Origin of the sequence: Janthinobacterium sp. CG3 (assembly GCF_000344615.1) — a bacterium.
In the GTDB taxonomy this organism is placed as follows: Bacteria; Pseudomonadota; Gammaproteobacteria; order Burkholderiales; family Burkholderiaceae_D; genus Janthinobacterium.
Genome location: NZ_KB467824.1, coordinates 2,022,627 through 2,080,297, shown reverse-complemented (window position 1 = coordinate 2,080,297; position 57,671 = coordinate 2,022,627). Strand labels below are relative to the sequence as shown.

Sequence of the window (57,671 nt, the reverse complement as noted above, 5' to 3'; positions counted from 1 at the left end):
GCGATGTCGCTGATGCGCTCAAGCATCAGGCTGGCGCGGTGCTTCTCTACGTATTGGGCGATCACCTTCAACTGGCGCGACAGCGCGTCGTATTCGTCGGCGATGTGTTGCATTAGTTTGTCGATCGGGGCGGTTTCGGCCATGGCTTACCTTTCTGCTGTTCTGGCAATAATTATAGGGCCGTTCCGACAAAATAGAAACGATTTTCTATTTCAAATTATTTTGAAAATTTAATTGCATTTCGGTTTTTTGTGGATTAACCTGTTCACAGTGCGATGACGGCCGTCTTGGCTTGGCCGGTGACGCACCAGACAATAAGCAGGTAAAAATCATCCATCTAGGAGACATTTATGCAAAGCAACAAACGCACGGTTTTTCTGAAGAGCGTGGCGGCGATCGGCCTCGGACTGATGCTGAGCACCAGCTACGCCGCCGGCGAGAAGTTTGTGCTGATCAGCCACGCGCCGGATTCGGACTCGTGGTGGAACACGATCAAGAACGCCGTCAAGCAGGCCGGTGAAGACTTCAACGTGCAGGTCGACTACCGCAATCCGCCCAACGGCGACCTGGCCGACATGGCGCGCCTGGTCGAGCAGGCCGCGGCCCGCAACTACGACGGCGTCATCGCCAGCATCGCCGACTTCAACGTGCTGCAAAAGCCGATGGGCCTGGTCGCGGCGAAGAAGATCCCGATGATCACGATCAATTCCGGCACGCTGGAGCAGAGCGAGCAACTGGGCGCCGTGATGCACGTCGGCCAGCCCGAATACGACGCCGGCAAGGGCGCCGGTGAAAAAGCCAAGGCGGCCGGCATCAAGTCCTTCGTTTGCGTCAACCATTACGCCACCAACCCGTCCTCGTTCGAACGCTGCCGCGGCTTCGCCGAGGCGCTCGGGGTCGATTTCAAGGCCGCCACGCTGGACGCCGGCGAAGACCCGACCACCATCGAGAGCAAGCTCAGCGCCTACCTGCGCAACAATCCGAAAACCCAGGCGGTGCTGGCGCTGGGGCCGACCTCGGCGCACGCCTCGCTGAAGGCGCTGGAGAAGATGGGTACCAAGGGCAAGATGTGGTTCGCCACCTTCGACTTGTCCGACGAGATCGCCAAGGGCATCAAGGACGGCAGCGTCAAGTTCGCGATCGACCAGCAGCCCTACCTGCAGGGGTATATCCCGGTCGCCGTGATGGCCATCATGAAGCAGGACAAGACCACCGACCTGGCCAAGGTCAAAGAAAAGCTGATGGCCAATCCGAAGTTCAAGGCCCGTCTGGCCGAGTACGGCCTGGCGCCGTCGTACGGCCCGCGGCATATCAGCTCCGGTCCCGGCTTCGTCACCAAGGACAATATCGCCAAGGTCGAGAAGTACGCGGGCCAGTTCCGTTAATAAAGACCGGCGGCGCGCAGCCGGGGGCAGCCCCGCAATTTTGCGCCGCCGGTTTGTTTTCAACGTCCCCGGCTCCTTCGCGGGGCGGCGTGGACGGCGGCAAAGTGAAAAGGAAAATGTTATGAGTGCGGTTAAATTGAATGCGCAGCCGGGCCTGGCCCCCGCGCAGCAGCCCCCGGCCACATCCGGCGCCGACGAGCGCGTCGGCCAGGTCACCTGGTTCAAGCGCCTGTTCGGCCGGCCCGAGTTCGCCTCGATCTCCGGCGCGCTGCTGGTGTTTATCTTCTTCGGCATCAGCGCCGGCGGTTCCGGCATGTTCAACCTGGACGGCATCGTCAACTGGTCGCAGGTCGCGGCCTACCTCGGCATCATCGCCATCGGCGCCTGCGTGCTGATGATCGCCGGCGAGTTCGACCTGTCGATCGGCTCGATGATCGGCTTCGCCGGCATGATGATCGCCATCCCGTCGGTCTACTTCGGCTGGCCGGTCTGGCTCGCCATCCTGTTCGCCTTCGCCGGTTCGATGGCGCTGGGCTGGCTCAACGGCTACCTGGTCATCAAGACCCGCCTGCCGTCCTTCATCGTCACGCTGGCCTTCCTGTTCATCCTGCGCGGCCTGACGCTGGCGCTGTCGATCATGTTCGCCAACCGCACCATCGTCAGCGGCGTCGGCACGCTGGCCGCCCACGACTGGCTGGCCACGCTGCTGTTCCACGGCGAAGTCGGCACCGGCCTGTTCCAGTGGCTGGCCTCGGCCGGCGTCATCACCGCGCTCGACAACGGCGCGCCGCTGGTCAAGGGCATCCCGAAAGTCATCGTCTGGTGGGCCGCGCTGGCCCTGGTGAGCAGCTTCGTGCTGGCCCGCACCCGCATCGGCAACTGGATTTTCGCCGTCGGCGGCGACGCCAACGCCGCCAAGAACGTCGGCGTGCCGGTCAAGGCCATCAAGATCTCGCTGTTCGTCTTTACCGCCTTCTGCGCCTGCCTGTTCGCCACGCTGCAAGTGTTCGACGTCGGCTCGGCCGCCGCCGACCGCGGCATGCAGAAGGAGTTCGAGGCGATCATCGCGGCCGTCATCGGCGGCGCCTTGCTGACCGGCGGCTACGGCTCGGTGGTCGGGGCCTGCTTCGGCGCGCTGATCTTCGGCGTGGTGCAGATCGGTATCACCTACACCGACATCAATTCGGACTGGTTCCGCGTATTCCTCGGCGTCATGCTGTTGATCGCGGTGTTATTCAACAACTTCGTCCGCAGCCGCGTGACGGAAGCGAGGTAAGCCATGAGCGACTACATTCTGGCGCTGGAAAATATTAGCAAGCGTTTCGGTTCGGTGATCGCCTTGCAAAACGTCACCTTGCGCCTGAAGCCGGGCGAGGTCCATTGCCTGCTGGGCGACAACGGCGCCGGCAAATCGACCTTGATCAAGACGCTGGCCGGGGTGCACCGGCCGACCGACGGCCAGTACCTGGTCGACGGCAAGCCGGTCAGCTTCGCCTCGCCGAAGGAGGCGCTCGACCTGGGCGTGGCCACGGTCTACCAGGACTTGGCGCTGGTGCCGCTGCTGTCGGTGGCGCGCAATTTCTTCATGGGCCGCGAGCCGATGACGAAGCTGTTCGGTTTCCTGCCGGTGATGGACATGGAGTACGCCGCCACCACGGCGCGCGACAAGCTCGCCGAGATGGGCATCATGGTACGCGATCCGCACCAGGCGGTCGGCACCATGTCCGGCGGCGAGCGCCAGTGCCTGGCGATCGCCCGGGCGATCCACTTCGGCGCGCGCGTGCTGATTCTGGACGAGCCGACCGCGGCGCTGGGCGTGAAGCAGTCGTTCAACGTCCTCAAACTGATCTACAAGGCGCGCGAACGCGGGCTGTCGGTGATCTTCATCACCCACAATGTGCACCACGCCTACCCGGTCGGCGATTCGTTCACCCTGCTCAACCGCGGCAAATCGCTGGGCACCTACACCAAGGACACGGTCACCAAGGACGAGGTGCTGGACATGATGGCCGGCGGCGCAGAGATGCAAAAGCTGATGAGCGAACTTGACGGTGTAAGCATTTAGAAAGAACAGCCAATGAACAATCCAACACAATTCGCCAGCGGCAGGGCGCTCGACGTGATCTGCCTCGGCCGCCTGGCGGTCGACTTGTACGCGCAGCAGATCGGTTCCCGGCTGGAGGACGCGGCCAGTTTCGCCAAGTACCTGGGCGGCTCCTCGGCCAACATCGCCTTTGGCAGCGCGCGCCTGGGCCTGCGCTCGGCGATGCTGTCGCGGGTCGGCGACGACCACATGGGCCGCTTCCTGAGCGAGACGCTGGCGCGGGAAGGCTGCGACATCAGCCACGTCGCCGTCGACCCGCAGCGCCTGACCGCGCTGGTCATGCTCGGCATTAAGGACAAGGATACCTTCCCCTTGATCTTCTTCCGCGAAGACTGCGCCGACATGGCCATCGACCCGGCCGACATCGACGAGCGCTTCATCGCCTCCAGCAAGTCGCTCCTGATCACCGGCACCCATTTCTCGACGGCGGCGATGCACGCCGCCAGCGGCAAGGCGCTCAAGCTGGCCCGCGCCAACAACGTGCGCACCGTGCTCGACATCGACTACCGCCCGGTGCTGTGGGGCCTGTCCGGCAAGGGCGACGGCGAAACCCGCTTCGTCTCCAACGACGGCGTCACCGGCCACCTGCAGGCGATCCTGCCGCAGTTCGACCTGGTGGTCGGCACCGAAGAGGAATTCATGATCGCCGGCGGCGGCGCCGACATCATCGCCGCGCTGCGCGCCGTGCGCCTAGCCTCGGCGGCGACGCTGGTGGTCAAGCGCGGTCCGCTCGGCTGCGCCGTCATCGACGGCGCCATTCCGGCCGCGCTGGACGAGGCCTTCAACTTCCGCGGCGTGCAAGTGGAAGTGCTCAACGTGCTCGGCGCCGGCGACGCCTTCCTGTCCGGCTTCCTCAAGGGCTGGTTGAACGGCGCCGACTACGCCACCTGCTGCCGCTACGCCAACGCCTGCGGCGCCCTGGTGGTGTCGCGCCACGGCTGCGCGCCGGCCATGCCGACGCCGGTGGAACTGGACTACTTCATCGCCCATGCGGCGCGGATGCAACGCCCGGCCGACGACGCCGCGCTGGCGCGCCTGCACCGCGTCAGCGTCGCCCGCAAGCAGTGGGACGAGCTGTGCGTGTTCGCCTTCGACCACCGCAACCAGTTCTTCGAGCTGGCGCAGCAGACCGGCGCCGACGAGGCGCGCCTGCCGGCGCTCAAGCAGTTGATGGTGCGGGCGGTCGGCGAGACCGAGGCCGCGCTGCAACTGGGCGGCAAGATCGGCGTGCTGATCGACGACCGCTACGGCGCCGACGCGCTCAACGCCGCCACCGGGCGCGGCTGGTGGATCGGCCGTCCGGTCGAGCTGCCGGGTTCGAACCCGCTGCAATTCGACTGGGGCCGTTCGATCGGTTCGCACCTGAACAGCTGGCCGAAGGAGCACGTCATCAAATGCCTGGTGCAACTGCATCCGGACGACGCCGTGGAAAACCGCCTGGAGCAGGAAGCCCAGCTGAAGGCGCTGTACGACGCGGCGCAGATCAGCGGCCACGAATTGCTGCTCGAAGTGATCCCGTCGAAGAGCCTGCCAAGCGACGCCGACACCGTGCTGCGCGCCGTCAAACGCCTGTACAACATCGGCATCTACCCCGAATGGTGGAAGTTGGAGCAGCTGAGCGCGGCGCAATGGAAAAAGATCGACGCGCTGGTGCAGGAACGCGACCCGTACTGCCGCGGCGTGGTGCTGCTCGGCCTGCACGCGCCGATCGACGAGCTGGCTGCCAGCTTCGAGGCGGCGCGCGACAGCGCCACCTGCCGCGGCTTCCTGGTCGGCCGCACCATTTTCCACGAACCGAGCAAGCGCTGGCTGGCTAAGGAGATCGACGACGCCGGCCTGGTCGCCGCCCTGCGCGCCAATTTCGAAACGCTGATCCGCACCTGGCAGCGCAGCCGCGCCGCCAAACTGGAGCGCGCGGCATGAGCGCCGGTACAAGCGCCGGCGTGGGGAAAACCATCCGCCTGACCATGGCGCAAGCGCTGGTGCGCTATCTGGCCGCGCTGCGCGTCGACGCCGGCAACGGCGCCACCGAGCCGCTGTTCGGCGGCGTGTTCGCCATCTTCGGCCACGGCAACGTGGCCGGCCTGGGCGAGGCGCTGTACCAGCAGCGCGACGACGCGCTCAATCCGCTGCCGACCTACCGCGCCCACAACGAGCAGGGCATGGCGCACGCCGCCATCGCCTACGCCAAGGCGCACATGCGCCGGCGCATGATGGCGGTGTCGACCTCGATCGGCCCCGGCGCCACCAACCTGCTGACGGCGGCCGCGCTGGCCCACGTCAACCGCCTGCCGGTGCTGCTGCTGCCGGGCGACGTGTTCGCCTCGCGGGCGCCGGACCCGGTGCTGCAACAACTGGAAGACTTCGGCGACGGCAGCGTCTCGGCCAACGACGCCTTCAAGCCGCTGTCGCGCTATTTCGACCGCATCATCTACCCGGAGCAGCTGTTGACGGCGCTGCCGCGGGCGATCGCCACGTTGACCGACCCGGCCACCTGCGGCCCGGTGACGTTGGCGCTGCCGCAGGACGTGCAAACCATGGCATACGACTACCCGGCCGACTTCTTCGAGCCGCGCCTGGTCACTTTCCGCGCCGTGCCGCCCGCCGAGTCCGAGCTGGAAGAGGCGGCGGCGCTGCTGCGCGCCGCCAAGAACCCGATCATCGTCGCCGGCGGCGGCGTGCTGTACGGCCTGGCCGGCGACGCGCTGCGCGCCTTCGCCGAACGGCACGGCGTGCCGGTGGCCGAAACCCAGGCCGGCAAAAGTTCGCTGGCTTGGGACCATCCGCTGCAACTGGGCGCCATCGGCGTGACCGGTTCGCCGGCCGCCAACCTGCTGGCCGCCGAGGCCGACCTGGTGCTGGCGGTGGGCACCCGCTTGCAAGACTTCACCACCGGCTCCAACGCGCTGTTCGCCAAGGCCACGCTGGTGAGCCTGAACGTCAACGCCTTCGACGCGTTGAAACGCCGCGGCGCCGGCCTGCGGGGCGACGCCAAACTCGGCCTGCAAAAGCTGTCGGCGCTGCTGGAAGGCTGGCGCAGCGACGCCGCCTGGCGCGAACAGGCCGAACGCGAAGCGGCGCGGTGGCGCGCCACCATCGCCGCCATCACCGCGCGCCGCGACGTCGCCTTGCCATACGACGGCGAAGTGATCGGCGCGGTGCAGCGCTCGTCGGCCGCGTCGACCGTCAACGACATCGTGGTCTGCGCGGCGGGCACCTTGCCGGCCGAGCTGCACAAGCTGTGGCGCACGGCCACGCCGGGCGGCTACCACGTCGAATACGGCTTCTCCTGCATGGGTTATGAAATCGCCGGCGCGCTGGGCGTGAAGATGGCCAAGCCGGACGCGGACGTCATCGTCATGGTCGGCGACGGCAGCTACCTGATGATGAATTCGGAAATCGCCACCTCGGTCATGATCGGCAAGAAGCTGATTATCGTGGTGCTCGACAACCGCGGTTACGGCTGCATCAACCGCCTGCAGCAAGCTTGCGGCAACGCGCCGTTCAACAACATGCTGGAAGACTGCCTGCAGGTCGGCGACGGCGCGCCGCACATCGATTTCGCCATGCACGCCAAGTCGCTCGGCGCCTACGGCGAAAACGTCAAGACCATCCCCGAACTGGAACAGGCGCTGGCGCGGGCCCGCAAGGCTAGCTCCACCTACGTGGTCTGCATCGACACCGACCCGACCCGCACCACCAGCGAAGGCGGCTGCTGGTGGGAGGTGGCGGTGCCGGAGGTATCCGAGCGCGAGCAGGTCAGGACGGCGCGCACGCGCTACGAAGAAGCCAGAAAAGCACAAAGGAAATAAGATGAACATCGCATTCAACGACCAGACCTTCAACGTCAAAATCGGCATCAACCCGATCTCCTGGATGAACGACGACCTGCCGTCGCTGGGCGGCGAGACGCCACTGGAGACGGCGCTGAGCGAGGGCGCCGAAATTGGCTACGTCGGCTTCGAGCTGGGTAACAAGTTCCCGAAAGAGTCGGGCGCGCTGCGCGCCGTGCTGGGCAAGTACAAGCTGGAGTGCGTCTCCGGCTGGTATTCGGGGCGCCTGGCGCGCCGCTCGGTGGAAGAGGAAATCGCCGCCGTCGGCCCGCACCTGCGCCTGCTGGCCGAGAGTGGCGCCACGGTGATGGTGTACGGCGAGGTGGCCGACGCCATCCAGGGCGAGCCGCGGCCGCTGTACAAACGCCCGCGCTTCGTCAACGCGCAGCAGTGGCAGGACTACGCCGACAAGCTGAGCGCCTTCGCCCGCCACACGCTGGCGCACGGCGTGCGCCTGTCCTACCACCACCACATGGGCGCCTATGTTGAAACGCCGGCCGACGTCGACCAGTTGATGGCGCTGACCGGGCCGGAAGTGGGCCTGCTGTTCGACAGCGGCCATATCACCTTCGCCGGCGGCGACGCGCTGGCGGTGCTGCGCAAGCACATCGCGCGCGTCTCGCACGTGCACTGCAAGGACGTGCGCCCGGCGGTGGTCAAGCTGGCGCGCAACGGCAACTGGAGCTTCCTGCAGGCGGTGATCAACGGCGCCTTCAGCGTGCCGGGCGACGGCTGCGTCGACTTCGAGGCGATATTGAACCTGCTGTACCGCCACGGTTACCAGGGCTGGCTGGTGGTGGAGGCCGAGCAGGACCCGGCCGTCGCGCCTAGTTACCAGTACGCGCAGATGGGCTACCAGCACCTGGCCCAGCTGGTGCACAAGATCGAGCAGGCGGGGAGGGTGGTGGCATGAAGCTGCTGGTGAAGGGCAAGCAGAGCGGCCAGGAAATCGTCGCGGTCACGCCGGAATCGGCGGGCTGGCAGCACGTCGGTTTCGCCGCGCACCGGCTGGCCGCGGGCGCCGGCCTGACGCTGCACACCGGCGCGCGCGAGTTGTGCATCGTCGTGATGGCCGGCGTGGTCAACGTCGGCGCCGGCGAGCGGCGCTGGGCCAGGATAGGCGGGCGCGCCAGCGTGTTCGACGACCAGTCGCCGTTCGCCGTGTACGTGCCGAACGGCCAGGCCGTCAGCATCACCGCCGACAGCGACGCCGAGGTGGCGCTGTGCAGCGCGCCGGCCAACACCTCGCGGCCGGCGCGCTTGATCGAGCCGGGCAGTATGAAGCGCTCGGTGCGCGGCAGCGGCGCCAACACCCGCTACGTGTGCGACATCCTGCCGCAGACGGAGCCGGCCGACGGCTTGCTGGTGGTCGAGGTGCTGACCCCGGGCGGCCATTCGTCGAGCTACCCGCCGCACAAGCACGACAGCGACAACATCCCGGAGGAAAGCACGCTGGAGGAGACCTATTACCACCGGCTGAATCCGGCGCAGGGCTTCGCCTTCCAGCGCGTCTACACCGACGACCGCTCGCTGGACGAGTCGATGGCGGTGGAAAACCACGACGTCGTGATGGTGCCGCGCGGCTACCACCCGGTGGTGGTGCCCTACGGCTACGACTCCTACTACCTGAACGTGATGGCGGGGCCGAAGCGCGAATGGCACTTCAAGAACGACCCGGCCCACGAGTGGATGCTAAAAAAATAGAGGCGCCGCGAACCGTAAAAGAACCAAAGGCAACGAGCGGGGGGCTGACCCCGGGGTTACGCCGGTGGTTGTGAACCGTCCCCTGACAAACCATGTAACTTACCGAAAGTTTCAAATGACAACGCAACTGCAAAACATTGGCCATTTCATCGGCGGGCGCCCACTCGCCTCCAATTCCGAGCGCACCAGCGAGGTGTTCAACCCGGCCACCGGCGCCGTCAGCGCGAAAGTCTCGCTGGCCACCACGAGCGAGCTGAACGCCGCGGTCGCGTCGGCCCACGCCGCCTTCCCGGCCTGGTCGGCCACCTCGCCGCTGCGCCGCTCCCGCGTGATGTTCAAATTCAAGGAGCTGATGGAGCAACACGCCGACAAGCTGGCGGCCCTGATCACCGCCGAGCACGGCAAAGTCTTCACCGACGCCAAGGGCGAAATCGCGCGCGGCATCGAAGTGGTCGAATTCGCCTGCGGCATTCCGCAACTGATGAAGGGCGAATACACCGAGCAGGTCGGCAACGGCATCGACGCCTGGACCATGCGCCAGGCGCTGGGCGTGTGCGTCGGCATCACGCCGTTCAACTTCCCGGTGATGGTGCCGATGTGGATGTTCCCGATGGCCATCGCCTGCGGCAACACCTTCGTGCTGAAACCGTCCGAGCGCGACCCGTCGGCCAGCCTGTTGATGGCGCAGTTGCTGACCGAAGCCGGCTTGCCGGACGGCGTCTTCAACGTGCTGCAGGGCGACAAGGACGCCGTCGAAGGCTTGCTGGCGCACCCGGACGTGCGCGCCGTCAGCTTCGTCGGCTCGACCCCGATCGCCGAGCACATCTACGCCACCGGCTGCGCCGAGGGCAAGCGCGTGCAAGCCCTGGGCGGCGCCAAGAACCACATGGTGGTGATGCCGGACGCCGACCTGGACCAGACCGTCGACGCGCTGATGGGCGCGGCCTACGGCTCGGCCGGCGAGCGCTGCATGGCGATCTCGGTGGTGGTGGCGGTGGGTAACGTCGCCGACAAGCTGGTCGAGGCGCTGGTGCCGCGCATCCGCGAGCTGAAAATTAGCCAGGGCATGGACCTGGCGGCCGAAATGGGGCCGGTCGTCACCCAGGTACACAAGGACAAGATCGTCGCCTACATCAACGACGGCGTCGCCGCCGGCGCCACGCTGGTCACCGACGGCCGCGGCTTCGTGCTGCCAGGCCATGAAAAAGGCTTCTTCCTGGGCGGCACCCTGTTCGACCACGTCACGCCGGACATGAGCATCTACAAGGAAGAGATCTTCGGGCCGGTGCTGTGCATCGTGCGCGTGCCGGACTTCGCGGCGGCGCTGGACCTGGTCAACGCCCACGAATTCGGCAACGGCACGGCGATCTACACGCGCGACGGCAACACCGCGCGCGAGTACACCCACCGCGTGCAGGTCGGCATGGTCGGCGTCAACGTGCCGATTCCCGTGCCGATGGCCTTCCACAGCTTTGGCGGCTGGAAGCGCAGCCTGTTCGGCGACCACCACGCGCACGGCCCGGAATCGGTGCGCTTCTACACCAAGCAAAAGGCCGTCACGCAGCGCTGGCCGGCGTCGACCGCCTCCGGCGCCGAGTTCGCCATGCCGACGATGAAATAGTCTCAGGCGGCGTGGCTCCCCATGGTGCAACCGGCGTTCACCGCGCCAGGGGGAGTCTCGTCCAAAATTTTGCAACCCATGAAGGGAGGTGCGTTCTACCGCCGGAAAGCGACCTGAACACAGGCGCCGTTATTCTAAAACTAAAACTATATGCTGGGGATACGACAATGAAACACTGCATTTTGAAGACCTTGCCCGCCGCACTGATGCTGGCCCTGAGCGCCGGCGCCGTCTGCGCCAGCGACGCCGAGGGCGAGTTCCACGGCTACTTCCGCGCCGGCGTCGGCACCAACTCGGCTAACGGCAAGCAGGCTTGCTATGGCCTCGAAGGCGTCGCCAAGTACCGCCTGGGCAACGAGTGCGATTCCGACGGCGAGTTCGGCTACACCAAGGAATTGCTGACGGCGGCCAACGGCGCCAGCTTCGTCGGCACGTTCTGGGCCGCCGCCTACACGCCGACCTCCGACATCGGCGATGAAAAGCTGAGCGTCGCGCAAATGTTCATCGAAGCCAAAAACCTCGATTTCATGCGCGGCGGCGTGGTCTGGATCGGCAAGCGTTATTACAACCGCCCCGACATCCATATGATCGACTTCAAGTACCTGCACGGCGACGGCGTCGGCGGCGGCGTCGCCGGCCTGCCGCTGGGGCCGGGCAAGTTCAGCTACGGCCTGTTCCGCAACGACCTGGACAAAAGCACGTCGGCCACGCGCCACAGCTTCAGCTATGACGGCGTGGCCGTCAATCCCGACGGCAGCCTGAAGTTCGACGTCAGCCTGATCAACAAGGACTCCGCGGTCGCCGGCGCCCACAACGGCTGGTCCGCCTCGCTGATCCATATTCAGGACAAGGTTGTGGGCGGCGACAACAAATTCGGTATCCAGTACGGCGTCGGCGCCGGCACCAAGATCGGCGGCACCGGCGACATCAGGCAGGGTTCGGACGTCAAGCGCAGTCGCGTGTTCGATACCATCGCCTGGCAAATCACGCCGGAGTTCGGCGGCTCGGCGCTGGCGCTGCTGCAAAAAGACCGCGGCAACGCCGGCAGCCAGACCTGGACCTCGTTCGGCGTGCGCCCGGTGTATGCGCTAAGCGACAACCTTAAACTGCAACTGGAATTGGGCCACGACCGCATCAAGCCCGCCAGTGGCGGGGCGACGCAGCAATTGACCAAGCTGACGTTCGCGCCGACCATCGCCGCCGCCAAGGGCTTCTGGTCGCGCCCGGAACTGCGCGCCTTCGTCACGTACGCGAAGTGGAACGCCGCGGCCCAGGCCTCGGCCACCGCAGGCAGTACGCTGTCGAGCAGCGGTGTGTTTGGCGGCAACACCAACGGTACCTCGGCCGGCCTGCAAGTCGAGGCGTGGTGGTAATTTAGGTGTAAGCTCACCAGACTCGTCCGTTTTCGGACGGGCCTGGTTTTCGCGAGCGTACCCGCCTACAGAGCGGGCCGGCCGCGGAAACACACCCGCCTGCGCGCACGCCGGGCGCGGGCGGTTCTCGTTGTTTATTGGGGGATGACATATATGTTGAAATATATATCGGGAACGGCAACAAAAATCAGTGTGTTCGTGGCCGCCGCGCTGCTGTCGACGGCGGCGCTGGGCGCGGGTCTGAAGGTGACGTATCCGGCCTACGAAACGGCCGGCGACACGCGCTTCAACGACTTGATGGAAATCATGCGCACCGCGCTGGAGAAGACCACGGCCGAGTTCGGCCCGTTCGAACTGGAGGCCTCGTCCGAGAAAATGAACGAGGAGCGCACCCTGAGCGAACTGAAAAACGGCAAGGTCGTCAATATCGCCTGGAGTTCGACCTCCAGCGACAAGGAGCAAGACTTGCTGCCCATCCGCATTCCGCTGCGCAAGGGCATCCTCGGTTACCGCGTCGCGCTGATCCAAGCCGACAAGCAGGCCGAAATCGACAAGATCACCACGCTGGCGGAGCTGAAGAAGTTGACGATCGGCCAGGGCACCGGCTGGGGCGACGTCAAGCTGTACGAATCGAACGGCTTCAATGTGACGACGGCGAAATACGACGACCTGTTCAAGATGACGGCGACCGGGCGCTTCGACTTGTTCCCGCGCGGCATCAGCGAAGCCTTCGCCGAGCAGGAGCGCAACGTTAAGGCCAACCCCAACCTGGTGGTCGAGAAAAACATCCTGATTTACTACCCGTGGCCCTACTATTTTTTCTTTAATAAGAACGACGCCGCCTTGCAGAAACGCATGGAAGCGGGCATCCGCAAGATGATCAAGGACGGCTCGTTTGACATGATCTTCAAGAAATACAACGGCAAGGCGATCGCCCAGGCCAATCTGAAGGGCCGCAAAATCTTCCGCATCAAGAACAACCTGCTGCCGAAGGAAACGCCGTTCGAGGACCCGACCTTGTGGTTCAACCCGGTTAGCCAGTAGGTAGGCAGCAAGTAGCCAGTAAGTAGCCAATAAGTAAGCAGTAAGCGGGCATCTCCGGCAAATGGCGATGCCCTTTTTGCGTTTTGGCAATGCGGAGGCAAAATCGAGAAGGCGCTGGGATCTAGTCGGAAACATGGCAAAAGAAATTTGCCGCCACGGGACTTTTTTGTGTCGCAGTCTATTGTTGCCAATGCGGGCGGGCCGGGCTTACGTGCGCCAGCGAACGGTATTGATCTTGCCTGCAGGGTATATTTGTTTCGCAGGGCGGCAGGTGCTGCTTTGGAACAAAAGATAGACCATCACTCTAGAGGCCATAAAAATGACAACGTCAACGTCAACTTCACGCATCGCTTTGATTTCCACCACTATCCTCGCCGCGGCAACGTTGGCGGCATGCGGCGGCGGCGGCGGCGGTAGCGCCACCGCCACCGGTACGCTGGGCGTGTCGATGACCGACGCGCCGGCCTGCGGCTTCGACGCGGTCAATGTCACGGTGTCGAAAGTGCGCGTGCACCAGAGCGCCAGCGCCGGCGACACCGATGCCGGCTGGACCGACATTACGCTGAGCCCGGCGCGCAAGATCAATCTCTTGAACCTGACCAACGGCGCGCTGGAGACGTTGGGCGAGACGCCACTGGCCGTCGGCCATTACACGCAGATGCGTCTGGTGCTCGACGCCAACGCCAACAACGCGCTGGCCAACTCGGTGATCGCCACCGGCACCACGACCGAGGTCAGCCTCGACACGCCAAGCGCGGTGCAAAGCGGCATCAAGCTGGTCAACGAGTTCGACGTCGCCGCGGGCCAGCGCGTCGACCTGGTGCTGGACTTCAACGCCTGCAAATCCGTGGTTACCAAGGGCAACGGCAAGTACGCGCTGAAGCCCGTCGTGAAGGTGGTGCCGACGGTGCTGAACGGTATTTCCGGCTTCGTCAACAAGGCGCTGCTGGCCAGCCACGTGATGGTATCGGCGCAGCAAAACGGCGTGGTCATCGCCTCGACGGCACCTAGCGCCACGACGGGCGAATTCTTCCTGGCCCGCCTGGCTCCCGGCAGTTACGACGTGGTCATTACGGCCGACAACAGCGCCGCCGCAGTGGTCGCCGCCGTTCCGGTAACCAGCACGACCAGCACCACCACCTTAAGCACGTCGGCCGCGCCGTTCAGCCTGGCGCCAAGCGCGCAGGGTTCGATCAGCGGCAAAGTGACGCTGCCGGCCGGCAGCACCGAGGTCGCCTACGTCGCGGCGAAGCAGAGCTTTGCCGCCGGGCCGACCGTGACGGTGAAGTACCAAGGCGCCGACATCTCGACCGGCGTCTACTCCTTGAAAACGCTGCCGCTGGCCGCACCGCAGTTTGCGCTCTACAGCGCGGCCTTGCCATTGAGCTTTGCGGCGGCGCCGACGACAACACCGGGCACCGGCAAATATCGCGTGGAAGCGAGCGCGACCGGCTATGCCTCCGTGACGGCGCCTGTGCTTGATATTTCGCTTGTGAACCAGGCCAACATCGACTTCACGCTCACGCCATAAGTGAAGCCAGCCTGGTGAATCCGATGCCGGCCTGCGCGCCGGCATCGGCCGTCGCGTCCCTCAGGTTTTTGTTGAACATGTACATTGCCGCAGTGGCAGCTACCTTGGTGGCTAGCTGGACACGGTGCGCGGCAAGATGCCCGGGCTGGTGCCCGGCAGTTTTTCGGTGGTTGACGCGCGCGACGTGGCGCTGGCGCATATCGCCGCCGCCGAGCGCGGCCGCAGTTACGAGCGTTACCTCGCGGCCGGCCGCCACATGACAAGCTGCTGCCGAAGGAAACGCCGTTCGACGACCCGAGCTTGATTCAACCCGGTTAGCCAGTAAGCGGGCGGCGCCGGCATGCGTTGGCGCACTGGATTGCCTTTCTGCTATGGTATATTTGTTTTGGGGCGTTTGGCGCCGCGTTGAAGCATATACCCATGACAGTCGAGGCGAAACAGTGAAAAAATCCATTTCCAGCGGCTTGTACACATTCGCCTGCGCGACAATCGCCGTTGTCTGCGCCGCGCTGGCCGGCCCGCACGGCGCGGCCGCTGCGGCCGAACCGATTCGCATCGGCTCGGTGGTCTCGGCCACCGGCCCGGCGGCCTACCTCGGCGACCCGGAGCTGAAGACGCTGCAACTGTACATCGAGCGGCTCAACGCCGAGGGCGGCGTACTGGGGCGCAGGCTGGAACTGGTCCACTACGACGACGGCAGCGAGGCGAACAAGGCCGGCAGCTTCGCCAAGCGCCTGATCGAGTCCGACAAGGTCGACCTGATCATCGGCGGCACCACCACCGGGTCGAGCCTGGCCATGATCCCGCTGGTGGAGCAGGCCGGCATGCCGTTCATCTCGATGGCGGCCGGCGTGTCGATCGTCGAGCCGGTCAAGAAATGGGTGTTCAAGGTGGCGCCAACCGACCGCATGGCGGCCGAAAAGGTGTTCACCGACATGAAGCGGCTGGGGCTGCTCAGGATCGGCCTGCTGTCCGAAACCAGCGGCTTCGGCCAGTCCGGCAGCACGGAAACCCAGGCGGTGGCGCCGCGCTTCGGCATCACCATCGTTGCCAATGAAACTTATGCGCCGAGGGACACCGACGTCACCGCCCAGCTGACCAAGATCAAGTCGGCGCCCGGCATCCAGGCGGTGTTCGTGTTCGGCGCCGGGCAGGGGCCGGCCGTCGCCACCAGGAACTACCAGCAACTGGCGATCGCGCTGCCGCTGTACCAGTCGCATGGCGTGGCGTCGGCGGAGTACATTAAACTGTCCGGCGCCGCGGCCGACGGCGTCAAGCTGCCGGCGGCGGCGCTGGTGGTGGCCGGCCAGTTGGCGGCGGACGACCCGCAGAAGGCGGTCGTGACGGCCTACGAAAAAACCTACCGCGAACGCTACAAGGCCAGCGTCTCCAGCTTCGGCGGCCACGGCTACGACGCGTTGATGATCGCGGTGGCGGCGCTGAAAAAGGCCGGCGGCAGCGACAAGAACAAGGTGCGCGACGCCATCGAGGAAACCACCGGCTACATCGGCACCGCCGGCCGGGTCGACATGACGCCGGCCGACCACATGGGCCTGAACCTGACCGCCTTCCGCCTGCTCGACGTCAAGAACGGCCAGTGGCGGTTGCTGCGTTAAATTCAAACCGACGGCATTTGCCGGTGGTGTTTACTGGCTGCGCCGGCAATTCAAGTGTGAGCCGAAGGCTTCTGGTCGCCTATCCGTGCCAGCAGGAAGTCGACGAAGGCGGAGGTTTTCATCGCCAGGAACTCGCGCGCCGGGTAGACCGCGTACACCGGCGTGCCGGGCGGCAGCGGGCAGTGCGCCAGCACCGGTACCAGTTCGCCGCGCGCCATTTCCTCGGCCGCCAGCGCGCGCGGCACGCGCAGGATGCCGACCCCGGCCGCCGCCGCCGTCACCAGTGCGCCGCCGTCGTTGATGCGCAGCGGACCGTCCACCGGCACCGTGTACGGTCCGTCGGCGCCGATAAAGACCCACTGGTCGGCCACATAGTCGCCGTTGGCGTAGATCAGGCAGGCGTGTCCGCGCAGCTCGTGCGCCGTCTGCGGCGTGCCGGCGCGCGCCAGGTAGGCCGGCGCCGCCACGATAACGCTGGGGTTGTCCGACAGCTTGCGGGCGATCAGCGAGGAGTCGGCCAGCGGCGCGGCGCGGATGGCGACGTCGATCTGCTCGGCGATCAGGTCGACCAGGTGTTCTTCCATTTGCAGCGTTACTTTCACCTGCGGGTAGAGGGCGGTGAATTCGGCCAGCAGCGGCACCATCCGGCGCCGCCCCGCCATCGAGCACGATACGCGCAGCACGCCGCGCACCTGCTGCTGGTGCTGGTCGGCCAATTGTTCGATGTTGTCGAGCGCGCGGCCGATCTGGCGCGCCTCCTGCAGCACCAGTTCGCCGATTTCGGTCAGCGCCAGACGCCGCGTCGAGCGCTGGATCAGGCGCGCGCCCAAGTCTTGTTCGAGCCGCGCCAGCTGGCGCGAGAGCACCGATTTGCCGCAGCGCAGCTGGATCGCGGCGCGGCTGATGCTGCCGGCCTGGACGATGGTGGCGAAGATCGCCAGATGTTGTGGATTGAGCATGCTTCCTTTTTATTGTCGCCAATAGGGCAACAATGTAATGCCATATTGGCGGCTTATCAGGCAATTAGATACATTTTATACTGCATGTCATCGTCAGCCACTCAAGGGAGAATAGTATATGAGCATCACCAACCACCAGTTCCAGCTTGCCAGCCGCCCGGTCGGCGCGGTCCAGCGCAGCGATTTCCATTACGTCGGCGAGGCGCTGCGCGCGCCGGCCGACGGCGAGGTGCAGATCAAGGTGTTGCACGTGTCGCTCGACCCGGCCATGCGCGGCTGGATGAACGAGAGCAAGGAATCGTACATGCCGCCGGTCGCCATTGGCGAGGTGATGCGGGCCATCGGCGTGGGGCGGGTGACGGCGTCGGCCAACCCGGCGTTCGCGGTCGGCCAGCATGTGGTTGGTTTGCTGGGCGTGCAGGAATACGCGATTAGCAACGGCCAGGGCCTGAACAAGGTCGACCCGGCGCTGGCGCCGCTGCCGATGTACCTGAGCGCGCTGGGCATGCCGGGCCTGACCGCGTATTTCGGTTTGCTCGACGTCGGCCAGCCGAAGGCCGGCGAGACGGTGGTGGTGTCGGGCGCGGCCGGCGCGGTCGGCACGCTGGTCGGGCAGATCGCCAAGCTCAAGGGCGCGCGCGTGGTGGGGATCGCCGGCGGCGCCGACAAGTGCCGCTATCTGGTCGAGGAACTCGGCTTCGACGCCGCCATCGACTATAAGAGCGAGGACGTGGGCGCGGCGTTGCAGCGCCTGTGCCCGCGGGGAATCGACGTGTTCTTCGATAACGTCGGCGGCGACATGCTCGACGCCGCGCTGGCGCGGCTGGCGTTGCACGCCCGCGTGGTCATTTGCGGCGCGATTTCGCAGTACAACAGCACCGGGCCGGTGAAGGGACCGGCCAACTACCTGCAACTGCTGGTCAAGCGCGCCACGATGAAGGGCATCATGGTGGCCGATTATTATCCGCGGGCGACGGAGGCAATGACGGAGATGGGTGGCTGGATCGCCGCCGGCAAGCTGAAAACCCGCGAGGACGTGGTGCAGGGCCTGGAGTCGTTCCCGGAAACCTTCCAGCGCCTGTTTAGCGGCGAGAACAAGGGCAAGCTGGTGTTGCAGCTCGCCGCCGAGTAATGTCGCGCAGCTTCCCGCCTCCCTTGCGGCAGCGGTAGGGCAGTCGCCGCGGCCGCGCGGCCGTGGCAGCCGACCCTTGTCGTTGTTTGGTGCATGGTATAAGCTCACTGGTATTGATTTTCGATACTTGACCATGTCCCAGACCCATGACCTGATCGCCACCCTGAAGCGTTTGCTGAAGGGCGGGGGCGTCACCTACGCCGGCGTCGCCGCCCACCTTGGCTTGAGCGAGGCGAGCGTCAAGCGTCAGTTTTCGCAGCAAAACTTCAGCCTGCAAACGGTGGAGGCGATCTGCGGGCTGCTGCGGATGGAGCTGTACGAGGTGGTGCAGGCGGCCGAGAAGGCGCAGGCCGAGTTGCACCGGCTAACCGAGGCGCAGGAGGCCGAGCTGGTGGCCGACCCGGGCCGCGTGCTGACGGCGGTGTGCGTGCTGAACCACTGGACGGCGGCGCAGATCGTCGCCACCTACCGGCTGACGCCGGCGCAGTGCACCGCCCACCTGCTGCAACTGGACCGGCTTGGCCTGATCCACCTGATGCCAGAGAACCGCGTCAAGCTGCGCATCGCGCGCGACTTCGCCTGGTTGCCGGACGGGCCGATCCAGCGCTTCTTCCAAGACCGCATCCAGAACGACTTCCTGCACGGGCGCTTCGACCAGCCCGGCGAGCAACTGCGCTTCCAGCACGCGATGCTGACGCCGGCGGCCAACCTGCGCTTCCAGCAGCGCCTGCAAAAGCTGGTGCGCGAGTTCACCGAGCTGCACCAGGAGTGCGCCGACGCGCCGGCCGACGCCCGCTACGGCACCAGCCTGCTGCTGGCGGTGCGGCCGTGGGAGCCGGCCGCGTTCGAGGCCTTGCGGCACGCGCCCGACACCCGCCCGTTCACGCTGAAGGCAGGTTAGGGTGGGCCGCGCCGCCGGGCGACTGGTTTGATTCTTGCTTGTGTAGACGGCAGTCCCTTTTTAGAAAAGTTTTCATGACGTCCAAAAGAACGTTGACCCCGCCCGTGCGCAACCTGCGCATCGTTGTCGTCAATACCATCATCGACCCCGAGGCCGAGCGCGACGGCGCGCTTGGGGCGCAGGCGCGGCGCGGCAATTTGCTGCGCATCGGCCTGCTCGAATCGGGTTACGACATCGTCGCCTCGTTGCCGGCGGACATGTATCTACCCGAGCGCATCGCCCAGCTGCAACCCGACCTGATCATCGTTGACGCCGAGTCGGACGCGCGCGACGTGCTCGAACACATCGTCGTCGCCACCCGCGACGAGCGCCGCCCGATCGTCCTGTTTACAGAGGACGAGACCACCTCCAGCATGGACGCGGCGATGGCCGCCGGGGTCTCGGCCTACATCGTCGCCGGCCTGCAGGCCGAGCGCATCAAGCCGGTACTGAACGTGGCGATGGCGCGCTTCAAGCAGGAGCAAAAGCTGCTCGCCGAGCTGTCCGACACCAAGCACAAGCTGGCCGAGCGCAAAGTGATCGAGCGCGCCAAGGGCTTGCTGATGGCGCACCACCAGCTGTCCGAGGACCAGGCCTACCAGAAACTGCGCAGCATGGCGATGAACAAGAACCTGAAGCTGGCCGAGATCGCCCAGCGCATCCTCGACGTCGAGGACTTGCTGGGCTGAGCGTGCCGCCATGGTGCGCCGCACAACGATGGTGCGCTTTTTGCCCCGCTAGAAGACATGGCTTGGCTTGTTTGCCGCTGCCCCCCAAAGTGTCCGGGTTACGCCCTTGCGGGCTAGCCCGACTTCCCACCGTTGCCGCGGTTGGCACGCTCCTTGCTGAATATGAACTAACGGTGGCGGCCAATGGCGGTGGCCACCGTCCAAGACAAAGGCGTCTTTCAAGCATGAACGATTCGTGCCGGAGAGACGCTTTTTCATTTTCGGAACTACAAGGAGCGGTATGTCAGAACAAGCGAGCGCAGCGGCCTGGGTGGCGGGGTCGGACAAGCCGGAGAAGGACACGGTCAGGATCGGCTTTTTGCCGCTGACCGATTGCGCCTCGCTGGTGATGGCGGCGGTGCTCGGCTTCGACCGCAAGTACGGCATCCAGATCGAGCTGCGCAAGGAAGCGTCGTGGGCCGGCGTGCGCGACAAGCTGTGCAACGGCGAACTGGACGCGGCGCACGCGCTGTACGGCATGGTCTACGGCGTGCAACTGGGCGTGGGCGGCTTGCGGCGCGACATGGCGGTGCTGATGAACCTGAACCACAACGGCCAGGCGATCACGCTGTCGAGCAAGCTGGCAGGCGAGGGCGCCGTCGACGGCGCCTCGCTGGCGGCGCTGATGCGCGCGCGGCCGCGCTCCTACACCTTCGCCCAGACCTTCCCGACCGGCACCCACGCGATGTGGTTGTATTACTGGCTGGCGGCGCACGGCATCGACCCCTTCCGCGACGCCCAGGTGATCACCATGCCGCCGCCGCAGATGGTGGCGAACCTGCGCGCCGGCCACATGGACGGCTTCTGCGCCGGCGAACCGTGGGGCCACAAGGCCATCGTCGACGGCGTCGGCGTCACCGCCGCGACCACCCAGCAGATCTGGCCCGACCATCCGGGCAAGGTGCTGGGCGCCACGCGCGCGTTCGTCGAACAGAACCCGAACACCTGCCGCGCGCTGATCGCCGCCGTGCTCGACGCCGGCAAGTGGATCGACGCCTCGGCCGCCAACAAGCGGAAAATGGTCGAGGTCATCAGCGCCGCCGAATACCTCAACACCGACCCGGCGTTGATCGCGCCGCGCATCCTCGGGCATTACCAGAACGGCCTGGGCAAGAGCTGGGAAGACCCGCGCAGCCTGAAGTTCCACCGCGAGGGCGCCGTCAACTTCCCGTATCTGTCGGACGGCATGTGGTTCATGACGCAGCACCGCCGCTGGGGCCTGCTCAAGGACGAGCCGGACTACCTGGGCGTGGCGACGGCGGTCAACCAGGTCGCGCTGTACCGGGAGGCGGCGGCGCTGGCCGGCACCGCGCTGCCAAGCGGCACGATGCGCAGCTCGACGCTGCTCGACGGCAAGGTATGGGACGGCAGCGACCCGGCGGCCTACGCCGCCTCGTTCGAGATCCGCTACGAGAAGCGTGATGTTCGTCGGTCGGGTTGGCCGGCACGGGATTGCGCGTTGCGCTAATCCGACCTACCGAAGCTTAAAATCGATACACAAGCAAAGAAGGAGTTGACGATGCTGATGACGGAACCGATCAAAATGGCCGGCAAGGCGCACGACGTGGACGTGCCGCTGTCGGGCGAAGTATTCGGCGCGCTGATCAACCTGTCCGGGCGGCGCCGCTTCACCTCGCAGCGGCTGGTGCTGTACACGCTGCTGGTCCTGCACGGCGACGCCGCCGCGGCGGCGGTGGCGCGCGAGGCGCTGGGCCTGTTTCGTACCGCCCACATCGCGCTGGTCAACGGCGACAGCAAGCTGCCCGGTATTTTTTGCCCGGAGCTGCAGGACGCCTACTTCGGCAGCCTCGGGGGCGACCGCAAGATCCTCGGCTTCATCGCGCTGGCCGAGCGTACGCTGTTCGCCGTCGAGCAAGGCAAGCGCGACTGCGCCGGGCTGGTGGCCGAACTGGTGTGCATGACGACGCCCATCCTGGCCGTGCTGAACCAAATCACCACGATCTACGAGGAGCAGTCCAAGCGCCACGCGCTGCTGATGAAAAAGCAGTTGCGCGGCGTCATTACCGACATCGAGACGATCGCCAAGCAGGCCAAGATGGTGGCCTTCAACGCCCGCATCGTCGCCGCCCGGGCCGGCCACGCCGGCCGGGAATTCGCCGTCGTGGCGGGGGTGCTGTCGAACATCACCGGCGAAATCGACGACATGGTCAAAGCGGCCTTGAGCGCCGCCTAAATTACACTGGAGCATAGCGATGAGCAAGCAAGGTAGCGTGACACTGGTCGGGGCCGGCCCCGGCGACCCGGAATTGTTGACCATCAAGGCGCTGCGCGCCATCGAGCGGGCCGAGGTGCTGCTGATCGACGACCTGGTCAACCCGGACATCCTGGCCTTCGCGCCGGCGACGGCGCGGGTGATCGAGGTGGGCAAGCGCGGCGGCTGCCAGCAGACGCCGCAGGAATTCATCGAGCGCCTGATGGTGGCGGAGGCGCGCGCCGGCCACCGCGTGGTGCGCCTGAAGGGCGGCGACCCGTATCTGTTCGGCCGCGGCGGCGAGGAGCGCGCCACGCTGCGCGCGCACGGCATCGCCGTCGACGTGGTGCCCGGCATCAGCAGCGGGCTGGCGGCGCCGGCCGGCATCGGCGTGCCGCTGACGCACCGGCGCTGGAGCCAGGGCGCGGTGTTTGTCACCGGGCACGGCAAGGACGCCGCGTCCGAACCGAACTGGGCGGCGTTGGCGCAGAGCAAGCTGACCTTGGTGGTATACATGGGCGTGGCGCGCTGCGAGGCGATCCAGGCGGGCCTGCTGGCGGGCGGCGCGGCGGCGTCGACGCCGGTGGCGGTGGTGCAGTCGGCCAGCCGGGCGGGGCAGCGGCAACTGTTGACCACCTTGGGCGAGCTGCCGGGCGCGCTGCGCGCCAGCGGCCTGGGCAGCCCGAGCATTATCGTGATCGGCGACGTCGTGCGCTGCGCCGACGATTGGTGCGAGCTGTCCGATCTGGCGCAAAGCGCCGGGCGCCGCTGACGATGTCCTCGATGGCGGCCGTCTGGTCGCCCGCGCCAAGGCAGGCGCCGCCTAGCGCGGGCGGAACGACTAGAAAATCCCCTGCAGCGACACCGACAGCAATTTCGAATCGCCGAAGAACGGGTAGGAATATTGCGACCTGTCCTTCGATACGTCGTATTGCAGCTTGAGCGCCATGTTCTTGCGCACGTCCCAGCGCAGCGACAGATATTGCGTGTTGCGTCCTTCGATGGGCTGTGTGATCGTGCGGTAGCGCGAAAAAGTGTACATCGGCGTCCACGCGCCGTACTGGTAGCCGACCCCGAACAGGGCATATTTATATACATTGTTGAGGCCCTTGCCGGCGTCGATTTGCTCGTAGCGGTCGACTTCGGTCTTCACCAGCCAGTTGCGGTAATCCATGTTCACCGACAGGCCCATGATGCGGGTGCTCTGATCGTCGATGATGCTGGCGCGGCTGCCATCGGGGTTGTCTTGCCAGGTCGAGCCGTTGTAATGCATCAGCATGGCGCGCGCGTCGAACACGCCATTATTTGCCGAGGCCGAGGCGCCGACGATGTTTTTCCATGATTCGTGCGTCGGCGTCGTGTAATAGATCAGGGTGTCGTAGGCGTCGTGCTTTTGCGTGTAGCCGCCGGCCCAGGCCGTAAACGTGCCGGCCCAGTCGGTGGCGCCGAACTGGGTGCGGTAACTGACGTTGGCCCCGTTGTAGGCGTAGATCGGCCAGCCGTATACGTCCGGCATCGGCCGCACCCACGGATAGGCGTAGCCGATGTACAGATAGTCGCTATAGTAATAGAGCGGAATGCGCATCTTGCCGGCCTGGAAAGTCCAGGCCGAATCGGCCGACGGTGACCAGGTCGCGTACAACCAGTCGACGGTCGGGCGCGACCCCTCGTTCGGATTATTGGCGCGCGCCACCAACTGCGTCGTCAGCGACAGGGTCGGCGTGAAATCCTTCTTGATCTGCACCCCCAGCAGGGACTCTTGGTCAAGCTGAAAACCCTTGTCCTTTTGGTAGACGCTGACGTATTCCCAGCCCTGGATGGTGCACGGGCATTTCCATTGCTGATAAGTCCAGGGCGCGCCGCTGCCTTGCGCCGCGCCGCTCAAGACCTTGGCCCCGGTCAAATTATAAAAACCGGTCAGTTTCAGGCTGCCGTCGTCGCTGAGGTCGATGGCGCCGGCGTGGCCGGCCGCCAGCGTTGCAAGCGCCAATGCGATCAGTGTTTTTTTCATCGAGCAATCTCCAGGCATGGGAAGGGCGCGCATCAGGGCACGGTCGCGACGACTTTGACGCTGTCGTCGACGGCCGCTTTTTCGATATAGGCGATGGCGTTGACGTTCTCGCCAACCGCTTTCTTGACGTCGGCGCTGGACTTGTATTCCTTTGGCGCCTTGCCCTTGCCGGTAAAAACGAGCTTGGCCCAGACGGCCTGCACCTGGGACGGCTCTTTTTCCAGCACTTTTTTATAGAATTCGGCGCGGATGGCCGAGCCCTCGGCCTGCTCGATCGGCGTAAACAGCACCGAACCGCCGAGAAAGAATTGCGCCGCCTGCGAGGGAAACATCTTGGTGGCGGGGTTTTTCGGATTGACCACGAGTACCAACTCGGCGCGGGCGGGAACGGCGCCCATCGCCAGAAGCAGCAGCAGCGTGGGCAGACGGCGTGGTCGTTTCATCGTTGTTCCTGTCATCTGTTTGGGCGCCGACGAGGCGCGCGCCCTATCATCGAAGTCGTCCACCGCGCCGGGCGCGAACCCGGGGGAGACGACCAGAAAGCGGTTCTGATGCCGGCGCGGGAAACGATGGCGTTGGCATGCCCGACGTTTTTAGTCTACCTCGGATATTGCGCCCAAACAATAAAAGCGCGAGGAAACCGGATGTTCGGCCGTCGACGTTTCATTTACGCGACATTCGTCCGGCGGCGCCGATGCCGGACGGAGGTGACGACGCTTTCCCGCCACCGCCGGCAAGCGGTGCGCGTTGTTGCGCCTTTTTTGAGGTAATTTTGCAACAAAAACCAGCTTGCCTAGACAATTCGCATGGCCTGGCGAGCCAATGTGGCGCGTGGCTCCCCGCCCATGCTCCGTAACCTTTCCTAAAAGATATGCTTATCAGCAAGCCGCATCAGCCAAGCGGCGGACCGGCGGCGCGCCCGCGCCGTCGCCGCCCGGCCATCGTCGCGCGGTCATCACGTGTAGCTTCATTCATCCTACCCCCCTGTGGAGATTTAAATGACAAGACTGTGCCGTGTTTTCCTGACCCTCCTGCTGCTGGCCGTGACCAGCGTCGCCAGCGCCACCAACTACAGCCTGTGGATTAACGGGCGCAACGGCGGCGGCGTCGTGGGCGACTACAACAGCTTCACCTACTGGGGGCCGGCCGCGACCGCCGCCGGCGTCAATAAAAAGGCCGTCAACTGGGACGGCTACAACAGCATCGCCTCGCAAAACGGCAAGATCCGCGACGCCCTCGACTGCTTTTGCACCGGCCAGAACTGGTGCTACGTCGCCACCCACAGCGCCGGCGACCTGATGATGGGTTACACGATGTCCAACTACGGCGGCAGCGCGCGCCTGAAAAAGAACGCCAGCCCGGGCGCCGGCGGTACCTGCGGCAATGCCGACGGCAGCACCCAGGTCGGCTGGAACATCAAGTGGGTGCGCGCGGCATCGGGCGCCGGCGGCGGCTCCGAACTGTCCGACCTCGGCTCGTGGGGCAGCTCCGAACCGCTGGTCAAGGACTTGAAAACGGCCACCGCGCGCGCCATGTATAACCACAACGACACCCGCAACGTCATGTTCTACATGTACGCCGGCGGCAAAGGCTCGTTTTATTCCTTCATGCTGCCGGGCCAGGACGACCAGGCCGTGGGCTACCACAGCACCGGCGGCGTCGCCGGCGCGGCCGGCCAGTCGCTGTGCAACCCGGGCGACTCGTGCGCCGAACTGACCGCGGGCAGCGGCGCCAACGGCAATGGCAGCAGCAAGTGGAGCAACCATTCGGTGGAGTTCCGCGACACCCAGGAGCAATACGACCACTACACCAGCGCCAACTGGCTGGGCATCGTTTCGGTGGTGCGCGGCGTAATGGTGAACAGTGCCCTCTAAGCGTCCCGGCGGCCCGCGCCGCACGCCGCCGCCAGGCCCGGCCCCGGCCGGCTGGCTGCGGCGCCACTGGCCGGCGGCGTTGGCGCTGGCGGCCGGGCTGGCCGCCATCGGCGTGTCGCTGTGGCCGGCGTCCGGCGACGCCAGCGTCGCCGCCGTCGCGCCGGTGGCGAGGGCATCGGCGCCGGCCTGGCCCGGCGTCGGCGCCGCGCCCGGCTTGCCGGCGCCGGCCGCCGGCCAGTTGCAGCAATTGCGCAGCCAGCTAGAAGAGGCCGACCGCGCCTATTGCGACTACCGCGACAACACCCGCTACCCGAACGCCTCGCGGCCGATCGCCGAGCACCCCGACCAGGTCTATCCGAACCGGCCGGTGGCGGAGGCGCATGCGATGCGCACCGACAAGGGTAGCGACAGCTCGGTGCAACTGCACACCTCGCAGTCGCGCGTGTTCATGGCGCCGGGCGAAAGCGTGACCTTCACGCTGAAGGCGGTCGACGGCGCCGGCGCGACCTTGCCGCTGTTCGTCACCCGCTCGGCGGCGCGCGGGCTGACCTACGGCGCCAGCCGCCCGGTCTCCCCCGTCACGCTGCAATTCGGCGACGACGGCGGCAAGGGCGACGCGGCGGCCGGCGACGGCACCCATTCGGCCACGCTGGCGCCGACGCAGAGCGGCTTCGCCCAGTTCAACGGCACCATCCGCACCGAGATCAGCTATAACGTCGGCGACCGCAGCGGCGTCGTCGTGTTCGACGTCATCTACACGCCGGAAGTGCCGGCGACCTGGTCCGGCCCGGTGCGCGACGCGCTGGAAAACGGCTCGCTGGTCTACTATTTGAAGGCCGAAGTGCGCCAGGCCGGGCGTTACGTGGTCAGCGGCCGCGTCGACGACGCCAAAGGCAAGCCGTTCGCGCTGGCCAGTTTCAACGAGCTGCTGCCGGCCGGTCCGAACCAGATCAAGCTGACCGTGTTCGGCAAGCTGATCGGCGACCAGCAGGCGGCGCTGCCGCTGACCTTGCGCGACGTCGACGCCTATCTGCTGAAGGAGGATACCGACCCCGACCGGGCGTTGATGCCGCGCCTGGAAGGCACCGTGCATGTGAGCAAGAGCTATCCGGCCACGGGTTTCGCCGACGCCGAATGGCAGAGCGAGGAGCGCAACCGCTACCTGGCCGAGCTGGGCAGGGATGTCGAATCGGCCAAGCAGGGTTTGCTCAAGGTCGCGCCGGAACAAGCCGCCTCGCCGCTGCTGACGCAGCGCTGCGCCAGGCCGGGCGGCGCCAAACGCTGACGGTAGCGGATGCCGCGGGCGGCGCGGAAATGCTTTCCCGCCCGCGCTGTCCCACGCCTTGTGCCGACCGGATCGCGTTGCGGGCGCCGTGTCGCGCTGGGCCAGGCGACGGCTTCGATATACTCAATTGGGCTGGCGCGGATAACGTCGTTTTCCATCGCTTGCGCCGGCCCGGATGAACCGGCTTGTTCTGGAAATCCCGAGCTCGCTTGAGGATGAGGCCGTTGCCGCCGGCGCAGGGCAATAGTCTGGCATTGCGCGCGCGGCCAGCGTGCCGTCGCGCGGACACTGGCCGGTTTCCAGCAAGCGCAAAGGCCGGGGCGGGCACGCGGCGGCGCGCAAACGGCTCATGCCGGTGAGCGCCCGGCGCGGCCGCGGACGAGTATGTTTGGCGGCCGGCGCCGGGCAATGGTGCGGCGTGCCGCGGGCAAGTGGGTTAAGATTTAGTCGCACGAATCAGGCCTAGTAACACTAGACGATGAACCCGCCGTCCAACCTACAGACAGATCGATCCGCAGTGCGGCGACGAGTCCGCGCGGCATCGGTGAACGAAATATGCAGGGACTGTTTTCGCGCGAAGAGGACAGGGTCCCTGGGTTGGCTTCGGCGTAATTGACACTGCGGAACGAGCCTAATGGATCCCTCCGACACCCGTACCGAAACCGGTACCCCTACCCGCGCCGAAACCGCCGCCGCCCCCGCCGCCGCGACCGCTACCGAGGGCGATCCCGGCGCCGGCCCGGCGCGCCGCGACGAGGTCAGCGTCCTGCTCGTCAACGACGACCCGGGCACCTTGTTTGCGCTGCGCGCCATCTTGACCGACCTCGACGCGGAGATTGTCTGCGCCGCCTCCGGCGAGCAGGCCCTGATGCGGCTGCTCCACCAGGACTTCGTCGCCATCGTGCTCGACGTCAAGATGGCCGGCCTTGACGGCTTCGAGACGGCGCGGCTGATCCGCCTGCGGCCGCGCTCGCAATGCACGCCGATCATCTTCCTGACTTCGCACCGCGCCACCGACCTCGACCGCACCAAGGGCTATGACCTGGGCGCCGCCGACTACTTGTTCATGCCGGTGCCGCCCGAGGTGCTCAAGGCGAAGGTGCAGGGCTTGATCGATCTGGCGCGCAGCCAGCCGCCGCCGGGCGCGGCCGCCGGGGGCGCCGCCGGCGGCCCCGAGCGTTGCGCCGACGCCGAGCGCCTGATCGTCCAGCACGCCGGCGACTACGTGGCCCTGCTCGACAGCGCCGGCGCCTGGTTGTACGCCAGCCCCAGTTATGTCGATGAATTCGGCGCCGCGATTGAGCTCGGCGGCAACTACGCCGGCATCGTCCATGCCGACGACCGCGAGCGCGTGCGCGCGGCGCTGGCGCAGCTGGTCGCCGGCGACGCCCACCGGCGCCTGCAGTACCGGGTGCTGGGCCGTACCGGCCGCTACCTGGAGTCGGCCACGAACCTGGTCCGCGCGCCCTCGGGCGCCGTGACGCAGGTGGTGATGGTGTCGCGCGACATCACCGAGCGCAAGGAAATGGAGGCCTACGTGTTGCACCAGTCGTTCCACGACGCCCTGACGGGTTTGCCCAACCGTCTGTTGCTGGAGGACCGCATGCGCCAGGCCACCGCCCAGGGGGAGCGCCAGCACGCCACGGTGGCGGTGCTGTTCATCGACCTCGACCATTTCAAGGAGATCAACGACTCGCTCGGCCACGCCGCCGGCGACCGGCTGCTGCAGGACGTCGCCGAGCGGCTCGGCACCTGCGTGCGCGACGGCGACACCGTGGCCCGCCTGGGCGGCGACGAGTTCGTGGTGCTGCTGGTGGGCATGCACGACGTCGAGGACGCGGCGCTGGTGGCCGACAAGATCCTCGCCGCCGTCTCCGCCGCCTGCCAGATCGAAGGCCGCCATTTGCGCGTCACGCCCAGCGTCGGCATCGCCGTCTTCCCCGACGACGGCCAGCAAGCGGCGACGCTGCTGCGCAACGCCGACACCGCGATGTACCATGCCAAACAGGAGGGCGGCGCGCGCTTTTCCTTCTTCACCCCGCGCATGCACGAGGCGGCCAGCCGCAAGCTCGAGCTCAGCTGCGCGCTGCAGCGCGCCGTCGGCGCCGGCGAGTTCGTGCTGCACTACCAGCCCAAGGTGTGCGCGGCCAGCGGCGACATCTGCGGCTTCGAGGCGTTGATGCGCTGGCCGCAGGCCGACGGCCGGGCGATCCCGCCGGCCGTGTTCATCCCGGTCGCCGAGGAAACCGGGCGCATCGAGGTGATCGGCGCCTGGGCGATACGCGAGGCGGCGGCGCAGCTGCGGCGCTGGGGCGCCCTGGGCTTGGGCGGCGTGCCGATCGCCGTCAACGTGTCGGCGCTGCAATTGCGCCGCGACACGGTGGCGCGCGACATCGCCGCCGTGGTGCGCGGCGCCGGCATCGCGCCGTCGATGCTCGAGCTCGAGCTGACCGAAAGCGCCGTCATGGGCAACCCGGCGCTGGCGGTGCAGACGCTGCGCCAGATCCACGCGCTGGGCATAACGATCGCCATCGACGACTTCGGCACCGGCCATTCCTCGCTGGCCTACCTGAAGCGCCTGCCGATCGACAAACTGAAAATCGACGCCTCCTTCGTGCGCGACATCGCCACCGACGCCGGCGACGCGGCCATCGTGCTGGCCATCATCACGCTGGCGCACGTGCTGCGCCTGACCGTCATCGCCGAGGGGGTCGAGACGGCGGCGCAGATGGAGTTCCTGATCGCCCACGGCTGCGACGAATTGCAGGGGCACTATTTCAGCGAACCGGTGTCCAACGAGCAGGCCCTGGAACTGTTGCGGCGCGGGCCGTTCAGGCTGGCGCGGCCGCAGACGGGGGGGGCGGCATGAATCCACAGGCGGCACCGGTGGAGCGGCGCGCGGCACCAGCGCAGCGGCGCGCGCACGACCTGGGCGCCGGGGGCGGCGGCGGCGGCCGCGCGTTCGGCCCGTTGCTGTTGCAGGCCCTCACCGCGCTGCGCGAGGGCGACTTCAGCGCGCGCCTGGCGCAGGACTGGGGCGGCGTCGACGGCAAGATCGCCGACGCCGTCAACGACATCGCCAGCACCCACGAGCAGCTGGCCAGGGCGGTCGGGCACGTCTCGCTGCTGGTCGGCAGCGAAGGCCGGCTGGGCCAGCGCATGCAGTTCGAGCGCACCGCCGGCGCCTGGGGCGCCGAACTCAACGCGATCAACTCGATGATCGACAACCTAGTGCAACCGGTGCGCGACGTCGGCCGCGTCATCGGCGCCGTGGCCCGCGGCGCGCTCAGCGAAAGCATGCAGCTCGACATCGAGGGGCGCCCGCTGAAGGGCGAGTTCCTGAAGAACGCCCACATCATCAACACCATGCTCGAGCAGCTCAACAGCTTTTCCAGCGAGGTCACGCGGGTGGCGCGCGAGGTCGGCACCGAGGGCAAGCTGGGCGGCCAGGCGATGGTCCAGGGGGCCTCCGGCGTCTGGAAGGACTTGACCGACAACGTCAACCTGATGGCCAGCAACCTGACCGGCCAGGTGCGCAACATCGCCGAGGTGACCACGGCGGTGGCCCAGGGCGACCTGTCGCGCAAGATCACGGTCGACGTCAAGGGCGAGATCCTGCGCCTGAAGGACACCATCAACCTGATGGTCGACCAGTTGAACAGCTTCGCCGGCGAGGTGACGCGGGTGGCGCGCGAGGTCGGCACCGAGGGCAAGCTGGGCGGCCAGGCCGACGTCAAGGGCGTCTCGGGCGTTTGGAAGGACCTCACCGAGAGCGTCAACCTGATGGCCAACAACCTCACCGGCCAGGTGCGCAACATCGCCGAGGTGACCACGGCGGTGGCGCAGGGCGACCTGTCGCGCAAGATCACGGTCGACGTCAAGGGCGAGATCCTGCGCCTGAAGGACACCATCAACATCATGGTCGACCAGTTGAACAGCTTTGCCGGCGAGGTGACGCGGGTGGCGCGCGAGGTTGGCACCGATGGCAAGCTGGGCGGCCAGGCCGAGGTCAAGGGCGTCGCCGGCGTGTGGAAGGACCTCACCGAGAGCGTCAACCTGATGGCCAACAACCTCACCGGCCAGGTGCGCAACATCGCCGAGGTGACCACGGCGGTGGCGCGCGGCGACCTGTCGCGCAAGATCACCGTCGGCGTGCGCGGCGAAATCCTGCAACTGAAGGACACCATCAACATCATGGTCGACCAGTTGAACAGTTTCGCCGGCGAGGTGACGCGGGTGGCGCGCGAGGTCGGCACCGAGGGCAGGCTAGGCGGCCAGGCCCAGGTCAAGGACGTCGCCGGCGTCTGGAAGGACCTCACCGACAGCGTCAACGCGATGGCCAGCAACCTCACCGGCCAGGTGCGCAACATCGCCGAGGTGACGACGGCGGTGGCCCGCGGCGACCTGTCGCGCAAGATCACCGCCGACGTCAAGGGCGAGGTGCTCGAACTCAAGAGCACCATCAACATCATGGTCGACCAGTTGAACAGTTTCGCCGGCGAGGTGACGCGGGTGGCGCGCGAGGTCGGCACCGACGGCAAGCTGGGCGGCCAGGCCCAGGTGAAGGACGTCTCCGGCGTCTGGAAGGACTTGACCGACAGCGTCAACGCGATGGCCGGCAACCTGACGGTGCAGCTGCGCGACGTCTCGAAGGTGGCGACGGCGATCGCCAGCGGCGACCTGGGGCAGAAGATCACGGTCGAGGCGCAGGGCGAGATCTTGCAGATCAAGGACGTCATCAACGTCATGGTCGACCAGTTGAAGAGTTTTTCCGGCGAGGTCACCCGCGTCGCGCTCGAGGTCGGCACCGAGGGGCGCCTGGGCGGCCAGGCCGAGGTCGAGGGCGTCAGCGGGGTGTGGAAGAACCTCACCGACAGCGTCAACCTGATGGGCAGCAACCTGACCGGGCAGGTGCGCAACATCGCCGCGGTGACGACGGCGGTGGCCAACGGCGACCTGTCGCAAAAAATCACCGTCGACGTGCGCGGCGAGGTGCTGCAGTTGAAGGACACCATCAACATCATGGTCGACCAGTTGAACAGCTTCGCCGGCGAGGTGACGCGGGTGGCGCGCGAGGTCGGCACCGAGGGCAAGCTGGGCGGCCAGGCCGACGTCAAGGGCGTCTCCGGCGTGTGGAAGGACCTCACCGACAACGTCAACCGCATGGCCAACAACCTCACCGCGCAGGTGCGCAACATCGCCACCGTCACCACGGCGGTGGCCAACGGCGACCTGTCGCAGAAAATCACCGTCGACGTCCAGGGCGAGGTGCTGCAGTTGAAGGACACCATCAACATCATGGTCGACCAGTTGAACAGCTTCGCCGGCGAGGTGACCCGGGTCGCGCTCGAGGTCGGCACCGAGGGGCGCCTGGGCGGCCAGGCCCAGGTGCCCGGCGTGGCCGGCACCTGGAAGAACCTGACCGACAGCGTCAACCTGATGGCCAGCAACCTGACCGGGCAGGTGCGCAACATCGCCGCGGTGACGACGGCGGTGGCCAAGGGCGACCTGTCGCAAAAGATCACGGTCGACGTGCGCGGCGAGGTGCTGCAGTTGAAGGACACCATCAACATCATGGTCGACCAGCTCAACGCCTTCGCCGGCGAGGTGACGCGGGTGGCGCGCGAGGTCGGCGTCGAGGGCCGCCTCGGCGGCCAGGCCCAGGTGCGCGAGCTCTCGGGCGTGTGGCGCGGCCTGACCGACAACGTCAACCTGATGGCCAGCAACCTCACCGACCAGGTGCGCAACATCGCCACCGTCACCACCGCCGTGGCCAACGGCGACCTGTCGAAGACCATCACCGTCGACGTGCGCGGCGAGGTGCTGCAGCTCAAGGAAACCATCAACACGATGGTGGCGCAGTTGCGCGGCTTCGCCGGCGAGGTGACGCGGGTGGCGCGCGAGGTCGGCACCGAGGGCCGCCTCGGCGGCCAGGCCTACGTGCCGGCCGTGGCCGGGGTGTGGAAGGACCTCACCGACAACGTCAACCTGATGGCCAGCAACCTCACCGGGCAGGTGCGCAACATCGCCGCCGTCACCACCGCCGTGGCCAACGGCGACCTGTCGCGCAAGATCACGGTCGACGTCCGCGGCGAGATCTTGCAACTGAAGGACACCATCAACATCATGGTCGACCAGTTGAACAGCTTCGCCGGCGAGGTGACGCGGGTGGCGCGCGAGGTCGGCACCGACGGCAAGCTCGGCGGCCAGGCCCAGGTCTCCGGCGTCTCCGGCGTCTGGAAGGACCTCACCGACAGCGTCAACCTGATGGCCGACAACCTGACCGACCAGGTGCGCGGCATGGCCAAGGTCGTCACCGGGGTCGCGGTGGGCAACCTGAAGCGCAAGATGATGGTGCCGGCCAAGGGCGAGATGGCCTCGCTGGCCGACACCATCAACGACATGGTCGACACGCTGGCGACCTTCAGCGACCAGGTGACGCGGGTGGCGCGCGAGGTCGGCGTCGAGGGCCGCCTCGGCGGCCAGGCGGTGGTGCCGGGCGCCGCCGGCAGCTGGAAGGACCTGGTCGACAACGTCAACGAACTGGCGGCCAACCTGAGCACCCAGGTGCGGGCGATCGGCGAGGTGGCCACGGCGGTGACCAAGGGCGACCTGATGCGCTCGATCCAGGTGGCCGCGCGCGGCGAGGTGGCCGACCTGAAGGACAATTTGAACCAGATGATCCGCAACCTCAGGGAAACCACCGAGCGCAACACCGAGCAGGACTGGCTGAAGACCAACCTGGCGCGTCTGACCCGCATGCTGCAGGGACAGCGCGACCTCGGCGCCGTCGCGCGCCTGCTGCTGTCGGAGCTGGCGCCGCTGGTGGCCTCGCAGCACGCGGTGCTGTACCTGATGCAGGCGCCGGCGCGGCAGGGCGGCGGCGCCGTCCGCCGCCTCAGCCTGGTGGCCAGCTACGGCTACCAGCAGCGCAAGAACCTGTCGAACGAATGGGCCGTCGGCGAGGGCGTCGTCGGCCAGGCCGCGCTGGAAAAAAAACGCCTGCTGATCACCCACGTGCCGGACGACTACGTGCCGATCGTCTCCGGGCTCGGCCAGGCCAGCCCGCGCAACATCGTCGTGCTGCCGATCCTGTTCGAGGAGCAGGTCAAGGCGGTCATCGAGATCGGCGCCTTCAGCCCCTACCAGGCGATCCACCTGAGCTTTCTCGACCAGCTGGCCGAGGGCCTGGGCATCGTCTTCAATTCGATCGAGACGGCCTCCGGCACCGAGGCGCTGCTGCGCCAGCAGGCCCAGGCGCTGGAGGGGGAGTTCCAGTCCCAGCAAAACGAGTTGCAGAAAACCAACGCGGAACTCGAACGCAAGGCGCGCCAGTTGTCCGAGCAAAACGCCGAGGTCGAGCGCAAGAACCGCGAAATCGAAGTGGCGCGCAACAGCCTGGAGGACAAGGCGGCGCAGCTGGCGCTGACGTCGAAGTACAAATCCGAATTCCTCGCCAACATGTCGCACGAGTTGCGCACCCCGCTCAACAGCCTGCTGCTGTTGGCCGAGCAGCTGCGCCAGAACCGCGAGCAGAACCTCAGCGAGAAGCAGCTCGAGATGGTGCGGGTCATGCATGGGTCCGGGCGCGACCTGCTGCACCTGATCAACGACATCCTCGACCTGTCGAAAATCGAGGCGGGCAGCGCCACGCTGGACATCGAGGACGTCGCCACGGCCGAGCTTGCCGGCGACCTCGACAAGGCGTTCCGCCACCTCGCCGAGTCCAAGGGCCTGGCCTTTTCGCTCGACGTCGCCGCCGACTTCCCGGCCTTCGTGCGCAGCGACGGCCAGCGCCTCAAGCAACTGCTCAAGAACCTGTTGTCGAACGCGGTCAAGTTCACCGCCAAGGGCGGCGTGTCGCTGTCGGCGCGCATCGCGCGCTCCGGCTGGGGCGCCGGCAGGCCGGCGCTGGAACAGGCCGCGCTGGTGCTCGCCTTCAGCGTCAGCGACAGCGGCATCGGCATCGCGGCGGCGAAGCAGGGCGTGATTTTCGACGCCTTCCAGCAGGCCGACGCCAGCACCGCGCGGCGCTACGGCGGCACCGGCCTGGGGTTGGCCATCAGCCGCGAAATCGCCCGGCTGCTGGGCGGCGAGCTCGACGTCGCGAGCGGGGAGGGCCGCGGCAGCACGTTCACCCTGTATTTGCCGCAGCCGCCGGCGGCGCCGGGCCAGCGCGCCGCGGCGGCGCCGCGCGGCGCGCCGGCGCCGGCCGCGTTCGCGCCGCCGGCGCCGGCCGGCGCCGAGCCGCTGCTGCTGATCATCGAAGACGATCCGGTGTTCGCGCGCATGCTGCAGGGCCTGGCGCGCGAGCGCGGTTTCAGGACGCTGGTGGCGACCGGCGGCGAGGACGGCTTCGCGCTGGCGCTGCGCGCGCGCCCGGACGCCATCGCGCTCGACCTCGGCCTGCCCGACGCCGACGGCTGGGACATCGCCGACCGCCTGCGCGCCGACCCGCGCACGCGCGGCATCGCCGTGCACGTTATTTCGGTGCGCGACCGGCCGCAGGCGGACCGGCGGCACGGCGTGGCCAGTTACACCACCAAGCCGGCCGACCTGGACGCCCTGGCGCAGGTGTTCGCCGACATGACGAGGCACCTGGCGCGGCCGCTGCGCGCGTTATTGCTGATCGAGAACGACGTGGCCAAGCGCGCCCCCATCATGGCGGCGCTGGCCGGCCCGGACGTCGTGCTCGACGTGGCGGCCAGCGCCGCCGAGGCGCTTGAGGCCTTGCGCAACAGGACGTACCAGGGCCTGGTGGTCGCGTTGGACTTGCCGGACATGGACGGCTTGGCCCTGCTGCGCGAGGTGCGCCGCGACGCGGCGCTGGCGGCGATCCCCGCCATGCTCTACAGCGCCGGCGCGGTCGACCCGGAGGTGCGCGCCCAGGCCGTCGAACTGGGCGCGCTGGTCGTCGGCGAGGCCGGCCGCGAGCGCGAGGGACTGGCGCCGGACGCGGCCGAGTTCCTGCGCCGGGTCAAGCAGGCTCTGCCGCCGCGCCGGCCGGCCGCGCCGGCGCCGGCCGCGGCGTTGCGCGGCAAACGCGTGCTGGTCGTCGACGACGACGCGCGCAACCTGTACTCGCTTACCGGCTTGCTGGAAAGCCAAGGCATGGCGGTGCGCGCGGCCGTCGGCGGCGCGCAGGCGATCGCCCAGCTCGAGGCGGACGCCGGCGTCGACATCGTGCTGATGGATATCATGATGCCGGAGCTGGACGGCTACGACACCATACGCCGGCTGCGCGCCGACCCCCGCTTCGCCGCGCTGCCCATCATCGCGCTGACGGCGAAGGCGATGTTGGAGGACCGCGACAAGTGCCTGGCCGCCGGCGCCTCCGACTACGCCTCGAAGCCGGTCGACGCGGATCAGCTGCTGGCGCAGTTGTGCGCCTGGCTGGCCGCGCCGCCGCCGCCGCCGGCCTGAGCGGCGCCGCCGCCGCGCGCCGCCTCGTGCACCAGCGCGTACTGGTGGAAGGCGCCGCGCACGGTCTTGCGCACGATGTCGTCGTCCCACGGTTTGGTGAAAAAGCGGTAGATTTGCCCTTCGTTGATCGCGTCGATGACCGATTCCAGCGCCGTGTAGCCCGACAGGACGATGCGGATGGTATCCGGATGCAACTGGCGCACCTTGTTGAGGAATTCGGTGCCGCGCATCAGCGGCATGCGCTGGTCGCAAATGATCACTTGCACGCGGTGCAGCGCCAACAGGCGAAAGCCCTCGTCGGGCGTGGCCGCCGTCAGGATCTGGTAGCCGTCCGGGCGCATCAGCCGTTTCAACGCCGCCGCCACTTGCGCTTCGTCGTCGACGATAAGCAGCGTCTCGCGCGGCGCCGCTTCGCCGGGCGGCGGCGCCAGCGTCGTGTTTTGCCGCATCAGTTGGCGGAAGTCGCGCTCCGGCAGCGGCGGGCTGAAATAGTAGCCCTGCATCTGGTCGCAGCCGTGGCGCCGCAGGTAGCCCAGTTGGGCTTCGGTTTCGACGCCCTCGGCGACCACTTTCAGCCTCAGGCTGTGCGCCAGCGAGATGATCGACAGCGTGATGGCGGCGTCGTCCGGGTCGGTGCTGATGTCGCGCACGAAGGAGCGGTCGATCTTCAGCACGTCGATGGGGAAGCGTTTCAAATACGACAGGCTCGAATAGCCGGTGCCGAAGTCGTCGATCGACAGGTGCACGCCGAGCTTTTTCAGGCCGCCCAGCACGCTGATGGCGTGCTCGACGTCGGCCATGACCATGCTTTCGGTAAGTTCGATGTCGAGCCAGCGCGCGTCCAGGCCGGTCTCGTCGAGCACCGCGGCGATCGACGGCAGCAGGTCCGCTTGCGCGAACTGGCGCGCCGACAGGTTCACCGCCACCCGCAGCGGCGCCATGCCGGCGTCTTGCCAGGCCTGGTTCTGGCGGCAGGCGCTGCGCACCACCCAGGCGCCGATCGGCACGATCAGCCCGGTTTCCTCGGCCAGGGCGATGAAGCGCAGCGGCGCCAGCTGGCCCAGTTGCGGGTGGTTCCAGCGGATCAAAGCCTCCATGCCGACCACCCGGCCGCTGCGCAGGTCCACTTGCGGCTGGTAGTGTAGTTCGAACTCTTCGCGCTCGATGGCGTTGCGCAGGTCGCCCTCGATGCGCAGGCGTTCGAGGGCGCGCTCGTTCATCGCCGCCTTGTAGAACTGCACGTTGTTGCGCCCGGTTTGCTTGGCCCGGTACATGGCGATGTCGGCGTGCTTGATCAGCGCCTCCGGGTCGGCGCCGTCGGCCGGGTAGGCGGCAACGCCGATGCTGCAGGTGAGGAACAGCTCGTGTCCCTCGATGTGCACCGGCGCGGCCACCGCGTCGAGGATGCGTTGCAGCGCCAGCGAGGCGGTGTATTCGTCGAGGTCGTTGGGCAGGATCAGCACGAATTCGTCGCCGCCGATGCGCGCCGCGGTGCTGGCGCCGCCGGCCTCGGCCTCCAGGCGCTGCGCCATCGTGCGCAGCAGCGCGTCGCCGGCGGCGTGGCCGAGCGTGTCGTTGACGAATTTAAAGTGGTCCAGGTCGATAAAGGCGATATACAGCGGAAAGTCGTCGCGGGCGGCGTAGACGATGGCCTGGCTGAGGCGGTCGCTGAGCAGGTTGCGGTTGGCCAGCCCGGTCAGGGTGTCGCGGTTGGCCTGGAATTCCAGCTCGGCCTCGTAGCGTTTGGTGGCGGTGATGTCGTACAGCGCGACGACGAAATGGCCGATCGCGCCGGCGTCGTTGCGCACCGGGGCGATGTAGACTTCGCACCAGAACAGCGTGCCGTCCTGGCGGTAGCAGCGCAGCACCGCGTGGCCGTCGCGCAGCTCGCGCACGGTGGCGCGGATCTCGGTGATGCCGGCCTGCTCGGCGTCGGCGCCCCACAGGAAGGCGCAGTTGCGCCCCAGCGCCTCGCCGGCGGCGTAGCCTGTCACCTGCTGGAAGGCCGGGTTGACGTATTCGAGCACGTAGCCGCGCTCCTGCGCCGAGCAGATCAGGATGGCGTTGGCGCTGGCCTCGATGGCGCCCTGCATCAGCCGCAGCGTGTCCTCGGCGCGGGTGCGCGCGGCGATGTCGGCGGCCAGCTCGGTGTTGCTGTGGCGTAGTTCGGCGGTGCGCGCGTCGACCAGTTGCTGGGTGCGGCGCGCCCGCGCCACCAGCGTCTGGGTGAAGCCGGCCGCCAGCAGCGACAGCGTCAGCGCCAGCGCCAGCGCCAGCAGGGCGCCGCTGCCGCTGCCGGTCAGCGAGCTGCCCTGGCGGGAAATTTGCACCAGCCACGGCCGGTCGGCCACCTCGAAACCATACGCGACGGCGCTCGGTTCGTTGTGCCACAGCCACGCCGGCAGCCAGCCGGCGGCGGCCGGCGCCGCCGCCGCCGCCGCGCCGTGGCGGTAGGCCAGGTTGGCCGGGTCGGCGCGCTTGCTGTCGTACACCGCGACGGCGATCTCGGCGTTGTGCAGGAAGCCGCTGGTGCGCAGGATGGTCTCGATGGCCGAGCCGATCTGGAATACCACGGTGGTATAGCCGAGCAGCGCGGCGCGGCGGGCGGCGGCGCCGTCGAGCCGCGCGCCGTGGCGGTAGACCGGCATCATCACCAGGAAGCTGCGCTCGCCGGCCTTGTCGCGGGTGCGCCGGAACAGTTTGGTGGCGGCCATGCCGCCGCCGTCGCGCGCGCGCGCGGCCGCCTCGGCCTGTTCGGCGATCGTCAAGACGTCCAGGCCCAGCGCGCCGGTGTGGCCGACCAGCGGTTCCAGATAGTCGACGACGCGGTATTGCTCGCGCTGGCCGGCCACTTGCCGTTTGCCGTCGCGTATTTCGGTGATGGCGAAATCCGCGTACAGCGCGCCCATCGCCCGCTCGTAGGCCGGCCGCTCGGCGCCCGCCAGCAGGCGCTGGAACGCCACCGACTGGATCGCCGGATGGTGTTTCAGCGAGATTTGGACGAAGCTGCGGAATTGCTCGCGGCTGACCGCGCCGGTGCTGACGAAAAACTGGTTGATGGTTTGCAGTTCCTCGACCGCGCTGGTGAAGTCGTCGCGGATGGCGATCATGCGCAGATTCGCCTGGTCCTGGAATTCCAGCGACAGGCGGTCGTGTTCCAGATAGCGCCCGCTGGCAAACAGGGCGGCGCTCAAGACGCATCCGAGCAGCAGCACCAGCAGCGCCGGATAGGAAACCGAGGGCAAACAAAAGCGGGCGCGCGACATATTGCCTCCATTGGCGGCCAGTTCAGTCGGTTGGAATAACCGCCGCGTGCGTGAAGGGCCGGGCGGTTGCCGGTGGGCCTGGAAAACCATTTACCCGCGGCCGCAAGGCGCCGGAGACAGCCTACAGTAACCTATTTCCGAAATGTTTAGGGGAAACGCCGGCCATTGCCGTGGAAAAATAGCGACGGCCCGCGCACATGGAACACGTTCCACCATGCACTGCACCATTTTCGGGCGAAAGCGCACCGCGATGTCTCATGGCGCCCCGCGCCGCGGCGCGGCGGCCGCCCGCGCGCCCCCTGCGCAGCCGGTAACGCGCTCTGGCACGGCGCTTGCTAAAGGATACCTATCGGATCAATGGCGATCCCCTGAACAACTAGTGCCGGCCCAACGATGGGTCGACAAGGACAACGGCGTCCGCCCAGCTTGGTTTTTACTCCAGGCGGGGCGGACGCTTTTTCGTTTTTTACGGGATAAAAAAATGGCCAGCAAAGCAAGCAGCATCAAGCTCTTCACCTTCAACACGGCGCCGATGCGCGCCTTCCACCTGACCTGGATGGCCTTCTTCGTCTGCTTCTTCGCCTGGTTCGCCTGCGCGCCACTGATGCCCATCATCAAAGGCGAGTTCGGCCTGAGCATCGGGCAAATCGCCAACATCAACATCGCCGCCGTCGCCATCACGATCCTGGTGCGGCTGGTGATCGGCCCGATGTGCGACCGTTTCGGTCCCCGCAAGGCCTACACCGGCTTGCTGCTGCTGGGCGCGGTGCCGGTGCTGGGCGTGGCCATGTCGCAGAGCTATGAGAGCTTCCTGATCTTCCGCCTGGGCATCGGCGCCGTCGGCGCCAGCTTCGTCATCACCCAATACCACACCTCGGTGATGTTCGCCTCCAACGTCGTCGGCACCGCCAACGCGGCCGCCGCCGGCTGGGGCAACGCCGGCGGCGGCGCGGCGCAGGCGCTGATGCCCCTGCTGATGGGCGCGCTCATCATGCTGGGCGTGTCCGAGACGCTGGGCTGGCGCGTCGCGCTGCTGGTGCCGGGCGTGCTGATGCTGGTCATGGCCGTGCTCTACTGGAAGTTCACCCAGGACTGCCCGGAAGGCAACTATAGCGACATGCGCGCCGCCGGCATCGCCGTCGACGGCGGCAAGAAGGGCGGCTGGGACAGCTTCAAGGCGGCCAGCGCCAACTACCGCGTCTGGCTGCTGTTCGTCACCTACGGCGCCTGCTTCGGCATCGAGATCTTCATCCACAACATCGCCGCCGTCTATTACGTCGACCATTTCGGCCTGTCGCTGAAGTCGGCCGGCCTGGCCGCCGGCAGCTTCGGCCTGCTGGCGCTGTTCGCCCGCGCCCTGGGCGGCTGGGTCTCCGACAAGATGGCCCTGCGCGGCAACCTGAACAGCCGCGTCACGCTGCTGTTCCTGATGATGATCGGCGAGGGCCTGGGCCTGCTGTGGTTCGCCAACGCCGACGGCGTCGCCTACGCCGTCGTCGCCATGCTGGTGTTCGGCCTGTTCACCCACATGGCCTGCGGCGCCACCTACGCGCTGGTGCCGTTCATCGACAGCAAGGCCCTGGGCGGCGTGGCCGGCATCATCGGCGCCGGCGGCAACGTCGGCGCGGTGGCCGCCGGCTTCCTGATGAAGGGCACCGGCGACATCCAGCAGACGCTGAGCATCCTCAGCGGCTTGGTCATCGTCTCGGCCCTGTGCGCGGTCGCCGCGCGCTTCTCCACCGCCAGCGAGCCGACCCTGGCCGCCGCTTAGTTCAGCTCAGTTCGTTTAGGAGAAACAACATGAAAATTATCGTCATCGGCCACGGCATGGTCGGCCACAAATTCCTCGAACGCCTGGCCGACAGCGGCGCGCCCCACCTGGAGGTAACGGTGCTGTGCGAAGAGCCGCGCCCGGCCTACGACCGCGTGCACCTGTCCGAATTCTTCGCCGGCAAATCGGCCGAGGACCTGTCGCTGGTGCCGCCCGGTTTCTTCGAGCGCGGCAACGTGCTGCTCAAACTCAACGCCAAGGCCGGCGCCATCGACCGCGGCGCCAAGACCGTCACCGTCAGCACCGGCGAAGTGCTGTCCTACGACAAACTGGTGATCGCCACCGGTTCGTATCCGTTCGTGCCGCCGCTGCCGGGCAAGGACCGCAAGGACTGCTTCGTCTACCGTACCATCGAAGACCTGGAGGCGATGCTCGAATGCGGCAACCGTTCCAAGACCGGCGTGGTCATCGGCGGCGGCCTGCTCGGCCTGGAATGCGCCAAGGCGCTGCGCGACATGAAGCTCGACACCCACGTCGTCGAATTCGCCCCGCGCCTGATGGCGGTGCAGGTTGACGAGGGCGGCGCGCGCGTGCTGCGGCGCAAAATCGAACAGCTCGGCGTCACCGTCCACACGCAAAAGAACACGCTGGAAATCGTCGACGGCGTCGACGGCACCCACCGCATGGTGTTCGCCGACGGCAGCCACCTCGACGCCGACATGATCGTCTTCTCGGCCGGCATCCGCCCGCGCGACGAACTGGCCCGCGCCAGCGGCCTGACGGTCGGTCCGCGCGGCGGCATCAGCATCGACGACAGCTGCCTGAGCTCGGACCCGGACGTCTACGCCATCGGCGAATGCGCGCTGTGGGGCGGACAGATCTTCGGCCTGGTCGCGCCCGGCTATGAAATGGCGCGCATCGCCGCGCGCCACCTGCTGGGCGAGCAGGGCGCCTTCACCGGCGCCGACATGAGCACCAAATTAAAGCTGATGGGCGTCGACGTGGCCAGCATGGGCGACTCGCACGCCACCACCGCCGGCAGCCGCTCCTACCAGTTCACCGACGAGCGCAAGCAGATCTATAAGAAAATCGTCGTCTCCGAGTGCGGCAAGTTCCTGCTCGGCGGCGTCATGGTCGGCGACGCCAGCGAGTACGGCACGCTGCTGCAGATGATGCTCAACCGCATCGAGCTGCCGGAATCGCCGGAATTCCTGATCCTGCCGCAGTCGGACGGCAAGGCCCGCCCGGGCCTGGGCGTGGACGCGCTGCCGGACGGCGCGCAGATCTGCTCGTGCAACGACGTCAGCAAGGGCGCGCTGTGCGCCGCCGTCGGCGACGGCGCCACCTCGATCGGCGCGCTGAAAAGCTGCACCAAGGCCGGTACCGCCTGCGGCGGTTGCGTGCCGCTGGTGACGCAGATCATGAAGGCCGAGATGAAAAAGCTCGGCCTGGACGTCAACAACCACGTCTGCGAGCATTTCGCCTATTCGCGCCAGGAGCTGTACCACCTGGTGCGCGTCGGCAAGATCACCACCTTCGCGGACTTGCTGGCGCAGCACGGCAAGGGCCTCGGTTGCGACGTCTGCAAACCGGTCGCAGCCAGCGTGCTGGCCTCGTGCTGGAACGACTTCGTGCTGAAGAGGGAGCACGCCAGCCTGCAGGACAGCAACGACTATTTCCTCGGCAACATCCAGAAGGACGGCAGCTACTCGGTGGTGCCGCGCATGGCCGGCGGCGAGGTCACGGCCGACGGCTTGATCGCGGTCGGCACGGTGGCCAAGAAATACGGCCTGTACACCAAGATCACCGGCGGCCAGCGGGTCGACCTGTTCGGCGCCCGCGTCGAGCAACTGCCGCTGATCTGGGAGGAACTGATCGCCGCCGGCTTCGAGTCCGGCCACGCCTACGGCAAGTCGCTGCGCACCGTCAAATCCTGCGTCGGCTCGACCTGGTGCCGCTACGGCGTGGCCGACAGCGTCGGCCTGGCGATCGAACTGGAAAACCGCTACAAGGGCTTGCGCACGCCGCACAAGATCAAGTTCGGCGTCTCCGGCTGCACCCGCGAGTGCGCCGAGGCGCAGGGCAAGGACATCGGCCTGATCGCCACCGAGAAGGGTTGGAACCTGTACGTGTGCGGCAACGGCGGCATGAAACCGCGCCACGCCGAACTGCTGGCGTCCGACCTCGACCGGGAAACCCTGGTGCGCTACATCGACCGCTTCCTGATGTTCTACGTGCGCACCGCCGACCGCCTGCAACGCACCAGCGTGTGGCGCGACAACCTGGAGGGCGGCCTCGACTACCTGAAGGAAGTCGTCATCGGCGACAAGCTGAACCTCGCCGCCGAGCTGGAAGCGGACATGCAGCACGTCGTCGACACCTACGCCTGCGAGTGGAAGGCCGCCGTCGACGATCCGGAAACGCGCAAACGCTTCCGCCAGTTCGTCAACAGCGACCTGGCCGATCCGAACGTGGTGTTCGTCGAAGAGCGCGGGCAGATCCGTCCGGCCACGCTGGAAGAGCGCAAGCGCGTGACGATCCCCATCGTCGCCGCCACGGCATGATTCTTGCATCGTAAAACCTGGGATTTCGGCGAGCAGCAAACAAATTAGTTATATATGAAACTGGAGAACACCATGCACCGCGACCTTCAAACCGACAACTGGGTATCCGTCTGCGCACTGGCCGACATCGTGCCGAACACCGGCGTGTGCGCGCTGCTCAACGGCGAGCAAGTAGCCGTGTTCCACGTCAACGACGGCAGCGAGCGGGTCTTCGCCATCGCCAACGTCGACCCGAACAGCGGCGCCGCGGTGCTCTCGCGCGGCCTGGTCGGCAACCTGGGCCAGCGCCTGGTGGTCGCCTCGCCGATCTACAAGCAGCATTTCGACTTGCAGACCGGCGAATGCCTGGAGGCGCCGGAACACTCGGTGGCCACCTGGCCGGCCCGCATCGAGGGCGGCAGGGTCTGGGTAGGCGCATGAACGCGCGCGCCGCGAAACCGTCGCTGGTGGTGATCGGCAACGGCATGGCCGGCATGCGCACGGTCGAGGAGCTGCAAAAGCTGGCGCCGGAGTTGTACAACATCACCGTTTTCGGCGCCGAGCCGCACGGCAACTACAACCGCATCCTGCTGTCGCCGCTGCTGGCGGGCGAGAAGAGCGTCGCCGACATCATGCTCAACACGCCCGAATGGTATGTGGCCAACGGCATCACGCTGCACGCCGGCGACCCGGTCGAGCACATCGACCGGCGCCGGCGCATCGTGCGCGCGCGCTCCGGCCTTCAGGTCCATTACGACCGCCTGCTGCTGGCGACCGGCTCGAAGCCCTTCATCATTCCGGTGCCGGGCCACCAACTGCCCGGCGTGATCGCCTTCCGCGACATCCAGGACGTCGAAACCATGCTCGAGGCGGCGCGCAACCACCGCCACGCCGTCGTCATCGGCGGCGGCCTGCTCGGGCTGGAAGCGGCCAACGGCCTACTGCGCCAGGGCATGGACGTCACCGTGGTGCACGTCACCGACGCGCTGATGAACCAGCAGCTCGACAAGCCGGCCTCGCTGATGCTGAAAAACGCGCTGGAACGCAAGGGCCTGCGCTTCATGCTCGACGCCCACACCGCCGACATCGTCGGCCCGGAGCGCGTCACGGCGGTGCGCTTCAAGGACGGCACGGAGATTCCCGCCGACCTGGTGGTGATGGCCGCCGGCGTGCGTCCCAACATCGAGCTGGCCAAGCAGTCCGGCCTGCACTGCGAGCGCGCCATCGTGGTCGACGACACGCTGCAAACCTACGACCCGCGCATCTATTCGGTGGGCGAGTGCGTGCAGCACCGCAGCGCCACCTTCGGCCTGGTGGCGCCGATCTGGGACCAGGCGCGCGTCTGCGGCGCCCACCTGGCCGGCGCCGGCCACCGCCGCTACGTGCAGCAGGCCACGCCCACCAAATTGAAGGTAACCGGCGTAGACTTGTACTCGGTGGGCGACTTCATCGGCGGCCCCGACAGCGAAGACCTGGTGTTGCGCGATCCGCGCCGCGGCGTCTACAAGCGCCTGGTATTGAAGGGCAACCAGGTGGCCGGCGCGGTGCTGTACGGCGACGTGCAGGACGGCCCGTGGTACTTCGACCTGATCCAGAACCGCACCGATATTTCCGCCATGCGCAACCATTTATTGTTCGGCAAGTCGCTCTGCGGCTTGGCGGCCTGACCAGGAAGTTATCGTGAACCTGAATGTCCATCCCCTTCCTTCCAGCGCCCTCGCGGTGCGCACCACCTGTCCGTATTGCGGCGTCGGCTGCGGCGTCCAGGCGACCCCGCTGCCGGACGGCAGCATCGCCATCGCCGGCGACAGCGGCCACGGCGCCAACGCCGGCCGGCTGTGCGTGAAGGGCTCGGCGCTGGGCGAGACGCTGGGCCTGGACGGGCGCCTGCTGCACCCGCAACTGCGCGACGCCGGCGGCGCCTTGCGCCGCGCCAGCTGGGACGAGGCGCTCGACCAGGTCGCCGACGGCTGGCGCGCCATCGTCGCCGAGCACGGCCCCGAGTCGGTCGCGCTGTACGTCTCGGGCCAGTTGCTGACCGAGGACTATTACATCGCCAACAAGCTGATGAAGGGTTACATCGGCAGCGCCAACATCGACACCAATTCGCGCCTGTGCATGTCGTCGGCGGTGGCCGGCCACAAGCGCGCCTTCGGCGAAGACCTGGTGCCGGGCTGCTACGAGGACCTGGAACAGGCCGACATGGTGGTGCTGGTCGGCTCCAACACCGCCTGGTGCCACCCGATCCTGTTCCAGCGCATCGCCCGCGCCAAGGAGGCCCGCCCCGAGATGAAACTGGTGGTGATCGACCCGCGCCGCACCGCCACCTGCGAGCAGGCCGACCTGCACCTGCCGGTGAAATCGGGTACCGACGTCTGGCTGTTCAACGGCCTGCTGTGCTACCTGGCGCTGCACGGCGCCGTCGACGCCGCCTTCGTCACGGCGCACACAAACGGCCTGGACGCGGCCCTGGCCGCCGCCCACGTCGACTGCGCCGACCCGCTGGCGGTCGCCAAAATCTGCCGCGTCGACCCGAAGGACCTGCTGGCGTTCTACGCCGCCTTCGCCGCCACCGACAAGGTCGTCACCGCCTTTTCGCAGGGCGTCAACCAGTCCTCGGCCGGCACCGACAAGGTCAACAGCATCATCAACTGCCACCTGGCGACGGGGCGCATCGGCCGTGCCGGCATGGGGCCGTTCTCGCTGACCGGCCAGCCCAACGCCATGGGCGGGCGCGAAGTGGGCGGCCTGGCCAATATGCTGGCCGCGCACATGGACCTGGACAACCCGCTCCACCGCGACACCGTGCAAACCTTCTGGGGCTCGCCGCGCATCGCCGCCACACCGGGGCTGAAGGCGGTCGACCTGTTCCAGGCCATCGAAGCGGGCAGCGTCAAGGCGGTGTGGATCATCGCCACCAACCCGATCGTCAGCATGCCCGACGCCAACCAGGTCCAGCGCGCGCTGGAGAAGTGCCAACTGGTGGTGGTTACCGACATCGTCGAAAAAACCGACACCAACGCCTTCGCCCATGTGCTGCTGCCGGCGCTGGGCTGGGGCGAAAAGGACGGCACCGTCACCAATTCCGAGCGCCGCATCTCGCGCCAGCGCGGCTTCCTGGCGGCGCCGGGCGAGGCGCGGCCGGATTGGCAGATCCTGTGCCAGGTGGCGCAGCGCATGGGCTTTGCCGGCTTCGACTTCGGCGCCGTGCACGAGGTCTTCGACGAACACGCGCGCCTGAGCGGCTACCGCAACGGCGCCGACGGCGAGGGCGGGGGCGCCACCCGGCGCGCCTTCAACATCGCCGCGCTGGCCGGCATGGACCGGCGCCAGTTCGACCAGCTCGAACCGGTGCAGTGGCCGGTCACCCGGCTGGCCTCGGGCGAACTGGCGGGGCAACAGCGCCTGCTGGGCGAGCACCAGTATTCCCACCCCGACGGGCGCGCCCGCTTCGTCGCCACGGCGCCGCGCGCGCCGGCGCACCGGCCCGACGCCGAGTACCCGCTGATCCTCAACACCGGCCGCGTGCGCGACCAGTGGCACACCATGACGCGCACCGGCAAATCGGCCAAGCTGGCCGACCACGTGGCCGAATCCTTCGTCGACATCCACCCGCAGGACGCCTTGTTGTACGGCGTGCGCGAGGGCGAGCTGGCGCGCGTGTCGACCCGGTGGGGGGCGATGGTGGCGCGGGTGCGGCACGGCGGCGGCATCGCCCGCGGCGGCGTGTTCGTGCCGATCCACTGGAGCGGCCAGACCGCCTCCGACGCGCGCGTCGGCGCGCTGGTCAACCCGGTGGTCGACCCGGTCTCGGGCGAGCCGGAATTCAAGCACACGCCGGTGCGGGTCGAGCAGTTCCGCGTCTCCTGGCACGGCTTCATTCTGAGCCGCGGCGAGCTGGCGCTCGACGGCGTGGCGCACTGGACCCGCATCCAGGGCCGCTCCTTCGCGCGCTACGAACTGGCCGGGCGCAACGCCATCGCCGACTACAGCGCCTGGGCGCGGCAACTGCTGGCGGTCGACGACGAACAGGCCGACTGGCTCGAATACGAGGACCGCAGCGCCGGCGTGTACCGCGCGGTGCACCTGGTGGACGGGCGCATCGACCAGTGCGTGTTCCTGTCGCCGCGGCCGGACCTGCCGTCGCGGGCCTGGCTGGCGGGCCTGTTCGGCCACGAGCAGCTGTCCGAGGTCGACCGCGTCGGCCTGCTGGTCGGCCAGCCGATCGAGAAGGGCGCCGATACCGGGCCGACGGTGTGCTCGTGCTTCGGCGTCGGGCGCAACACCATTTGCGACGCCATCCGCGGCCAGAACCTGACCAGCGTGGCGGCGGTGACGGCCTGCGTGAAGGCGGGCGGCAATTGCGGTTCCTGCGTGCCGGAGATTAAGAAATTATTGGTCGAGACGCGCGTCGAGGAGACGGCATAGAAGGCGGCGCGCCCGCCCGGGCGCGCCGCCGCGGTGGCGTCGCTTAGCGCGCCGCCAGTTTCTTGTTGGCTACGTTGGCAACGGGCGCCTTGTCAGGCTCCGGTCCGTTGGTGCCGGGGATGATGTATTCCCGCCAGGTGTATTGCTTGGTGGTGTTGACGGAAAAACCGGCCTGGCCGTTGGCGTCCGAAAAATTGATCGAAAACGCGGTGCCGGTGGCCGAGCTTGGACCCGGGCTGCTGCGGTTGCTCAGGTTGTATTTGTAGTCGTTGGCAAGGAACAGGTTGATGGTCTTGCCAGTGTACAAGCTTTGGATGTTGTTTTTGATATACATGCCGGCGTCGAAGCCTCCGATCATGTGTTTGCCCGGCTCGATCGCGCTCGTAAAGCCGAGGAAGGCGTTTTGCGGCGCCACCGTCAACACCTGGCCGGAGACGCTGTTCATCTGTTGCAGGATGGCGTTGCCAATGAGGCTGCTGGCCTTGCGGTCGATGAAGTCGCCGATAAACGGAATCCAGCTGTAGCTGCTGTCGCACGAGGTGCTTTGCGTCGGCGTGAAATCGACGCTGGTGCCCGCCACCGCGCCGGTAAAGGGGTTGAACTGGGACGCCAGCGACAGCGAATTCATGTAAACCTGCGAGTTGCACGTCACCGTGCCGAGCCAGTTCGACTTGCGCGCGGTGATGCCGACGGAATAGGTCAGCCCGTTCAGTCGCATGCTCAGATTGCCGTCGGGCAGGCCCGATACCGAGACGTTGATGTCGCCGCTCATGCCGCCGGGCGTGGTGATGCTGGCGTTCTGGCCCGACTGGGCCAGCGCCTCGGCCACGCCGGCGGTGATTTTCGAGCGGATCGACCAGTAGAAGTTCGACGCGCCGCCGAGCAACTGCGCCATCGGCGCCGAGGTGTTGGCCATATCCGAGGCGGCCAGCGTTGAGAAATTGCCGTTGAAGCTGGCCTGGGCGGTATGCGTACCGCCGACGACGACCGGCGCGTACATGGTGACGTCGTAGAGCGGCCTGGCCGAGGCGGCGCCCGAGACCAGCAGCGCGCCGATGATCCCGAGTGTCATTTTATTCAATCTCATATGATGGTTCCCCGTAAAGTCATTAAAATTAAGTACGAAAAAGCATCATTGCTAGTATTCATTTGAATGTCAAGTTAACAATATTTTGTGAATAATATTTCCTTTTAGAGAACGCTGGCGCCTTCCGCGCCACTGTCGCTTGCCGCGATGCGCGACGCACCCGCGCGTCGACGATCTGATGCCGCCGGGCCGCCGACGACGCCGAACATTGCGCGCCGTCATGGACAAATAAAAACATGTGTTGCTTTGTGGAATTTGTGAATATTGGTGACTTTTGTCGCCGAAAATATGGCGCAAAATGGTGTCAGTTTAATTCCGAGGAGAAATTAACTCCCGGTGGGGACTGGAATGTTGGGCTTGTTTGGCAACTTGTTCGCACGTTGATGCGGTGTCGGCCGGTGCGTATTCCCCGCCTACATAACTTCTTTCTGGTGCGTATTCATTATTAGCGTAGGCGGGATGGCTATCAAGGTATATGCGCCATGCACGGAACCGAACGATCTTTGTAATTGGGGGAGTCAATGAATATCGCACACATGAAAGTTGCCACGCGCCTGGGCATCGGGTTCGCTCTGGTGGCCACGTTGCTGGCCATTGTTACCGGGCTGGGCATTAATCGGATGGCCGGCATGCGCGACCGCATGGACGAAATCATCAAGGTCAACAACGTTGAAACCCGGCTGGCGTCGGCAATGGATTTGACCATCACCGAGCGCGCGCTGGCGCTGCGCAACCTGATCCTGCTGAGCGAACCGGCCGAGATCCAGATCGAGGTCGCGCGCATCGCCACGCAGGCCAAGAAATACGACGACGCCCAGGGCAAGCTGGGACAGATGTTCGCCACGCTGGCCACTACCACGGAGCAGGAGCAGGCGCTGCTCGAGAAGATCCGGCAGCAGTCGGCGCTGGCCGCGCCGTTCATCGCCAAGGCCACCGAGTTGGGGCTGGCCAAGCAGGGCGACGCGGCCTACAAGCTGCTGCGCTTCGAGTTCCGCCCGGTGCAAAAGAAATGGTGGGAATTGCTGCGCGAGCTCAGCGCGATCGAGGAGAAACAGAGCGAGCAGGCCGCCGCCGCCGCCGAGGCGGCCTATGCCGGCGCGCGTTCGATGATGCTCGGCTTCGGCGCGCTGGCGCTGCTGGTGAGTATCGCCGCGGCCTGGATGATAACCCGCGGCCTGGTCAGGCAACTCGGCGGCGAACCGGACTACGCCGCCGAGGTGGCCGGCAAGATCGCCGCCGGCGACCTGACGGTGGCGATCCGCACCCGGCCCGGCGACGTTACCAGCCTGATGTACGCGATGAAGGCGATGCGCGACAGCCTGTCGCACATCGTCGGCCAGGTGCACGCCAGCAGCTCGACCATCGCCACCGCCTCGCAGCAGATCGCTTCCGGCAACCTCGACCTGTCCTCGCGCACCGAGCAGCAGGCCAGTTCGCTGGAGGAGACCGCTTCCTCGCTCGAGGAGCTGACCTCGACCGTCAAGCAGAACGCCGACAACGCCCGCCAGGCCAACGGCTTGGCGATGTCGGCCTCGGAGGTCGCCGTCAAGGGCGGCGCGGTGGTGGCCCGGGTGGTCGACACGATGGGCGCGATCAACTCCTCGTCGGTGAAGATCGTCGACATCATCGGCGTCATCGACGGCATCGCCTTCCAGACCAACATCCTGGCGCTGAACGCCGCCGTCGAGGCGGCCCGCGCCGGCGAGCAGGGCCGCGGCTTCGCCGTCGTCGCCAGCGAAGTGCGCAACCTGGCGCAGCGCTCGGCGGCGGCGGCCAAGGAAATCAAGATCCTCATCGACGATTCGGTGCAGCAGGTCGATTCCGGCGCCAAGCTGGTCGACCAGGCCGGCCACACGATGGACGAGATCGTCGCCAGCGTCAAACGCGTCACGGATATCATGAGCGAGATCAGTTGCGCCAGCCTGGAGCAGACCTCCGGCATCGAGCAGATCAACCAGGCGGTGATCCAAATGGACAACGTGACGCAGCAAAACGCCGCGCTGGTGGAGCAGGCCGCCGCCGCCGCCGCCACGCTGCAGGACCAGACCGCCGACCTGGCCCAGGTGGTCAGCGTGTTCCGCCTGGACGCCGACTACGCCGGCGCGCGCCCCGCCCCGGCGCCGCGCGGGAGCGCGCCGGTGGCGCTGCGCCAGGGCGCGGCGAAGGCGCTGCGGGCGCGCCCGCCGCAGGCCCGTCCGGCCGCCGCGGCGAAGCAGCAGCGCAAGGTGGCCAACGCCGGCGCGGCCTCGGACGGCGAGTGGGAACAGTTTTAAAGCGGGCGGCGGCGCCGTCGGCGCCGGCCGCGTGGGTGTAGCTCCCTGGCACGAGGAGAAAGCATGACTACCGATGTATTGAACGATATCGCCGAGCTTGTCGGCGACGCGCCGCGCGCAGCCGGCCTGCAGCCCTACGCCGGCAAGGTCTCGCCGTTGAACACCTTTTGGCACCCGGGCAAGGTCTCGGCGGAGCGGCGCAGCGCCCATTTCGGCCACGCCCCGGCGACCGTCTGGCTGACCGGCCTGAGCGGCGCCGGCAAGTCGACCATCGCCTACGAGCTCGAAAAGATGCTGCACGACGAGGGCCGCTCCAGCTATGTGCTCGACGGCGACAACCTGCGCCACCACCTGAACCGCGATTTGGGGTTTTCGCCGGCCGACCGCAAGGAGAACATCCGCCGCACCGCCGAAGTGGCGAAGATGATGAACGAGGCCGGCCTGATGGTCATCGCCGCCTTCATTTCGCCGTACCGCGAGGACCGCGCGATGGCCGCCGCCATCATCGGCGAGCACGAATTCATCGAAGTCTACGTCAGCACCCCGACCGCGGTGTGCGAGGGGCGCGACCCGAAGGGCCTGTACGCCAAGGCCAGGGCCGGCGAAATCCCGTGCTTCACCGGCATTTCGTCGCCGTACGAGGTGCCGTTGACGCCGGCGCTGGTGCTGGACGGCGGCGAGCTGTCGCTGGCCGACGCCACGCGCGCGCTGTACCACCACCTGGCGCTGCGCTTCCGGACCAAAAAATGAGCGCGCCGCCTTCCGCGGCGGCGCCCGCGCGCGCCTACGACGTCTTCAACGGCGACGCCGACGGCATCTGCGCGCTGCACCAGCTGCGCCTGGCCCATCCGAAGGCGGCGCAACTGGTCACCGGCGTCAAGCGCGACGTCGAGCTGCTGCGCCGCCTGCCCGAGCAGGCCGCGCTCGACGTCACCGTGCTCGACGTCTCGCTCGACTGCAACCTGGCGCCGCTGCGCCGCATCCTCGACGGCGGCGGCCACGTCGCCTATTTCGACCACCACAGCGCGCGCCAGGCGTTCGCCCACCCCGACCTGGAATGGCACTGGGACGACGCGCCGCAGGCCTGCACCGGCATCCTGGTGGACCGCCACCTGGGCGGGCGCTTCCGCGCCTGGGCGGCGGTGGCCGCCTTCGGCGACAACCTGGCCGGGGCCGGCCGCGCGCTGGCGGCGGCGGCCGGCGTCGGCGCGGCCGACGCGCTGGCGCTCGAACGACTCGGCCTGGCGCTGAACTACAACGCCTACGGCGAACGGGTCGAGGACCTGCACATCGCGCCGGACCGGCTGTACCTGGCGCTGCACGGCTGCGACCACCCGCTCGAATTCATCGGGCAGTCGCCGCACTACCGCGCGCTGCGCGCCGGCTACGACGCCGACCTGGCGCAGATGGGCGGCCTGCGCCCGCATTGGCGCGCGGCCTGCGGCGCCGCCTATGTGCTGCCGAACCGGCCTTGGGCGCGGCGCATCTCCGGCGTATTCGCCAACAGCCTGGCGGCGGCGCAGCCGGCGCATAGTTTCGCGGTGCTGAGCGAAAACGCCGACGGCAGCTACGTCGTCAGCGTGCGTTCCGGCGCGCCCGGCGCGCTGGCCGCCTGCGGCCTGTGCGAACGCTTCGCCGGCGGCGGCGGACGGCGCGCGGCGGCCGGCATCAACCGCCTGCCGGCGGCCGAACTGGAGCATTTTATCGGCTGCTTCGCCGCTTACTTCGGCGCCGGCGCCAACCCGGACGCCGGCGGCGGGGTCCATGCACGCCAGGGTTAAGCGGCCCGAGCCGGCCGCCGCCGCGGCCGCGCCGCCCGAACCGCTGGCGCCGGCCGCGGCCGCGCCGGTCACGCTGGCGGCCTTGTGCCGGATCTTCCTGCTGGTCGGTTGCACCAGTTTCGGCGGTTTCATGGTGATGATCGGCGTGACCCAGAACGCGGTGGTGGAGCGGCGCAAGCTGCTCACGGCGGCCGAGGTGCTCGACGGCCTGACGCTGGCCTCGGTGCTGCCGGGGCCGATGGCGATCAACCTGGTGGCCTACATCGGCTACCGCCTGCGCGGCGCCGCCGGCGCCGCCGTCTGCGTGCTCGCGGCGGTGGCGCCGGCCTTCCTGTTCATGCTGGCGTTCAGTGCCGTCTACTTCCGCTGGGGCCACGTGGCGGCGCTGGGCCAGGTCTTCATGGGCGTGGTGCCAGCTGTGGCGGCGATCATCCTGGCGGCGGGCTGGCGCATGTGCCGCGCCAGCGTCAGCGACTGGCGCGAGGCGGCGCTGGCGCTGGCCGCGCTGGCGCTGGCGCTGCTGCTGCCCGGCCTGCGCAGCACCTTCCTGATGCTGTTCGTCGCGGCGCTGGTTGGCTGGCGCTGCTTTGGCAGCGACGCGGCGCCAGTGCGCCGGCGCGCCGCCGGCGCCGCCAAGGCCGTCGCCAGGGCCGGCGCCGCGCCGGCGCCGCGCCGCGCGCTGCTGCTGCTGGCGGCGCTGCCGCTGCTCGGCTTCGCCCCCGGCGTGCTGCTGAAACTGCTGGCCGCCTTCGCCGGCATGAGCCTGCTGATGTTCGGCGGCGGCTACGTCTTCATCCCGATGCTGCAGCAAACCGTGGTCGACGGCTATGGCTGGGTTAGCCGGCGGGAGCTGGTCGACGCGCTGGCGATGGGCCAACTGACGCCCGGCCCGGTGGCCATCAGCGCCGCCTTCATCGGCTACAAGGTGGCCGGGGTGGCCGGCGCCGCCGCCGCCGCCATCGGCGTGTTCGCCCCGGCGGCGCTGCTGACGGTGGCCTGCGCCCGCCTGCTGGAACGGCTGCGCGACTCGGCCAACGTCAAGGCCGCGCTGCGCGGCGTGCGCGCGGCGGTGCTGGGCATGGTGTGCGCCGCCGCCGTGGTGGTCGGCAAGGCCGCCGCGCCGCAGTGGGTGTCGCTGGCGCTGTTCGCGCTGACGTTTGGCCTGCTGCTGCGCTACAAGCTTGAGGCGGTATGGATCGTACCGGCCGCCGGATTGATTGGATATGTGGTGTTTTGATTCATCGTTTAACCGTTTTACGACCAGGAGCAATGGCATGAACACGAGCACAACCACCGCTGCAGAGGGCGTCCAGCCCGCCCGTCCCCGTCCGGTGCTGATGATACCGCTGCGCCGCTGCGGCAGCCACGCGCTGCGGCTGCGGCTGAATTTCAATCCGCAGTTTTACTCGCCGTACCCGCTGCACATCGTCGACTTCATGCCGATGCTGCCGCTGTACGGCGACCTGGCCGACGACCGCGCCTACTTCCGCCTGGTGGTCGACGTGGTCGGCCTGCAGGCGGCCAGCATGGTCAAGTGGGCCGACATGGTGTTCGATCCGGTCGAGATCTTCGAGTCGATCTGCCGCCAACCGCGCAGCGTGCACCGGGTGGTCTGGGAACTGCTGCTGCGCGCCGGCGAGCAGCGCCGCGCCGGCGTGGTGATGGACAAGTCGCTCGACAGCGTGCACTACGCCGCCGAACTGATGGCGCTGTTCCCCGACATGCTGTTCCTGAACGTGGTGCGCGACCCGCGCGCGCAGGTGGCCTCGATGAACCGCGCCATCATCCACGATTTCGACACCACCTTGAACGCCAAGGCCTGGGTCGAGGCGCACCGGGTCGCCGCCGAACTGGTGGCGCGCTACCCGGAGCGCGTGCTGACCATCCGCTACGAGGACTTCCTCGGCGAGCAGGAAGCGACGCTGCGCCGCGTCTGCGGCTTTTTCGGCATCGACTTCCTGCCCGAAATGCTCGACGTGGCGGCCTCGCCGGAGGCGCGCCAGATCGCCCAGCTGTCGGCGCTGTGGGCCTCGAACTGCTTCGCGCCGATCGTCGCCAACGTCGACAAGTTCAAGAAGCAGCTCAGCTTGGACGAAATCGAAATCATTGAAACTCTGGCGCGCGACTATATGGCGCAATATGGCTACGAGTTGATGACGCCGGCGCGGGCGGCGCTGGGCGAGGCCGCGCTGGCGGCGGCGCGCACCCGCTCGGACGCCGGCAGGCAGCGCGCCTGGCGCGAACTGGAGCAAAACAACTTCCGCGACTACATCCTGCGCCGCTACCGCGCCGACTACCTGGCCAAGGTCAGGAGCAGGATGGAGCAGATCCTGGTCGCCGCGTCGGCGCCGGCCGAGCCGCAGCCGGCCTGAGCGCGTCTAGAGGAGGTGTCGCCCGGCGCAAGTGCCGCCGGACTCTACCCGGAATCTTCCCGAAACTGCGCGCGAACATATCACAACATGCTAGCACGCCTCCCCGCGCCGCGTGTTGCGCCTGGCTGACAGGTGTGTATTTGGCGCGGACGTGATAGCCTGTTTCACATGAACACTGTCTTGCCCGAAGGAACGTTCTCAACAGTGGCCCGAGGGCCGCGATGGGTATGTTTGTGGCGCCACCCGCTGGCAGCCATGCCGCTGTTTATGGTCCGCAACCCGGCCTCGGGCGCTGCGCCGGTCGACGCGACCATGTGCGCCATATCAACCGGAAAATTCTCGAACATCGGCCCGACGACCGGGTGCAACTGCTCGCCGTGCGGGGAAGGGCGGCTTGCTCTTCCAAAAGTGCCATGCGGCGGCGATGTGGGCGAAGTGGAGCGCGTGCTCGGCAGGCCGGAAAGGTGGGTGGTGGGTGGTGGATGGTCGCGGTAAAACGCTGTAACGAGATGTTCTAATTTTTCGGAGGTTCAAAATGAAGAAATTCGTATCTGCATGCCTGCTGGTCTGTCCCTTGCTCGCGCTGGCCGAGGAACCGATGGTGTTGTGCATCGAGGACCAGGCCGCCGCGCCGTTCACGTTTCCGAACAAGGACGGCACCATGCAAATCCTGCTGAAAATGGCGTCGAAGGAAGCGGCGGTGCCGGTCAACCTGACCATCGCCGCGTGGAAGCGCTGCATCGAGAACACGCGCTCGGGCAGCATGAACGGTATCGTCAACGCCGGCAACACACCGTTCCACGCCGAGTACGCGGCGTTTCCGCTGCTGCCCACCGGCAAACCGAACACCGGCATGTCGCTGGCCTCGATGTCGGTGATGGCCTACCGCGTCAAGGGCAGCAAGGCCTCGTGGGACGGGAATAAGTTCACCGACGTTAGCAAACCGGTCCTGATACCGGCCGGATTCGCGACCATTTCGGACCAGTTGAAATCGCTGAACACGCCGTTTGACGATAACGTCAAGGAGCCGCTGCGCAATTTGCACAAGTTGATCGCCGGGCAGGGCGAGATCGTGCTGGGTTTCGAGACGGAAATGAATTCCCTGATCGCCGGCCGCAAGGACGTCGCCGACAAGGTCGAGATGGTGCCGACCAAGTTCATGACGACCGACTTCTACGTCGCCTTCAACAAGGCGTATTACGCCTCCCACAAGGCGCAGGTCGACGCGTTGTGGAATGCGATTCCGAAGGTGAAAAAATCCAAGGAATACCAGGACGCGATCAAGGACATCAAGTAAAGCCAGCGTGCCGCGGGTGGCGACAATACACCGGCGGCGGAGCTTGGGCGGCTTCGGCGTTGGATTCATCAAAACCGG

Annotated in this window: 41 protein-coding genes (1 of these 41 only partly in view); 33 read left to right on the top strand and 8 right to left on the bottom strand. The window is 67.1% G+C overall.

All coding sequences use genetic code 11. The features are described 5' to 3' along the window. Nucleotides 1-143, bottom strand: partial view of a MurR/RpiR family transcriptional regulator gene (locus tag JANGC3_RS0108945; RefSeq protein WP_017876149.1) — the beginning only. Its footprint begins 724 nt before the window's first position; the window shows 143 of its 867 coding nt (coding positions 1-143); it begins with the start codon at nt 141-143; the stop codon falls past the left edge of the window. A gap of 267 nt (nt 144-410) precedes the next feature. Between JANGC3_RS0108945 and JANGC3_RS0108940 the strand changes: the two genes are divergently transcribed. From JANGC3_RS0108940 to JANGC3_RS0108895, 10 genes are all read left to right on the top strand, one after another. After that, nucleotides 411-1,385 carry a sugar ABC transporter substrate-binding protein gene (locus tag JANGC3_RS0108940; RefSeq protein ID WP_232429783.1) on the top strand — a complete coding sequence of 325 codons (975 nt, stop codon included), beginning with the start codon at nt 411-413 and terminating at the stop codon, nt 1,383-1,385. A gap of 121 nt (nt 1,386-1,506) precedes the next feature. Continuing rightward, a complete protein-coding gene (locus JANGC3_RS0108935) occupies nt 1,507-2,661 on the top strand; it encodes an ABC transporter permease (protein ID WP_026132752.1) in 1,155 nt (384 codons plus the stop codon). Between the two features lie 3 nt (nt 2,662-2,664). Further along, the gene (locus tag JANGC3_RS0108930) at nt 2,665-3,450 is read left to right on the top strand and encodes an ATP-binding cassette domain-containing protein (RefSeq protein WP_017876146.1); all 786 of its coding nucleotides are present in this window, start codon (nt 2,665-2,667) and stop codon (nt 3,448-3,450) included. Nucleotides 3,451-3,462: 12 nt separating this feature from the next. Continuing rightward, a complete protein-coding gene (locus JANGC3_RS0108925) occupies nt 3,463-5,412 on the top strand; it encodes a bifunctional 5-dehydro-2-deoxygluconokinase/5-dehydro-2-deoxyphosphogluconate aldolase (RefSeq protein WP_017876145.1) in 1,950 nt (649 codons plus the stop codon). Then, a complete protein-coding gene (iolD, locus tag JANGC3_RS0108920; RefSeq protein ID WP_017876144.1) occupies nt 5,409-7,301 on the top strand; it encodes a 3D-(3,5/4)-trihydroxycyclohexane-1,2-dione acylhydrolase (decyclizing) in 1,893 nt (630 codons plus the stop codon). The genes JANGC3_RS0108925 and iolD overlap by 4 nt, the downstream gene beginning before the upstream one ends. A gap of 1 nt (nt 7,302) precedes the next feature. Continuing rightward, nucleotides 7,303-8,235: a myo-inosose-2 dehydratase gene (gene iolE / locus JANGC3_RS0108915; RefSeq protein WP_017876143.1), complete on the top strand. Its 933-nt coding sequence runs from the start codon at nt 7,303-7,305 to the stop codon at nt 8,233-8,235. After that, nucleotides 8,232-9,026, top strand: a complete 795-nt coding sequence (gene iolB, locus JANGC3_RS0108910; protein ID WP_017876142.1) for a 5-deoxy-glucuronate isomerase — start codon at nt 8,232-8,234, stop codon at nt 9,024-9,026. Before iolE ends, iolB begins: the two co-directional genes overlap by 4 nt. Nucleotides 9,027-9,141: 115 nt before the next feature. Continuing rightward, a complete protein-coding gene (locus JANGC3_RS0108905; protein ID WP_017876141.1) occupies nt 9,142-10,647 on the top strand; it encodes a CoA-acylating methylmalonate-semialdehyde dehydrogenase in 1,506 nt (501 codons plus the stop codon). A 167-nt stretch (nt 10,648-10,814) separates the two neighbouring features. Then, nucleotides 10,815-12,020, top strand: a complete 1,206-nt coding sequence (locus tag JANGC3_RS0108900; RefSeq protein WP_017876140.1) for a maltoporin — start codon at nt 10,815-10,817, stop codon at nt 12,018-12,020. 153 nt (nt 12,021-12,173) lie between these two features. Next, nucleotides 12,174-13,064 (top strand): substrate-binding periplasmic protein, encoded by an 891-nt coding sequence (locus JANGC3_RS0108895; RefSeq protein WP_157406538.1) that lies wholly within the window; start codon nt 12,174-12,176, stop codon nt 13,062-13,064. Nucleotides 13,065-13,271: 207 nt separating this feature from the next. Here the strand turns inward: JANGC3_RS0108895 and JANGC3_RS33615 are convergent, their stop codons facing one another. Then, the gene (locus JANGC3_RS33615; RefSeq protein ID WP_232429680.1) at nt 13,272-13,427 is read right to left on the bottom strand and encodes a hypothetical protein; all 156 of its coding nucleotides are present in this window, start codon (nt 13,425-13,427) and stop codon (nt 13,272-13,274) included. On the opposite strand from JANGC3_RS33615, the gene JANGC3_RS0108890 reads away from it, so the two are divergent. Continuing rightward, nucleotides 13,384-14,595, top strand: a complete 1,212-nt coding sequence (locus JANGC3_RS0108890; RefSeq protein WP_035787568.1) for a DUF4382 domain-containing protein — start codon at nt 13,384-13,386, stop codon at nt 14,593-14,595. The two genes, JANGC3_RS33615 and JANGC3_RS0108890, sit on opposite strands and share 44 nt — an antisense overlap. On the opposite strand, the gene JANGC3_RS33200 is transcribed toward JANGC3_RS0108890, so the two are convergent. Continuing rightward, complete coding sequence (locus JANGC3_RS33200) at nt 14,585-15,067, bottom strand: hypothetical protein (protein WP_198292100.1); 483 nt, start codon at nt 15,065-15,067, stop codon at nt 14,585-14,587. The two genes, JANGC3_RS0108890 and JANGC3_RS33200, sit on opposite strands and share 11 nt — an antisense overlap. On the opposite strand from JANGC3_RS33200, the gene JANGC3_RS0108880 reads away from it, so the two are divergent. Further along, nucleotides 15,036-16,211 carry an ABC transporter substrate-binding protein gene (locus JANGC3_RS0108880; RefSeq protein ID WP_017876136.1) on the top strand — a complete coding sequence of 392 codons (1,176 nt, stop codon included), beginning with the start codon at nt 15,036-15,038 and terminating at the stop codon, nt 16,209-16,211. The two genes, JANGC3_RS33200 and JANGC3_RS0108880, sit on opposite strands and share 32 nt — an antisense overlap. A 50-nt stretch (nt 16,212-16,261) precedes the next feature. Here JANGC3_RS0108880 and JANGC3_RS0108875 read toward each other — a convergent pair whose 3' ends face one another. Beyond that, on the bottom strand, nt 16,262-17,170 hold the full coding sequence (locus tag JANGC3_RS0108875) for a LysR family transcriptional regulator (RefSeq protein WP_017876135.1): 909 nt from the start codon (nt 17,168-17,170) through the stop codon (nt 16,262-16,264). Between the two features lie 118 nt (nt 17,171-17,288). Here JANGC3_RS0108875 and JANGC3_RS0108870 point away from each other — a divergent pair, with 118 nt between their 5' ends. From JANGC3_RS0108870 to cobA, 6 genes are all read left to right on the top strand, one after another. Next, nucleotides 17,289-18,302 carry an NADP-dependent oxidoreductase gene (locus JANGC3_RS0108870; protein ID WP_017876134.1) on the top strand — a complete coding sequence of 338 codons (1,014 nt, stop codon included), beginning with the start codon at nt 17,289-17,291 and terminating at the stop codon, nt 18,300-18,302. Between the two features lie 133 nt (nt 18,303-18,435). Beyond that, nucleotides 18,436-19,203: a helix-turn-helix domain-containing protein gene (locus JANGC3_RS0108865; protein ID WP_017876133.1), complete on the top strand. Its 768-nt coding sequence runs from the start codon at nt 18,436-18,438 to the stop codon at nt 19,201-19,203. A 74-nt stretch (nt 19,204-19,277) separates the two neighbouring features. After that, on the top strand, nt 19,278-19,931 hold the full coding sequence (locus JANGC3_RS0108860; protein WP_198292010.1) for an ANTAR domain-containing response regulator: 654 nt from the start codon (nt 19,278-19,280) through the stop codon (nt 19,929-19,931). A gap of 280 nt (nt 19,932-20,211) precedes the next feature. Beyond that, nucleotides 20,212-21,438 (top strand): CmpA/NrtA family ABC transporter substrate-binding protein, encoded by a 1,227-nt coding sequence (locus JANGC3_RS0108855; RefSeq protein WP_017876131.1) that lies wholly within the window; start codon nt 20,212-20,214, stop codon nt 21,436-21,438. 51 nt (nt 21,439-21,489) lie between these two features. After that, nucleotides 21,490-22,164, top strand: coding sequence for a methyl-accepting chemotaxis protein (locus JANGC3_RS0108850; RefSeq protein ID WP_017876130.1), 675 nt, complete (start codon nt 21,490-21,492; stop codon nt 22,162-22,164). 19 nt (nt 22,165-22,183) lie between these two features. Beyond that, a complete protein-coding gene (gene cobA / locus JANGC3_RS0108845) occupies nt 22,184-22,954 on the top strand; it encodes a uroporphyrinogen-III C-methyltransferase (protein ID WP_017876129.1) in 771 nt (256 codons plus the stop codon). Between the two features lie 69 nt (nt 22,955-23,023). On the opposite strand, the gene JANGC3_RS0108840 is transcribed toward cobA, so the two are convergent. Next, complete coding sequence (locus JANGC3_RS0108840) at nt 23,024-24,193, bottom strand: hypothetical protein (protein ID WP_017876128.1); 1,170 nt, start codon at nt 24,191-24,193, stop codon at nt 23,024-23,026. A gap of 32 nt (nt 24,194-24,225) precedes the next feature. Continuing rightward, nucleotides 24,226-24,636 (bottom strand): hypothetical protein, encoded by a 411-nt coding sequence (locus JANGC3_RS0108835; RefSeq protein WP_017876127.1) that lies wholly within the window; start codon nt 24,634-24,636, stop codon nt 24,226-24,228. Nucleotides 24,637-25,191: 555 nt separating this feature from the next. On the opposite strand from JANGC3_RS0108835, the gene JANGC3_RS0108830 reads away from it, so the two are divergent. The 4 genes from JANGC3_RS0108830 to JANGC3_RS0108815 all read left to right on the top strand — a co-directional run bounded on the left by JANGC3_RS0108830 (nt 25,192) and on the right by JANGC3_RS0108815 (nt 36,775). Beyond that, the gene (locus JANGC3_RS0108830; protein ID WP_017876126.1) at nt 25,192-26,067 is read left to right on the top strand and encodes a hypothetical protein; all 876 of its coding nucleotides are present in this window, start codon (nt 25,192-25,194) and stop codon (nt 26,065-26,067) included. Further along, nucleotides 26,057-27,352 carry a hypothetical protein gene (locus JANGC3_RS0108825; protein ID WP_017876125.1) on the top strand — a complete coding sequence of 432 codons (1,296 nt, stop codon included), beginning with the start codon at nt 26,057-26,059 and terminating at the stop codon, nt 27,350-27,352. The genes JANGC3_RS0108830 and JANGC3_RS0108825 overlap by 11 nt, the downstream gene beginning before the upstream one ends. A gap of 634 nt (nt 27,353-27,986) precedes the next feature. After that, nucleotides 27,987-30,221, top strand: a complete 2,235-nt coding sequence (locus JANGC3_RS0108820; RefSeq protein WP_017876124.1) for a putative bifunctional diguanylate cyclase/phosphodiesterase — start codon at nt 27,987-27,989, stop codon at nt 30,219-30,221. After that, on the top strand, nt 30,218-36,775 hold the full coding sequence (locus JANGC3_RS0108815) for a HAMP domain-containing protein (RefSeq protein ID WP_081611806.1): 6,558 nt from the start codon (nt 30,218-30,220) through the stop codon (nt 36,773-36,775). Before JANGC3_RS0108820 ends, JANGC3_RS0108815 begins: the two co-directional genes overlap by 4 nt. Here the strand turns inward: JANGC3_RS0108815 and JANGC3_RS0108810 are convergent. Further along, a complete protein-coding gene (locus tag JANGC3_RS0108810) occupies nt 36,718-40,041 on the bottom strand; it encodes an EAL domain-containing protein (RefSeq protein WP_017876122.1) in 3,324 nt (1,107 codons plus the stop codon). The genes JANGC3_RS0108815 and JANGC3_RS0108810 overlap by 58 nt on opposite strands. A 481-nt stretch (nt 40,042-40,522) precedes the next feature. Between JANGC3_RS0108810 and JANGC3_RS0108805 the strand changes: the two genes are divergently transcribed. From JANGC3_RS0108805 to JANGC3_RS0108785, 5 genes are all read left to right on the top strand, one after another. Beyond that, entirely contained in the window at nt 40,523-41,812 is a 1,290-nt protein-coding gene (locus JANGC3_RS0108805) for an MFS transporter (RefSeq protein ID WP_017876121.1), read from the top strand. 29 nt (nt 41,813-41,841) lie between these two features. Then, on the top strand, nt 41,842-44,376 hold the full coding sequence (gene nirB, locus JANGC3_RS0108800; protein ID WP_017876120.1) for a nitrite reductase large subunit NirB: 2,535 nt from the start codon (nt 41,842-41,844) through the stop codon (nt 44,374-44,376). Nucleotides 44,377-44,448: 72 nt separating this feature from the next. Then, nucleotides 44,449-44,796 (top strand): nitrite reductase small subunit NirD, encoded by a 348-nt coding sequence (gene nirD, locus JANGC3_RS0108795; protein WP_026132746.1) that lies wholly within the window; start codon nt 44,449-44,451, stop codon nt 44,794-44,796. Then, nucleotides 44,793-46,022 carry an NAD(P)/FAD-dependent oxidoreductase gene (locus JANGC3_RS28890; protein WP_017876118.1) on the top strand — a complete coding sequence of 410 codons (1,230 nt, stop codon included), beginning with the start codon at nt 44,793-44,795 and terminating at the stop codon, nt 46,020-46,022. Before nirD ends, JANGC3_RS28890 begins: the two co-directional genes overlap by 4 nt. Before the next feature lie 13 nt (nt 46,023-46,035). Continuing rightward, nucleotides 46,036-48,783 carry a nitrate reductase gene (locus JANGC3_RS0108785; protein WP_026132745.1) on the top strand — a complete coding sequence of 916 codons (2,748 nt, stop codon included), beginning with the start codon at nt 46,036-46,038 and terminating at the stop codon, nt 48,781-48,783. A 43-nt stretch (nt 48,784-48,826) separates the two neighbouring features. On the opposite strand, the gene JANGC3_RS0108780 is transcribed toward JANGC3_RS0108785, so the two are convergent. Beyond that, nucleotides 48,827-49,855: a hypothetical protein gene (locus JANGC3_RS0108780; RefSeq protein WP_157406535.1), complete on the bottom strand. Its 1,029-nt coding sequence runs from the start codon at nt 49,853-49,855 to the stop codon at nt 48,827-48,829. Nucleotides 49,856-50,391: 536 nt separating this feature from the next. Here JANGC3_RS0108780 and JANGC3_RS0108775 point away from each other — a divergent pair. The 6 genes from JANGC3_RS0108775 (at nt 50,392) to JANGC3_RS0108745 (ending at nt 57,593) form a co-directional block, all read left to right on the top strand. Continuing rightward, nucleotides 50,392-52,143 carry a methyl-accepting chemotaxis protein gene (locus JANGC3_RS0108775; protein WP_051068258.1) on the top strand — a complete coding sequence of 584 codons (1,752 nt, stop codon included), beginning with the start codon at nt 50,392-50,394 and terminating at the stop codon, nt 52,141-52,143. A 63-nt stretch (nt 52,144-52,206) separates the two neighbouring features. Then, the gene (gene cysC, locus JANGC3_RS0108770) at nt 52,207-52,893 is read left to right on the top strand and encodes an adenylyl-sulfate kinase (RefSeq protein WP_085945292.1); all 687 of its coding nucleotides are present in this window, start codon (nt 52,207-52,209) and stop codon (nt 52,891-52,893) included. After that, nucleotides 52,890-53,924 (top strand): hypothetical protein, encoded by a 1,035-nt coding sequence (locus JANGC3_RS0108765; RefSeq protein ID WP_017876113.1) that lies wholly within the window; start codon nt 52,890-52,892, stop codon nt 53,922-53,924. Before cysC ends, JANGC3_RS0108765 begins: the two co-directional genes overlap by 4 nt. Continuing rightward, nucleotides 53,908-55,161 (top strand): chromate efflux transporter, encoded by a 1,254-nt coding sequence (gene chrA, locus JANGC3_RS0108760; RefSeq protein WP_017876112.1) that lies wholly within the window; start codon nt 53,908-53,910, stop codon nt 55,159-55,161. Before JANGC3_RS0108765 ends, chrA begins: the two co-directional genes overlap by 17 nt. A gap of 37 nt (nt 55,162-55,198) precedes the next feature. Next, on the top strand, nt 55,199-56,296 hold the full coding sequence (locus tag JANGC3_RS28885) for a sulfotransferase family protein (protein ID WP_051068256.1): 1,098 nt from the start codon (nt 55,199-55,201) through the stop codon (nt 56,294-56,296). A gap of 535 nt (nt 56,297-56,831) precedes the next feature. Next, nucleotides 56,832-57,593, top strand: a complete 762-nt coding sequence (locus JANGC3_RS0108745) for a hypothetical protein (RefSeq protein ID WP_157406534.1) — start codon at nt 56,832-56,834, stop codon at nt 57,591-57,593. Nucleotides 57,594-57,671: the final 78 nt, after the last annotated feature.

What these genes read in the sequence shown, in the direction of transcription:
- JANGC3_RS28890 (WP_017876118.1), top strand. Translation starts at nt 44,793, where the DNA reads ATGAACGCGCGCGCCGCGAAACCGTCGCTGGTGGTGATCGGCAACGGC.
- JANGC3_RS0108930 (WP_017876146.1), top strand. Translation starts at nt 2,665, where the DNA reads ATGAGCGACTACATTCTGGCGCTGGAAAATATTAGCAAGCGTTTCGGT.
- JANGC3_RS0108890 (WP_035787568.1), top strand. Translation starts at nt 13,384, where the DNA reads ATGACAACGTCAACGTCAACTTCACGCATCGCTTTGATTTCCACCACT.
- JANGC3_RS0108765 (WP_017876113.1), top strand. Translation starts at nt 52,890, where the DNA reads ATGAGCGCGCCGCCTTCCGCGGCGGCGCCCGCGCGCGCCTACGACGTC.
- JANGC3_RS0108830 (WP_017876126.1), top strand. Translation starts at nt 25,192, where the DNA reads ATGACAAGACTGTGCCGTGTTTTCCTGACCCTCCTGCTGCTGGCCGTG.
- JANGC3_RS0108860 (WP_198292010.1), top strand. Translation starts at nt 19,278, where the DNA reads ATGACGTCCAAAAGAACGTTGACCCCGCCCGTGCGCAACCTGCGCATC.
- JANGC3_RS0108810 (WP_017876122.1), bottom strand. Translation starts at nt 40,041, where the DNA reads ATGTCGCGCGCCCGCTTTTGTTTGCCCTCGGTTTCCTATCCGGCGCTG.
- chrA (WP_017876112.1), top strand. Translation starts at nt 53,908, where the DNA reads ATGCACGCCAGGGTTAAGCGGCCCGAGCCGGCCGCCGCCGCGGCCGCG.
- iolD (WP_017876144.1), top strand. Translation starts at nt 5,409, where the DNA reads ATGAGCGCCGGTACAAGCGCCGGCGTGGGGAAAACCATCCGCCTGACC.
- JANGC3_RS0108780 (WP_157406535.1), bottom strand. Translation starts at nt 49,855, where the DNA reads ATGACACTCGGGATCATCGGCGCGCTGCTGGTCTCGGGCGCCGCCTCG.
- JANGC3_RS0108815 (WP_081611806.1), top strand. Translation starts at nt 30,218, where the DNA reads ATGAATCCACAGGCGGCACCGGTGGAGCGGCGCGCGGCACCAGCGCAG.
- JANGC3_RS0108775 (WP_051068258.1), top strand. Translation starts at nt 50,392, where the DNA reads ATGAATATCGCACACATGAAAGTTGCCACGCGCCTGGGCATCGGGTTC.
- cysC (WP_085945292.1), top strand. Translation starts at nt 52,207, where the DNA reads ATGACTACCGATGTATTGAACGATATCGCCGAGCTTGTCGGCGACGCG.
- JANGC3_RS0108835 (WP_017876127.1), bottom strand. Translation starts at nt 24,636, where the DNA reads ATGAAACGACCACGCCGTCTGCCCACGCTGCTGCTGCTTCTGGCGATG.
- JANGC3_RS0108745 (WP_157406534.1), top strand. Translation starts at nt 56,832, where the DNA reads ATGAAGAAATTCGTATCTGCATGCCTGCTGGTCTGTCCCTTGCTCGCG.
- JANGC3_RS0108865 (WP_017876133.1), top strand. Translation starts at nt 18,436, where the DNA reads ATGTCCCAGACCCATGACCTGATCGCCACCCTGAAGCGTTTGCTGAAG.
- JANGC3_RS0108870 (WP_017876134.1), top strand. Translation starts at nt 17,289, where the DNA reads ATGAGCATCACCAACCACCAGTTCCAGCTTGCCAGCCGCCCGGTCGGC.
- JANGC3_RS0108875 (WP_017876135.1), bottom strand. Translation starts at nt 17,170, where the DNA reads ATGCTCAATCCACAACATCTGGCGATCTTCGCCACCATCGTCCAGGCC.
- iolE (WP_017876143.1), top strand. Translation starts at nt 7,303, where the DNA reads ATGAACATCGCATTCAACGACCAGACCTTCAACGTCAAAATCGGCATC.
- JANGC3_RS0108900 (WP_017876140.1), top strand. Translation starts at nt 10,815, where the DNA reads ATGAAACACTGCATTTTGAAGACCTTGCCCGCCGCACTGATGCTGGCC.
- nirB (WP_017876120.1), top strand. Translation starts at nt 41,842, where the DNA reads ATGAAAATTATCGTCATCGGCCACGGCATGGTCGGCCACAAATTCCTC.
- JANGC3_RS0108905 (WP_017876141.1), top strand. Translation starts at nt 9,142, where the DNA reads ATGACAACGCAACTGCAAAACATTGGCCATTTCATCGGCGGGCGCCCA.
- JANGC3_RS0108820 (WP_017876124.1), top strand. Translation starts at nt 27,987, where the DNA reads ATGGATCCCTCCGACACCCGTACCGAAACCGGTACCCCTACCCGCGCC.
- JANGC3_RS0108925 (WP_017876145.1), top strand. Translation starts at nt 3,463, where the DNA reads ATGAACAATCCAACACAATTCGCCAGCGGCAGGGCGCTCGACGTGATC.
- JANGC3_RS0108840 (WP_017876128.1), bottom strand. Translation starts at nt 24,193, where the DNA reads ATGAAAAAAACACTGATCGCATTGGCGCTTGCAACGCTGGCGGCCGGC.
- JANGC3_RS0108805 (WP_017876121.1), top strand. Translation starts at nt 40,523, where the DNA reads ATGGCCAGCAAAGCAAGCAGCATCAAGCTCTTCACCTTCAACACGGCG.
- JANGC3_RS28885 (WP_051068256.1), top strand. Translation starts at nt 55,199, where the DNA reads ATGAACACGAGCACAACCACCGCTGCAGAGGGCGTCCAGCCCGCCCGT.
- JANGC3_RS0108850 (WP_017876130.1), top strand. Translation starts at nt 21,490, where the DNA reads ATGCTGATGACGGAACCGATCAAAATGGCCGGCAAGGCGCACGACGTG.
- cobA (WP_017876129.1), top strand. Translation starts at nt 22,184, where the DNA reads ATGAGCAAGCAAGGTAGCGTGACACTGGTCGGGGCCGGCCCCGGCGAC.
- JANGC3_RS0108935 (WP_026132752.1), top strand. Translation starts at nt 1,507, where the DNA reads ATGAGTGCGGTTAAATTGAATGCGCAGCCGGGCCTGGCCCCCGCGCAG.
- iolB (WP_017876142.1), top strand. Translation starts at nt 8,232, where the DNA reads ATGAAGCTGCTGGTGAAGGGCAAGCAGAGCGGCCAGGAAATCGTCGCG.
- JANGC3_RS0108855 (WP_017876131.1), top strand. Translation starts at nt 20,212, where the DNA reads ATGTCAGAACAAGCGAGCGCAGCGGCCTGGGTGGCGGGGTCGGACAAG.
- JANGC3_RS0108940 (WP_232429783.1), top strand. Translation starts at nt 411, where the DNA reads ATGCTGAGCACCAGCTACGCCGCCGGCGAGAAGTTTGTGCTGATCAGC.
- JANGC3_RS0108895 (WP_157406538.1), top strand. Translation starts at nt 12,174, where the DNA reads ATGTTGAAATATATATCGGGAACGGCAACAAAAATCAGTGTGTTCGTG.
- nirD (WP_026132746.1), top strand. Translation starts at nt 44,449, where the DNA reads ATGCACCGCGACCTTCAAACCGACAACTGGGTATCCGTCTGCGCACTG.